The sequence below is a fragment of the Kitasatospora indigofera genome (genome assembly GCF_014655955.1).
GTDB classification, from domain to species: Bacteria; Actinomycetota; Actinomycetes; order Streptomycetales; family Streptomycetaceae; genus Kitasatospora; species Kitasatospora indigofera.
The window spans coordinates 228,850-284,997 of sequence record NZ_BNBO01000005.1 but is presented as its reverse complement, the minus strand read 5'-3'; the positions used below and the strand labels follow the sequence as shown (position 1 = coordinate 284,997).

49 protein-coding genes, 1 rRNA gene and 1 pseudogene (1 of these 51 only partly in view) are annotated in these 56,148 nt (G+C 73.8%); 36 read left to right on the top strand and 15 right to left on the bottom strand.

The window, feature by feature from the left end:
- The first annotated feature begins 143 nt into the window (after nt 1-143).
- The 9 genes from rrf to IE329_RS07870 all read left to right on the top strand — a co-directional run bounded on the left by rrf (nt 144) and on the right by IE329_RS07870 (nt 8,534).
- Nucleotides 144-260 (top strand): 5S ribosomal RNA (rrf, locus tag IE329_RS07910).
- 7 nt (nt 261-267) lie between these two features.
- Nucleotides 268-1,197, top strand: a complete 930-nt coding sequence (locus IE329_RS41800; RefSeq protein WP_308438350.1) for a SigE family RNA polymerase sigma factor — start codon at nt 268-270, stop codon at nt 1,195-1,197.
- Nucleotides 1,190-2,320 (top strand): type 1 periplasmic-binding domain-containing protein, encoded by a 1,131-nt coding sequence (locus tag IE329_RS07900; protein ID WP_190210085.1) that lies wholly within the window; start codon nt 1,190-1,192, stop codon nt 2,318-2,320. The genes IE329_RS41800 and IE329_RS07900 overlap by 8 nt, the downstream gene beginning before the upstream one ends.
- A 417-nt stretch (nt 2,321-2,737) precedes the next feature.
- Nucleotides 2,738-3,796 carry an ABC transporter substrate-binding protein gene (locus tag IE329_RS07895; RefSeq protein ID WP_190210084.1) on the top strand — a complete coding sequence of 353 codons (1,059 nt, stop codon included), beginning with the start codon at nt 2,738-2,740 and terminating at the stop codon, nt 3,794-3,796.
- Nucleotides 3,797-3,803: 7 nt separating this feature from the next.
- Nucleotides 3,804-4,628 carry an ABC transporter ATP-binding protein gene (locus IE329_RS07890; protein WP_190210083.1) on the top strand — a complete coding sequence of 275 codons (825 nt, stop codon included), beginning with the start codon at nt 3,804-3,806 and terminating at the stop codon, nt 4,626-4,628.
- A complete protein-coding gene (locus IE329_RS07885; RefSeq protein ID WP_229927245.1) occupies nt 4,625-5,614 on the top strand; it encodes an ABC transporter permease in 990 nt (329 codons plus the stop codon). Before IE329_RS07890 ends, IE329_RS07885 begins: the two co-directional genes overlap by 4 nt.
- Before the next feature lie 10 nt (nt 5,615-5,624).
- Nucleotides 5,625-7,226, top strand: coding sequence for an FAD-dependent oxidoreductase (locus tag IE329_RS07880; protein ID WP_190210082.1), 1,602 nt, complete (start codon nt 5,625-5,627; stop codon nt 7,224-7,226).
- Complete coding sequence (locus IE329_RS07875) at nt 7,223-7,582, top strand: 4Fe-4S dicluster domain-containing protein (RefSeq protein ID WP_190210081.1); 360 nt, start codon at nt 7,223-7,225, stop codon at nt 7,580-7,582. Before IE329_RS07880 ends, IE329_RS07875 begins: the two co-directional genes overlap by 4 nt.
- A gap of 61 nt (nt 7,583-7,643) precedes the next feature.
- The gene (locus IE329_RS07870) at nt 7,644-8,534 is read left to right on the top strand and encodes a TauD/TfdA dioxygenase family protein (protein WP_190210080.1); all 891 of its coding nucleotides are present in this window, start codon (nt 7,644-7,646) and stop codon (nt 8,532-8,534) included.
- Between the two features lie 110 nt (nt 8,535-8,644).
- On the opposite strand, the gene IE329_RS07865 is transcribed toward IE329_RS07870, so the two are convergent.
- From IE329_RS07865 to IE329_RS40355, 4 genes and pseudogenes are all read right to left on the bottom strand, one after another.
- The gene (locus tag IE329_RS07865) at nt 8,645-9,979 is read right to left on the bottom strand and encodes an LLM class flavin-dependent oxidoreductase (protein ID WP_190210079.1); all 1,335 of its coding nucleotides are present in this window, start codon (nt 9,977-9,979) and stop codon (nt 8,645-8,647) included.
- A 124-nt stretch (nt 9,980-10,103) separates the two neighbouring features.
- Entirely contained in the window at nt 10,104-11,324 is a 1,221-nt protein-coding gene (locus tag IE329_RS07860; RefSeq protein ID WP_190210078.1) for an ROK family transcriptional regulator, read from the bottom strand.
- A gap of 146 nt (nt 11,325-11,470) precedes the next feature.
- Entirely contained in the window at nt 11,471-12,343 is an 873-nt protein-coding gene (locus tag IE329_RS40360) for a cellulose-binding protein (protein WP_373311109.1), read from the bottom strand.
- Nucleotides 12,317-13,084, bottom strand: a pseudogene (locus IE329_RS40355) (serine/threonine-protein kinase); the annotation flags it as partial. The gene IE329_RS40360 and the pseudogene IE329_RS40355, both read right to left, overlap by 27 nt.
- A gap of 393 nt (nt 13,085-13,477) precedes the next feature.
- Here IE329_RS40355 and IE329_RS07850 point away from each other — a divergent pair.
- The 4 genes from IE329_RS07850 to IE329_RS07835 all read left to right on the top strand — a co-directional run bounded on the left by IE329_RS07850 (nt 13,478) and on the right by IE329_RS07835 (nt 18,232).
- Entirely contained in the window at nt 13,478-16,126 is a 2,649-nt protein-coding gene (locus IE329_RS07850; protein ID WP_190210076.1) for a sensor histidine kinase, read from the top strand.
- A gap of 160 nt (nt 16,127-16,286) precedes the next feature.
- A complete protein-coding gene (locus IE329_RS07845; protein ID WP_190210075.1) occupies nt 16,287-16,967 on the top strand; it encodes a response regulator in 681 nt (226 codons plus the stop codon).
- A 66-nt stretch (nt 16,968-17,033) separates the two neighbouring features.
- On the top strand, nt 17,034-17,441 hold the full coding sequence (locus IE329_RS07840) for an OB-fold nucleic acid binding domain-containing protein (protein ID WP_190210074.1): 408 nt from the start codon (nt 17,034-17,036) through the stop codon (nt 17,439-17,441).
- Nucleotides 17,438-18,232 (top strand): DUF3159 domain-containing protein, encoded by a 795-nt coding sequence (locus IE329_RS07835; RefSeq protein ID WP_190210073.1) that lies wholly within the window; start codon nt 17,438-17,440, stop codon nt 18,230-18,232. Before IE329_RS07840 ends, IE329_RS07835 begins: the two co-directional genes overlap by 4 nt.
- 99 nt (nt 18,233-18,331) lie before the next feature.
- On the opposite strand, the gene IE329_RS07830 is transcribed toward IE329_RS07835, so the two are convergent.
- Nucleotides 18,332-19,009 (bottom strand): potassium channel family protein, encoded by a 678-nt coding sequence (locus IE329_RS07830; protein ID WP_190210072.1) that lies wholly within the window; start codon nt 19,007-19,009, stop codon nt 18,332-18,334.
- Nucleotides 19,009-19,677, bottom strand: a complete 669-nt coding sequence (locus IE329_RS07825; RefSeq protein WP_073927867.1) for a potassium channel family protein — start codon at nt 19,675-19,677, stop codon at nt 19,009-19,011. The genes IE329_RS07830 and IE329_RS07825 overlap by 1 nt, the downstream gene beginning before the upstream one ends.
- Before the next feature lie 236 nt (nt 19,678-19,913).
- On the opposite strand from IE329_RS07825, the gene IE329_RS07820 reads away from it, so the two are divergent.
- The 5 genes from IE329_RS07820 to IE329_RS07800 all read left to right on the top strand — a co-directional run bounded on the left by IE329_RS07820 (nt 19,914) and on the right by IE329_RS07800 (nt 25,969).
- Nucleotides 19,914-21,992 (top strand): APC family permease, encoded by a 2,079-nt coding sequence (locus IE329_RS07820; protein ID WP_073927866.1) that lies wholly within the window; start codon nt 19,914-19,916, stop codon nt 21,990-21,992.
- Nucleotides 21,993-22,384: 392 nt separating this feature from the next.
- Complete coding sequence (locus tag IE329_RS07815; RefSeq protein WP_190210106.1) at nt 22,385-23,749, top strand: class I SAM-dependent RNA methyltransferase; 1,365 nt, start codon at nt 22,385-22,387, stop codon at nt 23,747-23,749.
- A 195-nt stretch (nt 23,750-23,944) separates the two neighbouring features.
- The gene (locus IE329_RS07810) at nt 23,945-24,583 is read left to right on the top strand and encodes a hypothetical protein (RefSeq protein WP_190210070.1); all 639 of its coding nucleotides are present in this window, start codon (nt 23,945-23,947) and stop codon (nt 24,581-24,583) included.
- A 91-nt stretch (nt 24,584-24,674) separates the two neighbouring features.
- Nucleotides 24,675-25,307 carry a SigE family RNA polymerase sigma factor gene (locus IE329_RS07805; RefSeq protein WP_268257260.1) on the top strand — a complete coding sequence of 211 codons (633 nt, stop codon included), beginning with the start codon at nt 24,675-24,677 and terminating at the stop codon, nt 25,305-25,307.
- The gene (locus tag IE329_RS07800; RefSeq protein WP_190210068.1) at nt 25,304-25,969 is read left to right on the top strand and encodes a hypothetical protein; all 666 of its coding nucleotides are present in this window, start codon (nt 25,304-25,306) and stop codon (nt 25,967-25,969) included. Before IE329_RS07805 ends, IE329_RS07800 begins: the two co-directional genes overlap by 4 nt.
- Nucleotides 25,970-26,191: 222 nt before the next feature.
- Here the strand turns inward: IE329_RS07800 and IE329_RS07795 are convergent, their stop codons facing one another.
- Genes IE329_RS07795 through IE329_RS07785 form a run of 3 tightly spaced genes read right to left on the bottom strand, consistent with a single transcriptional unit; the run spans nt 26,192 to nt 26,981 of the window.
- Nucleotides 26,192-26,392 carry a DUF6126 family protein gene (locus IE329_RS07795; RefSeq protein ID WP_190210067.1) on the bottom strand — a complete coding sequence of 67 codons (201 nt, stop codon included), beginning with the start codon at nt 26,390-26,392 and terminating at the stop codon, nt 26,192-26,194.
- The gene (locus IE329_RS07790; protein WP_190210066.1) at nt 26,389-26,784 is read right to left on the bottom strand and encodes an ArsR/SmtB family transcription factor; all 396 of its coding nucleotides are present in this window, start codon (nt 26,782-26,784) and stop codon (nt 26,389-26,391) included. The genes IE329_RS07795 and IE329_RS07790 overlap by 4 nt, the downstream gene beginning before the upstream one ends.
- Before the next feature lie 2 nt (nt 26,785-26,786).
- A complete protein-coding gene (locus IE329_RS07785; protein ID WP_190210065.1) occupies nt 26,787-26,981 on the bottom strand; it encodes a hypothetical protein in 195 nt (64 codons plus the stop codon).
- Between the two features lie 547 nt (nt 26,982-27,528).
- On the opposite strand from IE329_RS07785, the gene IE329_RS07780 reads away from it, so the two are divergent.
- Both IE329_RS07780 and IE329_RS07775 read left to right on the top strand, forming a co-directional pair.
- Nucleotides 27,529-27,771, top strand: coding sequence for a toxin-antitoxin system HicB family antitoxin (locus IE329_RS07780; protein WP_190210064.1), 243 nt, complete (start codon nt 27,529-27,531; stop codon nt 27,769-27,771).
- Nucleotides 27,768-28,190, top strand: coding sequence for a fic family toxin-antitoxin system, toxin component (locus IE329_RS07775; protein WP_073927858.1), 423 nt, complete (start codon nt 27,768-27,770; stop codon nt 28,188-28,190). The genes IE329_RS07780 and IE329_RS07775 overlap by 4 nt, the downstream gene beginning before the upstream one ends.
- Before the next feature lie 104 nt (nt 28,191-28,294).
- Here IE329_RS07775 and IE329_RS07770 read toward each other — a convergent pair whose 3' ends face one another.
- Nucleotides 28,295-29,170, bottom strand: coding sequence for a GNAT family N-acetyltransferase (locus IE329_RS07770; protein WP_229927244.1), 876 nt, complete (start codon nt 29,168-29,170; stop codon nt 28,295-28,297).
- Nucleotides 29,171-29,390: 220 nt separating this feature from the next.
- Here IE329_RS07770 and IE329_RS07765 point away from each other — a divergent pair, with 220 nt between their 5' ends.
- The 6 genes from IE329_RS07765 to IE329_RS07740 all read left to right on the top strand — a co-directional run bounded on the left by IE329_RS07765 (nt 29,391) and on the right by IE329_RS07740 (nt 35,584).
- On the top strand, nt 29,391-30,392 hold the full coding sequence (locus IE329_RS07765) for an ATP-grasp domain-containing protein (protein ID WP_190210062.1): 1,002 nt from the start codon (nt 29,391-29,393) through the stop codon (nt 30,390-30,392).
- Nucleotides 30,389-31,267, top strand: a complete 879-nt coding sequence (locus IE329_RS07760) for an ATP-grasp domain-containing protein (protein WP_190210061.1) — start codon at nt 30,389-30,391, stop codon at nt 31,265-31,267. Before IE329_RS07765 ends, IE329_RS07760 begins: the two co-directional genes overlap by 4 nt.
- Before the next feature lie 97 nt (nt 31,268-31,364).
- Entirely contained in the window at nt 31,365-32,192 is an 828-nt protein-coding gene (locus IE329_RS07755; protein ID WP_190210060.1) for a putative RNA methyltransferase, read from the top strand.
- A 270-nt stretch (nt 32,193-32,462) separates the two neighbouring features.
- On the top strand, nt 32,463-33,890 hold the full coding sequence (locus IE329_RS07750) for an AAA family ATPase (protein WP_190210059.1): 1,428 nt from the start codon (nt 32,463-32,465) through the stop codon (nt 33,888-33,890).
- Nucleotides 33,887-34,261 (top strand): nucleotide pyrophosphohydrolase, encoded by a 375-nt coding sequence (locus tag IE329_RS07745; protein ID WP_229927243.1) that lies wholly within the window; start codon nt 33,887-33,889, stop codon nt 34,259-34,261. Before IE329_RS07750 ends, IE329_RS07745 begins: the two co-directional genes overlap by 4 nt.
- A 165-nt stretch (nt 34,262-34,426) precedes the next feature.
- A complete protein-coding gene (locus IE329_RS07740; RefSeq protein ID WP_190210058.1) occupies nt 34,427-35,584 on the top strand; it encodes a DUF6099 family protein in 1,158 nt (385 codons plus the stop codon).
- 428 nt (nt 35,585-36,012) lie between these two features.
- On the opposite strand, the gene dapD is transcribed toward IE329_RS07740, so the two are convergent.
- On the bottom strand, nt 36,013-37,002 hold the full coding sequence (gene dapD, locus IE329_RS07735) for a 2,3,4,5-tetrahydropyridine-2,6-dicarboxylate N-succinyltransferase (protein ID WP_229927242.1): 990 nt from the start codon (nt 37,000-37,002) through the stop codon (nt 36,013-36,015).
- A 109-nt stretch (nt 37,003-37,111) separates the two neighbouring features.
- On the opposite strand from dapD, the gene IE329_RS07730 reads away from it, so the two are divergent.
- The 3 genes from IE329_RS07730 to argF all read left to right on the top strand — a co-directional run bounded on the left by IE329_RS07730 (nt 37,112) and on the right by argF (nt 42,691).
- The gene (locus IE329_RS07730) at nt 37,112-38,794 is read left to right on the top strand and encodes a 3' terminal RNA ribose 2'-O-methyltransferase Hen1 (protein WP_190210056.1); all 1,683 of its coding nucleotides are present in this window, start codon (nt 37,112-37,114) and stop codon (nt 38,792-38,794) included.
- Entirely contained in the window at nt 38,791-41,442 is a 2,652-nt protein-coding gene (locus tag IE329_RS07725; protein WP_190210055.1) for a polynucleotide kinase-phosphatase, read from the top strand. Before IE329_RS07730 ends, IE329_RS07725 begins: the two co-directional genes overlap by 4 nt.
- Nucleotides 41,443-41,689: 247 nt before the next feature.
- A complete protein-coding gene (gene argF, locus IE329_RS07720) occupies nt 41,690-42,691 on the top strand; it encodes an ornithine carbamoyltransferase (protein ID WP_190210054.1) in 1,002 nt (333 codons plus the stop codon).
- Nucleotides 42,692-42,849: 158 nt separating this feature from the next.
- On the opposite strand, the gene IE329_RS07715 is transcribed toward argF, so the two are convergent.
- Both IE329_RS07715 and IE329_RS07710 read right to left on the bottom strand, forming a co-directional pair.
- Entirely contained in the window at nt 42,850-43,257 is a 408-nt protein-coding gene (locus IE329_RS07715) for a type II toxin-antitoxin system VapC family toxin (protein ID WP_190210053.1), read from the bottom strand.
- Nucleotides 43,258-43,386: 129 nt separating this feature from the next.
- Nucleotides 43,387-43,740 carry a hypothetical protein gene (locus tag IE329_RS07710; RefSeq protein ID WP_190210052.1) on the bottom strand — a complete coding sequence of 118 codons (354 nt, stop codon included), beginning with the start codon at nt 43,738-43,740 and terminating at the stop codon, nt 43,387-43,389.
- A gap of 61 nt (nt 43,741-43,801) precedes the next feature.
- On the opposite strand from IE329_RS07710, the gene IE329_RS07705 reads away from it, so the two are divergent.
- From IE329_RS07705 to IE329_RS07695, 4 genes are all read left to right on the top strand, one after another.
- Nucleotides 43,802-44,779: a hypothetical protein gene (locus tag IE329_RS07705; protein ID WP_190210051.1), complete on the top strand. Its 978-nt coding sequence runs from the start codon at nt 43,802-43,804 to the stop codon at nt 44,777-44,779.
- Nucleotides 44,766-44,900: a hypothetical protein gene (locus IE329_RS41425; RefSeq protein ID WP_268257259.1), complete on the top strand. Its 135-nt coding sequence runs from the start codon at nt 44,766-44,768 to the stop codon at nt 44,898-44,900. The genes IE329_RS07705 and IE329_RS41425 overlap by 14 nt, the downstream gene beginning before the upstream one ends.
- Before the next feature lie 512 nt (nt 44,901-45,412).
- Nucleotides 45,413-48,058 carry an aconitate hydratase AcnA gene (gene acnA / locus IE329_RS07700; RefSeq protein ID WP_190210050.1) on the top strand — a complete coding sequence of 882 codons (2,646 nt, stop codon included), beginning with the start codon at nt 45,413-45,415 and terminating at the stop codon, nt 48,056-48,058.
- Nucleotides 48,059-48,362: 304 nt separating this feature from the next.
- Entirely contained in the window at nt 48,363-49,682 is a 1,320-nt protein-coding gene (locus tag IE329_RS07695; RefSeq protein ID WP_190210049.1) for a glycoside hydrolase family 18 protein, read from the top strand.
- A 79-nt stretch (nt 49,683-49,761) separates the two neighbouring features.
- On the opposite strand, the gene pepN is transcribed toward IE329_RS07695, so the two are convergent.
- The gene (gene pepN / locus IE329_RS07690; protein WP_190210048.1) at nt 49,762-52,326 is read right to left on the bottom strand and encodes an aminopeptidase N; all 2,565 of its coding nucleotides are present in this window, start codon (nt 52,324-52,326) and stop codon (nt 49,762-49,764) included.
- Between the two features lie 220 nt (nt 52,327-52,546).
- On the opposite strand from pepN, the gene IE329_RS07685 reads away from it, so the two are divergent.
- Complete coding sequence (locus IE329_RS07685; RefSeq protein WP_190210047.1) at nt 52,547-53,179, top strand: mycothiol-dependent nitroreductase Rv2466c family protein; 633 nt, start codon at nt 52,547-52,549, stop codon at nt 53,177-53,179.
- 91 nt (nt 53,180-53,270) lie between these two features.
- On the opposite strand, the gene IE329_RS07680 is transcribed toward IE329_RS07685, so the two are convergent.
- Nucleotides 53,271-54,704, bottom strand: a complete 1,434-nt coding sequence (locus IE329_RS07680) for an amino acid permease (protein WP_190210046.1) — start codon at nt 54,702-54,704, stop codon at nt 53,271-53,273.
- A 278-nt stretch (nt 54,705-54,982) separates the two neighbouring features.
- Here IE329_RS07680 and IE329_RS07675 point away from each other — a divergent pair, with 278 nt between their 5' ends.
- Together IE329_RS07675 and IE329_RS07670 are read left to right on the top strand one after the other, a co-directional pair.
- Nucleotides 54,983-55,594 carry a biotin transporter BioY gene (locus tag IE329_RS07675; RefSeq protein ID WP_190210045.1) on the top strand — a complete coding sequence of 204 codons (612 nt, stop codon included), beginning with the start codon at nt 54,983-54,985 and terminating at the stop codon, nt 55,592-55,594.
- A 164-nt stretch (nt 55,595-55,758) separates the two neighbouring features.
- Nucleotides 55,759-56,148, top strand: the 5' portion of a protein-coding gene (locus IE329_RS07670; RefSeq protein ID WP_190210044.1) for a ribose-5-phosphate isomerase. Its footprint extends 96 nt past the window's final position; the window shows 390 of its 486 coding nt (coding positions 1-390); it begins with the start codon at nt 55,759-55,761; the stop codon falls past the right edge of the window.

The following is a 56,148-nucleotide window of genomic DNA, read 5'->3' as shown; positions in this document are numbered from 1 at the left end:
AGCCCTGTAAGGGGTGGAGCTGACCGGTACTAATAGGCCGAGGGCTTGTCCTCAGTTGCTCGCGTCCACTGTGTTGTTCTGAAACAACGACCCCGCATGTCCCGGGCCACGGGACCTGCGGTGCGGTGACAGTTTCATAGTGTTTCGGTGGTCATAGCGTGAGGGAAACGCCCGGTTACATTCCGAACCCGGAAGCTAAGCCTTACAGCGCCGATGGTACTGCAGGGGGGACCCTGTGGGAGAGTAGGACGCCGCCGAACAATCATTGTGGAGAAGCCCTGCCGGGTAACCGGCGGGGCTTTTCTGCGTTTCCGGACCGGTACGGTTTGGCCTGGTTGCCCGGGGGTGATCGGGCAGGCAGGATGGGCGGATCACCGGTTGGTCCAGTCCAGTTCGTACGGGCCACTTCGCGGGGTGGGCAGGAAGGTGGGGGATATGGGCGGTTCCGGCGGTTCCGAGGATTTCAATTCCTTCTACGAGGCCTCGTACGGTCAGCTCGTCGCCCACCTGTACGCCATGACCGGTGATCTGGGGGAGGCGCAGGACGCGGCCCAGGAGGCCTTCGTCCGGGCCTGGGACCGCTGGCACCAGGTCAGTACCCATGACAATCCGGTGGCCTGGGTCCGGCTGACCGGGCAGCGGGTGGCGATCAGCCGCTGGCGACGGGCGCGGACGGCGGTACGGAGCTGGATCCGGCACGGGCCGGTCGGGCCGATCGCCGGCCCGGGGCCGGACACGGTGGCTCTGGTGGAAGCACTGCGGAAGTTGCCGGAGGCCCAGCGGTCGGCGCTGGTCCTGCATCACATGGGCGGCAGGTCGGTGGCCGAGATTGCCGCTGAGGCCGGCGTTCCGGTGGGCACGGTGAAGGCGCGTCTGCACCGGGGCCGGCAGGCCCTCGCCCTGCTGCTCGGCGAGGAGCCGGCCGAGGCGGGTCACCCCGTACGGGAGGCGGGGCGTGACGCGTTCCGCCCGGTGCCGGAGAACCCGGTGCAATCGGGGCAGCCAGGGCAGCCAGGGCAGGCAGGGCAGTCGGGTCAGTCGGTGGCTGGGGCGAGGCGGGTGCCGGCCCAGGCCGTCCGGGTGGCGGAGCCGGCCCCGGTGCCGGACGGCCGGGCCGCTGCGGACCTGGACCGGCCGGGCGTCCTGGCAGAGGCGGAGCGGCCGGTGGACGCGGCGGAGCTGACCACCCATGCGTGACAGATCACTGAGAAGGATGGGCCGGTCCGAACCGTCCGGGATCGGCAACGCCCGGCTGGAGCAGCTCTTCGACACCCTGCGCAGCGAGGTGACGACGACGGTGCAGCCACCGGTCACGGCCCAGTGGGTCCGCCGAGCGGCCGCACGCCGCCGGCAGCGTCGCCGGGCCGTGCTGGGCGTGGGCTGCGCGGTTGCCGCACTCGCGCTGTGGGGCGTCCGGGGGCTCCTGCCGGTGCCGCCCGAAGGGAGCGCCGGGGCCTCGGCGGCCGACCGGCGGATCGCTGCCGAGATACCGATGCCCGGTCAGGAGAGCCGTACCGACTTCGATCTGCTCCTGCCCACCGAGGACCTGCCGGTCGCCGAGGGCGCCTACGGCCCCTGGCTGCTGAAGGACGAGAGCACGGTGGACGGCGTGGCCGCCGGGGACGGCCCGGCCGTCGGCGCGACGAGTACGCCCTCCGGGAGCCCGTCGGCCCAGGCGGACGACGCCGGCCGGGCGGCCACCTGCCTGGGGCGGGTGGCGGGTTCGGTCGGAGCCACCAGCCTGTCGGGGCGCTCCTACTCGGACTTCGGCGGTTACGGGGCCGCCGCCGCCGAGTACGTGCTGGCGTTCCCCACGGCGGTGGAGGCCGGCCGGGCGGCCGAACGCCTGCGAGCCTCGATGGAGTGCGGATCCGCGGGGGTGACCGCCCTGTTCTGCTCGACCGACGTGATCGCCGTCCAGACGTGGAAGCGTGCCCAGGGGCCGGTCGAGATCGAGGAGATCACGGTCCAGCAGGCCGGTACCCGGCTGGTGGCGTTGGCCGTGCACCGCCTCGCCGATGCGACGACGGCGCTCCCGGGCGGCCCGAAGTCGCAGCGGGAGAGCCTGGTGCGGCCGGAGTTCTTCACCGCCGCGGACTCGCTCCGGGTCCGGTTGGCGGCAGCCGCTGCCGCCGGGGACGGCTCGTCGCCCGGTACGCCGCCCGTTGCGACGGCGGGCGGGCTCGCGGGCTCACCCGCGGGTCCGGCCTCTCCGGAGCCGGCCGCCGCCACCGTCGAGCCCACCGCGGCAGCCACCACCGGTACCGCGACGGGCACCGCCACCGGCGGCACCGACGCGGCGCACTGCCAGGGCGCGTAGCACCCTCCGCGGCGCCCGAGGCAGGTTTCTTCCGGTGCATGAACATTCGTTGACCCGGTCCGAGGCAGCTGCCAGGCTGTCGGACGTGAGCCAATCCGAGCGCCTTGTGGGCCGCCTGCACGTCGATCTGCGACGTCACGCGAGCGCCATCTGTGCTGTCTGCCACTGACCGGCGCTCCTTCGCGCTGACGCGCCACTCTCACCTGTCGGCCTGAACCGGCACGGCCGCCCCACCGGCACAGTCACCGTTCCGGGCTGTCGCCGTACCCGGCCGTGCCGTCCTCCTGGCCCCGCCCCGGCCCTGCTCCGCCGGGTGCTCCGTCCACCACCGGCCGTTCACCCCGGCCTCGCCGCGTGACGGGCAGCCTGCTGCCCGTCCCCGTCGGCGTACCCTGCCGACCCCGCAAAGGACCTCCCATGCCCGTGACCCCATGGCCTGCTTCCCGGCCCACCTCCCGACGCCAGTTCCTCGCGCTGGCCGCGGTCGCGGCGGCGGCCGCCGCCTGCGGCCGGGCGACCGCGGCGGACGGTGGCGGGGCCGAGACGAAGAAGCTCCGCTACCAGGGCTGGGTGGGGCAGGTGACCTTGCCCGAACTCGCCGAGGACCTCGGCTACTTCGAAGACGTGAAGCTGGAGTGGGTGGGCAACACGATCAGCGGCCCGCAGGACATCCAGTCGGCGGCGACCGGGCAGACCGACTTCGGCGGGGCGTTCAACGGCGCCGTCGTGAAGCTGATCGCGGCCGGGGCGCCGGTGAAGGCGGCGATCAGCTACTACGGCGTCGACGCCGCCTCCTACAACGGCTACTACGTGCTGGAGGACAGCCCGATCCGCTCCGCGCGGGACCTGGTCGGCAAGAAGGTCGGGATGAACACGCTCGGCGCCCACGTCGAGGCGGTGCTCGACACCTACCTGCAGAGGAACGGCTTCGCCGCACCGGAGTTGGGCCGGGTCGAGCGGATCGTCGTGCCACCGGTCAACACCGAGCAGTCGTTGCGGCAGAAGCAGATCGAGGTCGCCTCGCTGGGTGGCGTCCTGCGCGACAAGGCGCTGGCGGCGGGTGGGATCAGGCCGTTGTTCAGCGACTTCGACCTGCTGGGCGCCTTCAGCGCCGGCACGTACGTACTGACCAACAAGTTCCTCAAGCAGAACCCGAACACCTCGAAGGTGTTCGTGACGGGCGTCGCCAAGGCGATCGAGTGGGCCAGGGCGACGCCGCGCGAGGAGGTGATCGCCCGCAGTACGGACATCATCAGGCGGCGCGGCCGGAACGAGGACGTCGCGGCGCTGCAGTACTGGAAGTCCTTCGGCGTCGCCGAACCCGGCGGCCGGATCACGGACCAGACCTTCCAGCTCTGGATCGACTGGCTGACCGCCCACGGTAACATCAAGCCAGGTCAGGTCAAGGCGGCCGATCTCTACACCAACCAGTTCAACGGCTACTCGGCCGCCTCGCCCACCGCCGCCAGGAGTTGAGCCGACGATGACCGCGCACATCAGCTTTCGTCAGGTCACCAAGACCTTCCCCGTCCGGGGGCGGGCCGGGGACCGCAGGCCCGCCGGGTTCACCGCCCTCGACTCGGTCGGACTCGACGTCGCCAAGGGCGAGTTCCTGACGGTGGTCGGCCCGAGCGGGTGCGGCAAGTCCACCCTGCTGGATCTCCTCGGCGGCCTGACGGCGCCGACCTCCGGCGAGATCCTGCTCGACGGCCGGCCGGTGACCGGCCCGGGGGTCGACCGCAGCATCGTCTTCCAGCAGTACGCGCTGCTGCCGTGGCGGACGGCCCAGGGCAACGTGGAGTTCGGCCTGGAGGCCACCGGCGTGCCGAGGCGCCGGCGGGCGGCCAGAGCACGGGAGTACCTCGACCTGGTCGGTCTCACCGGCTTCGAGGACCGCCACCCGCACGAACTCTCCGGCGGGATGAAGCAGCGGGTCGCGATCGCCCGCAGCCTCGCGTACGACCCGGCCGTCCTGCTGATGGACGAGCCGTTCGCGGCGCTCGACGCGCAGACCCGCGAGTCGCTGCAGGACGAACTGCTGCGGATCTGGCAACGGACTGGCAAGACCGTCGTGTTCATCACCCACGGCATCGAGGAGGCGGTCTACCTGGGCGGCCGCGTCGCGGTGCTGACCTCGCGTCCGGGCCGGGTGAAGGAGGTCGTCCCGATCGACCTGGGCGAGCGCGCGACCGGCCAGGACCTGCGCTCCAGCCCGGAGTTCGCCCGCTACCGCCACCAGATCTGGAGCCTGCTGCACGACGAGGTCAGCCGCGCACAGCAGTTGGAGAGAGAGGTCAGCCACGTATGAGCACCGACCTGAACCCGCGCCCCGCGGTTGCCGCGCGGACGGCCGTCGCAGAACCCCGGCCGGCGGCGGAGCCGGCCCCCGCCCGGACCACCGGCACCGAGCCGGCCCCGGGGGCGGCCCCGGCGTCCTCCCCGGTTTCGCCCGCCGGGCCGGTGGACCGGGCCCCGGGCACCAACGGGTCACCGGCGCCGGCCCGGAGCCCGGGACCGCTGCGGAGGTCGGCCCGTCTGCTGCTGAGCGCCGCCACGAAGTCCGTGGCGATCCTCGCGCTGCTGCTGCTCTGGGAGCTCGCCCCGCGCTTCGAGCTGGTGGACCCGACCTTCCTCCCGCCGTTCAGCGAGGTGCTGGACGCCTGGTACGGGCTGCTGCAGAACGGCCAGCTGGCCGACAACACCCTGGCCAGCCTGACCCGTTCGCTGAGCGGCTTCGGCCTGGCGGTGGCGATCGGCGTGCCGCTCGGCCTGTTGATCGGCTGGTACCGGCCGGTGGCCGACCTGCTGAGCCCGCTGCTGGAGCTGTTCCGCAACACGGCGGCGCTCGCCCTGCTCCCGGTCTTCGTACTGATCCTCGGCATCGGCGAGACGTCCAAGATCTCGATCGTGCTGTACGCCTGCCTCTGGCCGATCCTGCTCAACACCATCAGCGCGGTGCGCAGCGTGGACCCGACGCTGATCCGGCTCGCCCGCTCGCTGGACCTCTCCGCGCCCCGGTTGTTCCAGAAGGTGATCCTGCCCGCCTCGGTGCCGGTGATCTTCACCGGTGTCCGGCTCGCCGGGGCGGTGTCGATCCTGGTGCTGGTGGCCGCCGAGATGGTGGGGGCCAAGGCCGGGCTGGGCTACCTGATCAACGCGTCGCAGTACAACTTCGCGATCCCGCAGATGTACGCGGGCATCGTGACGATCTCCGTCATCGGGCTGGTCTTCAACCAGCTGTTGGTCGCGCTGGAGCGCCGGTTCACCGCCTGGCGCGCCCCGCTGGGCAGTTGAGAGGTGTGACGTGAGTGCACAGCAGGAGTTCGCGGCCGACGTCCTGGTGGTCGGCGGCGGCCCGGCGGCCACCTGGGCGGCGCTGGACGCGGCACGCGCCGGTGCGGACGTCGTCCTGGCCGACAAGGGGTACTGCGGGACCAGCGGCTCGACGGCGGCCGGCGGCACCGGGGTCTGGTACGTGGACCCGGAGCCGGCGCTCCGCGAGGCGGCGATGGCGAGCCGGGAGGCGCTCGGCGGTCACCTGGCCGACCGGCGCTGGATGGCCCGGGTCCTCGACCAGACCTACGTCAACATGAACGAGTTGGCGGAGAGCAGGAGTTACCCCTTTCCGACCGGACCGGACGGCCGGCAGCTGCGGACCGGTCTGCAAGGCCCGGAGTACATGCGCCGGATGCGGATCCGGGTGCGGCGCGCGGGTGTCCGCATCCTCGACCACAGTCCCGTCACCGAACTGCTCACCGCCGCCGACGGATCGGTCGCCGGTGCGGCAGGCCAGCGCCGGCAGGCCGGGCACCCGTTCCTGGTGCGGGCGGGCGCCGTGGTGCTCGCCACCGGTGGCTGCGCCTTCCTCAGCAAGGCGCTCGGCACGAACACCAACACCGGCGACGGCGCCCTGTACGCGGCCGAGGTGGGCGCCGAACTCTCCGGGATGGAGTTCTCCAACGCCTACGGCATCGCGCCGGAGCACACCTCGGTCACCAAGACCGCCTTCTACTCCTACGCCAGCTTCAGCACCGGGGACGGCGCCGCGCTGGAGGGCGCGGCGAGCCAGGGCGGCCGCTCGGTGATCGCCCGCTCGCTGCTGGCGGGGGAGAAGGTGTACTGCCGGCTGGACCGCGCCGACGAGGCGGCCCGCCGCGCGATGCGCCTGGCCCAGCCGAACTTCTTCCTGACCTTCGACCGGCTCGGCATCGACCCGTTCACCGACCGCTTCGCCGTCACCCTGCTCGCCGAGGGCACCGTGCGGGGCACCGGTGGCATCCGGATCGCGGGCGACGACTGCCGCACCACCGTCCCCGGCCTGTACGCGGCGGGGGACGCCGCCACCCGGGAGGAGATCTGCGGGGGCTTCACCGGCGGCGGCAGCCACAACGCGGCCTGGGCGATGTCCTCGGGCACCTGGGCCGGGCGGGGCGCCGCCGGGTACGCCCGCGCGCTCGGGCCCGGCGCCCATCGCCGGGTGCTCGCCCCGGCCGGCCGGGCCGGGCTGCGTCCCACCGCGGCGCCCGGCGGCAGGCCCGGCGGGGACGCCCGCGAGATCGTCGCGGCCGTCCAGCGCCAGGTGCTCCCGTACGACAAGAACTACCTGCGGCACGGGGACGGCCTCACCGGGGCGCTGAGCGTGCTCGACGACACCTGGGCGCGGCTGCGGGCCGGGCTGCGGGCCACCGGCACGGACGCCGTCCGGGCCCGGCAGGCGGCGGCACTCACCGCCAACGCCCGCTGGATGTACCGCTCGGCGCTCGCCCGGACCGAGTCCCGGGGGATGGCCCGCCGGCTCGACCACCCCGGCCAGGATCCGGCGCAGCACCACCGGATCGCCTCCGGCGGACTGGACGAGGTCTGGACCCGCCCGCTCGCCCGCACCGCCACGGAGGCCGCCGCGTGATCGAACTCGTCTCCGCGGAGCGCTGCGTCGCCTGCGACCGGTGCATCAGGGTCTGCCCGACCGACGTCTTCGAGCGGGGTGCGGACGGCGTCCCGGTGATCGCCCGGCAGGACGACTGCCAGACCTGCTTCCAGTGCGAGGCCAACTGCCCGGCGGACGCGCTGTTCGTCGCCCCCTACACCCACCCGCAGCCGCAGGACCCGGCCGTCCGCGACGAGCGGCGGCTGGCCGACGCGGGGCTGCTCGGCAGCTACCGCGCACAGATCGGCTGGGGCCGGGGCCGGACCCCGGGCGCGCTGCGCGCGATCGGCCCGGCCCTCGGGCCGGCCGCCCAGGCCACCCCCATCACCTCCTGAAGCACCTCCCGAAGCACCTCCCGAACGTCCGTACCGCACCCATCGTCCGAAGGGAATTCCGATGACCAGCACCTTCGAGATCCGCAAGGTCGGCGGCCGGATCGGCGCCGAGATCCTCGGCGTCGACACCGCCGCCGAACTCGACCCGGGGACGGTCGAGCAGCTCAACGCCGCCCTGCTGGAGCACAAGGCGCTCTTCTTCCGCGGCCAGCAGCTGGACGACGACGGCCAGACCCGCTTCGCCGCCAACTTCGGCACCCTCACCACCGCGCACCCGACCGTGCCCGCGCTGGACGGCCAGCCGAACGTGCTGGCGGTGGACAGCGAGGACGGCGGCCGCGCCAACCGCTGGCACACCGACGTCACCTTCGTCCGGACGCCGCCGAAGGCCAGCACCCTGCGCAGCCTGATCGTCCCGCCGTACGGCGGGAACACGCTGATCGCCAACACCCAGACCGCGTACCGGGACCTGCCGGAGCAGCTGCGCGAGTTCGCCGACCGGCTCTGGGCCGTGCACACCAACGACTACGACTACGCGCAGGGCAAGGAGCTGGACGCGGCGGACCAGGAGCGCCGCCGGGTCTTCACCGCCCGCACGTACCGCACCGCCCACCCGGTGGTGCGGGTGCACCCGGAGAGCGGTGAGCGCGGGCTGTTCATCGGGGGCTTCGCGCAGTCGGTCGTCGGGCTGCCGAGCGCCGAGTCGCACGACCTGCTGCGCAGCCTGCAGGCGTACGTGACGCGGCCCGAGAACGTGGTCCGCTGGCGCTGGGAGCTCGGGGACGTGGTGCTGTTCGACAACCGCGCCACCCAGCACTACGCCCCGGACGACTACGACGACCTGCCGCGCCGCCTGCACCGGGTCACCGTGGCCGGTGACGTCCCGGTGGGCGTGACGGGGGAGTCCAGCCAGGTGCTGGAGGGTGACGACGCTTCGCACTACACCTCCTGACCAGCGCCCGGCCGCGCGGAGGGGGTCCGCGCGGCCGGTCCACGGGGAAGGCCCGGACCACCTGGTCCGGGCCTTCCCCGTGCTGTCGGGCCGGGCCCGGCGGCGGGCCGTCACGCCGCGGCGTACCGCCCGGCCGGGCGCGGCAGGCCGTAGTGCTCGCGCAGGGTGCTCCCGGTGTAGCCCTCGCGGAACAGGCCGCGCGCCCGCAGGATCGGCACCACCTGCTCGACGAAGTCGTCCAGGCCGCCGGGCAGGACGGGCGGCATGATGTTGAAGCCGTCGGCCGCGCCCCGGGTGAACCAGGTCTCGATGTGGTCGGCCAGTTGCTCGGGGGTGCCGACCACGACCTGGTGGCCGCGGCCGCCGCCGAGCCGCCCGACGAGTTGGCGCAGGGTCAGCCGGTCGCGCTCGGCGAGGTCGCGGATCAGCTCGAACCGGCTCTTGGCGCCGTTGATCTCGGTGACCGGCGGCAGCGGCGGGAGCGGCTCGTCCAGCGGGTGGCCGGTGAGGTCGACGCCGAGGACGGTGGAGAGCACGCCGACCGCCCGGGCCGGGCTGATCAGCGCGTCCAGCTCCTCGTCCAGGGCGCGCGCCTCCGCCTCGGTGGAGCCGAGGACGGGGACGACGCCGGGCAGGATCTTCACCCGGGCCGGGTCGCGGCCGGCCGCGGCGGCCTGCCGCTTGAGGTCGGCGTAGAAGGCCTGCCCCTCGGCCAGGGTCTGCTGCGCGGTGAACACCGCCTCGGCCCAACGGGCCGCGAAGGCCCTGCCGTTGTCGGAGGAGCCGGCCTGCACGAGCAGTGGGTGGCCCTGCGGGCTGCGCGGGATGTTCAGCGGTCCGCGCACCTGGAAGTGCTTGCCGACGTGGTCGATGTCGTGCACCCGGCCGGGGGCGGCGAACGCCCCGCTCGCACGGTCCAGCAGCAGTGCGCCGTCCTCCCAGCTGTCCCATAGCGCGGTGACCACGTCGAGGAACTCGGCGGCCCGCTCGTACCGGACGGCGTGGTCCTGGTTGGCGCTGCGGCCGAAGTTCTGGGCGGCGCGGTCGCCGGCCGAGGTGACGATGTTCCAGCCGGCCCGGCCGCGGCTGATGTGGTCCAGCGAGGCGAACTGGCGGGCCAGGTTGTAGGGCTCGGAGAAACCGGTGGAGACGGTCCCGATCAGGCCGATCCGGGTGGTCACCGCGGCCAGCGCGGTGAGCAGGGTGAACGGTTCGAAGTGGCTGATCAGGCCCCAGCCGCCGTCGGAGCGGGCCTCGACGCCGTCGGCGAGGAACACCGAGTCGAACGAGGCCGCCTCGGCGGCTCGGGCGAGCCGCTGGAAGTGCGCGACGTCCCCGGCGGCGGCCGGGTCGGTGCGGGGGTGGCGCCAGGCGGCCTCGTGGTGGCCGACGCCCATCAGGAAGAGGTTGAAGTGGAGTTGGCGCTCGGCGGGTTCTTCGGGCATGGCGGAACGCTCCGGGGCTCGGGAGGCGGGCGGGAGAGAGGGGGATCGACCCGATTCTCCGGCCCGCTGTCCGGCCGTTCAACGATTCGCCCGGGCGTGGAATTAATGTGCCGTTGACGGTGGGTCAACGCATCGTCCGGGCGGTCGAGCGCCCGGCCGTCCGCAGTTCCATCGGCCGCTGGTAGACGCTGTCGAGCACCCCGGCGCAGGCCGCCACCGCCAGCACCTCGACGCCGAAGGCGGTCGCGGTGACCAGTTGTTCAGGTGCGGCGTTGGAGTGCCGCCGGATCTGTTCGGCCAGGTAGGGGCGCAGGCGGGGGGCCACCGTCATCCCGGCCTCGCTGACCACCAGGACCTCGGGGTTCAGGACATCCAGCAGCAGGCCGGCGGCGGGTGCGACCAGCCGCAGCCGCTCCTCGAAGAGCCGGACCGCGGCGGGGCTCCCGGCGGCGGTCAGCTGCAGCAGCAGGTCGAAGTCGGGGCGGGGGACCAGCCCGAGGGCATGCGCCCGGCGGGCGAGGGTCCGGTCCGCGACGGTGGCCTGGAGGCAGCCGGTGCGTCCGCAGGAGCAGGCCTCGGTGGAGCCGGGGACGGCGAGGTGGCCGATGTCGCCGGCCCGGGAGCGGCGCCCGTGCAGCACGCTGCCGCCGGTCGCGATGGCCGCGTCGACGACGTTGCCGACGAACAGCTGGACCAGTTCGGTGGCCGTGCTGCCGGCGCCGAACAGCAGCTCCGCCTGGGCCAGCGCCCGGGCGTGGCTGTCGACGTGCACCGGCAGCCGGACGGTGTCGGCGAGGATGTCGCGGACGGGGACGTCGTGCCAGCCGAGCGGGCCGTGGGCGACGACGCTGCCGCTCCCGGAGTCCACCCAGCCGCCGGTGACCACGCCGAGGCCGAGCAGCGAGTGCCCGGCGGCCCGGCGGGCCAGGAACCCCGGCAGGTACGCCCGGACGGTGCCCAGCACGGCGGCGGCGTCCCCGCGCCGGGGCAGGCGCTCGTGGGCGACCACCCGTCCGCGCAGGTCCAGCAGGGCGAAGGTGAGCCAGGGCACGCCGATGTGCACGCCGCAGGCCAGGTGGTGACGGGTGTCGATGTCCAGCGGCAGCCGCGGGCGCCCCGCCCTGGGCGGTCCGTCCGGCGGGGGCAGTTCGCGCAGCAGCCCGAGACCGGTGAGGTCGGCGGTGTGCCGGGAGACGGCGGCCGGGCTGAGGCCGGTGGCCCGGCCGACGGCGCTGCGGGTCAGCGGGCCGCCGGCCAGCACGGCGCGCAGCACGGCCCCGGCCCCGCCGCCCTCGGTGGGCAGCGGGGTCCTGCCGTGCGTGGGCGGTGCGACCAGGGAGAGCATGCGGTCGATGCTCCCAGCGGCGTGTTGCACGGGCGTGGCGAGGGCGTGAAGCGGCCCGGGGCGGCGCCCGGCGGCCGGGTGCACGGCGCCGCGGCCTGCGGGCGGGTGGGGGCGCGGACCGGTCCGGGATCCGGGTGGTGCCCGGGTCAGCTCAGCTGTTGCCGGACGGTGGAGGCGTCGGCGGCGGCCGTGGCCGAACCGGTCAGCGTGGCGAGCATCTCGCGCACGTTGGTCACCTGCGCGTGGATGCTGTCGCGGCGCTTGGTGAGCGCCGCCAGCTCGTGCTCGGACTCGGTGCGGATCCGGTCGGCCTTGGCGTTGGCGTCGGCCACGATGTCCTCGGACTGGCGCTGGGCCGTCTCCACCGTCCGGCGGGCGCGGCGCTCGGCGTCGGTGCGGAGCTTCTCGGCCTCCAGGCGCAGCTGCTCCGCCCGGTGCTCGATCTCGGCGAGGCGCTTCTCGGCCTTGGCCTGGCGGGCCGCCAGGTCACGCTCGGACTGCTCGCGGCGCTTGGCCAGGTTGGTCTCGAACTCCAGCGCGGCCTGGGCGGCCTTGGTGCGGGTGTCCTCGAAGAGGGCGTCCGCCTCCTCGCGCCTGGCCGCTGCCGCCTGGAAGGATTCGAGGCTCACCCGCTCGCTCTCGGCGAGGTCGCGGTCGGCCTTGGCCCGGCGCGTCGCGAGGTTGGTCTCGAAGTCCCGCGTCGCCTGGGCGACCTTGGCGCGGGTCTCCTCGAAGAGCGTCTGGGCGGCCTGCCGCTTGGCTTCGGCGTCGCGGTTCGCCCCGGCGAGCAGCGCGGCACTGTCGATCATGGCCTTCTCCATGATCCGCAGGCCCTCGGCCTCCCTCGGGTCGAGCGCCACGGTGCGATCGGACGGACCGGACCCGGGCGCCCCGTCGCGCAGGGTCGGGCTGTGGACGACGGCCGGGCGCTGCGCGTACCGGACGATGCCGCGCAGCCGGGCCGAGGCCTGGCCGGCGTCGGTCGGGCGGCTCGCGGGTTCCTTCGCCAGCAGGTCCAGGACGAGCTGGTCGATCTCCTGCGGCAGTCCGGCGCGCAGCTCGCTCGGTGCCGTCGGGACCACCGCGCCGTGTTGCCGGATCAGCTCGTAGAAGGAGCCGCGGAAGGGCGGCCGGCCCGTGCACAGCTCGTAGAGCACGCAGCCGAAGGCGTAGAGGTCCGAGCGGCTGTCGAGCCCCTTGCCCTCGAAGCGCTCCGGCGCCATGTAGGCGGGGGTGCCCATGATGACGTTCGTGCTGGTCAGGCCGTTGTCGGCGGAGTCGGTCCGGGCGATGCCGAAGTCCACGACCTTGACCGAGCCGGTGGCCTGGAGCATGACGTTGGCGGGTTTGATGTCCCGGTGGACCACACCCGCGCGGTGGGCGGTCGCCAACGCCTCGGAGATCTGCAGGGCCCAGTCGAGGGCGTCCGGCACGGGCGGTGTGCCCCGGAGCAGGACCTCGCTCAGCGGCTCCCCGGTCAGCAGCTCCATCACCAGGTAGAACTGCGGGCGGCCGGGACCCTGGTGCCGGCCGAAGTCGTGCACGGTGACGATGCTGGGGTGGTTGAGGGCGCCGGCCAGGGCGACCTCGCGCGTGAAGCGGGCCACGTCCTTCTCGGTGTGGACCCCCGGAAGCATGATCTTCACGGCCACCTGGCGCTGGATCCGGGCGTCGCGCGCCTTCCAGACCGCGCCGAACGCGCCTTCGCCGATCTGCTCCAGCAGCTCGTACCGGTCGTCCAGGACATCGCCCGACTGCATCTCGCCCCCTCAGGCGTCAACGGCACCCCGTGCGCGCCCAACCTACCGCCTGTCGCCTTGTGGGGCCGAGGGGTTGACGGTTCGTCATTACCGGCGGACCGGTGTCTGACGTGCTCCGATCAGTGGGCGGCGGGCGTCCACCGGCGTGCCCGCCGAACCGGCCCACGGGCAGCGGGCCGGTACGGACGCAGGCAGCAGGGGCAGGCCGCCGGGCGGCCGCCGCCAGGGCCGGGCCGCCGGCCCCCTCCGCCGGCCCGGCCGTCAATATCGCGCTAAGACTGGCCGTCCGGCGCCCCGATCAGCGGCAGCACGCCCGGCGCGCCGTAGTCTCGAAGGGGCCGAACAGGTGTCCGGGGCTGGCTGCCCGACCGGACCGGATCAAGAATGGTGCACATGGGACGCGGCAGGCTGCGGATCTACCTCGGGGCCGCCCCCGGGGTGGGGAAGACCTACGCCATGCTCGCCGAGGCGCACCGCCGGGCCGGGCGCGGCACCGACGTGGTGGCCGGCTTCGTCGAGCATCACGGCCGGGAGCAGACGCTGGCCCGGGCCGAGGGGCTGGAGGTCGTCCCGCGCCGGGAGCTGGTGCACCGGGGCGCGGTCTTCACCGAGATGGACCTGGACGCCGTGCTGGCCCGCCGTCCGCAGGTCGCGCTGGTGGACGAGCTCGCGCACAGCAACGTCCCCGGCAGCCGCAACGCCAAGCGCTGGCAGGACGTGGAGGAGTTGCTGGCGGCCGGGGTGGACGTCGTCTCGACGGTCAACATCCAGCACCTGGAGTCGCTCGGCGACGTGGTCGAGGGCATCACCGGCGTGCGGCAGCGGGAGACCGTCCCGGACGACGTGGTGCGGCGGGCTGACCAGATCGAGCTGGTGGACATGTCGCCGCAGGCGCTGCGCCGCCGGCTGGCGCACGGCAACGTCTACGCGCCGGAGAAGATCGACGCCGCGCTCTCCAACTACTTCCGGCCCGGCAACCTCACCGCGCTGCGTGAGCTGGCCCTGCTCTGGACGGCCGACCGGGTCGACGAGTACCTGCAGACCTACCGGGCCGAGCAGGGGATACAGGGCACCTGGCAGACCCGGGAGCGGATCGTGGTCGGCCTGACCGGCGGCCCGGAGGGCGCGACGCTGATCCGGCGCGCCGCCCGGATCGCCGCGCGCGGCTCCGGCGGTGAGCTGCTCGCCGTCCACATCACCCGGTCGGACGGGCTGGCCGGCACCGGGTCGCCGCAGGCACTGATCGAACAGCGGGCCCTGCTGGAGAGCCTCGGCGGCACCTTCCACACCGTGCTCGGCGAGGACCCGGCGGCCGGGCTGCTGGACTTCGCCCGGGGCGTCAACGCCACCCAGGTGGTGCTCGGCTCCAGCCGCCGCAAGGCCTGGCAGTACGTCTACGGCCCCGGGGTGGGCGCCACCGTCACCCGCGACAGCGGTGACATCGACGTCCACATCGTGACCCACGAGCACGCCGCGAAGGGGCGCGGGCGCGTCCCGATCCGCCGGGTCACCGACCTCGGGCGCCGGCGCGCGGTGGCCGGCTGGCTGATCGGGGTGGCCGGCCCGCTGCTGCTGGCCCTGCTGCTGACCCATGTGAACGGGCTCGGCCTCTCCACCGACATGCTGCTGTTCCTGACCGTCACGGTCTGCGCCGCGCTGGTCGGCGGGCTGTTCCCGGCGGTCGCCTCCGCGCTGGTCGGCTCCTCGGCCCTGAACTACTGGTTCACCCCGCCGACCCACACCTTCTCGATCAGCGAGCCGCAGAACATCCTCGCGGTGGCGATCTTCACGGCGGTGGGCATCGCCGTCGCCTCGGTGGTGGACCTGGCGGCCCGCCGCACCCACCAGGCGGCCCGCAGCCAGACCGAGGCACAGACCCTCAGCGCCCTGGCCGGCACGGTGCTGCGCGGCGCGCCCACCGGCGAGGGCGTGCTCACCGCACTGCTGGACCAGGTCAGGGAGACCTTCCAGCAGGACTCCGCCGCGCTGCTGGAGCGGGCGGACGAGCACAGCCCGTGGCGCCGCACCGCCGCGAGCGGCCCCCACCCGCCGGACCGGCCGGAGCAGGCCGACGTGGACGTGCCGGTCGGCGAGCACCTGGCGCTCGTCCTGGCCGGGCGGGTCCTGCCGGCCGAGGACCGCCGGCTGCTCGGCGCGTTCGCCGCCCAGGCCGCCGTCCTGCTGGAGCGCCGCCGGCTCGCCGGGGAGGCGGCCGCCGCCCGCCGGGAGGCCGAGGGCAACCGGATCCGCACCGCCCTGCTGGCGGCCGTCTCGCACGACCTGCGCACCCCGCTGGCCGGCATCAAGGCCGCGGTCAGTTCGCTGCGCTCCGAGGACGTGGAGTGGGACGAGGCGGACGAGGCGGAGCTGCTGGCCGGCATCGAGGAGGGCGCCGACCGGCTGGACCACCTGATCAACAACCTGCTCGACATGAGCCGGCTGCAGACCGGCACGGTCACCCCGCTGATCCAGGAGACCGACCTCGACGAGGTGGTGCCGTTCGCCCTGGCCGGGGTGCCGCCGGACGCCGTCCGCCTCGACGTCCCGGAGTCGCTGCCGATGATCTTCGCGGACGCCGGCCTGCTGGAGCGCTCGCTGGCCAACCTGATCGAGAACGCCGTCAAGTACAGCCCGCAGGGGGTGCGGGTGTACGTCCGGGCGGACGCCCTGCACCCGGTGGGCGGAACCGCCCGGATGGAGCTGCGGATCGTGGACCGCGGCCCGGGCGTCCCGGAGGAGGCGAAGGAGCGGATCTTCGCGCCCTTCCAGCGCCACGGCGACGCCCCGCGCGGCGCCGGGGTCGGTCTCGGCCTCGCGGTCGCCCGGGGCTTCGTGGAGGCGATGGACGGCACCGTGGCCGCCGAGGACACCCCGGGCGGCGGGCTCACCATGGTGGTCACCCTGCCGGCGGTGGAGCGCCCGTCCGAGCCCGCCCCGCGGTCCGGTCCCGGCCCCGCGGACCGGGTCGCCCCGGCGGTCGCCGAGGCGGCCCGCGCCCCGGACGGCGTTCCGGGCGGCGCCCCGTACGGCTCCCGGGCGTGAGGCCCGTACCGGCCGGGCGGGGCGCCGGGACCGGGGCCCCCGCCGTACCCGATCCGGCGCCCGCACCCGACCCCCGTAGTCCCAGCAGCCCCGAAACCCCGGCAGCCCCCGCACCACGCCCCCGCTGACCCCGACACCCCTCCCGAAAGGCGGAGCCCGCATGACCCGGGTCCTCGTCGTGGACGACGAACCTCAGATCGTCCGCGCGCTGGTGATCAACCTCAAGGCCCGCAAGTACGAGGTCGACGCGGCCCACGACGGCGCGAGCGCCCTGGAGCTCGCCGCCGCCCGGCACCCGGACGTGGTGGTGCTCGACCTGGGCCTGCCGGACATGGACGGCGTCGAGGTGATCAAGGGCCTGCGTGGCTGGACCCGCGTCCCGATCATCGTGCTCTCCGCCCGGCACGCCTCCGACGAGAAGGTCGAGGCGCTGGACGCCGGCGCCGACGACTACGTCACCAAGCCCTTCGGCATGGACGAGCTGCTCGCCCGGATGCGGGCGGCCGTCCGCCGGGCCGAGCCGGTCACCGGCGAGGACGACTCGGCGGTGGTCACCGACGGCTTCACCGTCGACCTGGCGGCCAAGAAGGTCAACCGGGGCGGCACCGACGTCCGCCTCACCCCGACCGAGTGGCACCTGCTGGAGGTGCTCGTCCGCAACGCCGGCCGGCTGGTCAGCCAGACCCAGCTGCTCCAGGAGGTGTGGGGCCCGGCCTACCGCACCGAGACCAACTACCTGCGGGTCTACCTCGCCCAGCTGCGCCGAAAGCTGGAGGCCGATCCCTCGCACCCGCGTCACTTCATCACCGAGCCGGGCATGGGATACCGCTTCGAGGCCTGAGCGAGGTCCGGGCGTCCGGACCTCCGGCCCTGCCGTCGGACCCCCTTGTACCGGTACCCTTCGGGCATGAGTGGTGACATCAGCAGCGACCAGCCGCAGGGTCGCTTCCGCCGTATGCTCAGCCGGTTGACCTCCTCCACCGAGGAGCTCCAGGCCGAGGAACTGCGGCAGGAGAGCGCGGCGGAGTCGGGCTGCACTCCGATCGCCAGCTGCAGTGACCGTGCCCTGGTCACCGTGGCGGGCACCCTGCGCACCGTGACGCTCCGCCCCCGGGCCGGCGTGCCCGCGCTGGAGGCGGAACTCTTCGACGGCACCGAGGCCCTCGACGTGGTCTGGCTCGGCCGGCGCTCGATCGCGGGCATAGAACCCGGCCGCCGGCTCGTCGCCAGCGGCCGGATCAGCCACGCACGTGGGCGCCGCGTGCTGTTCAACCCCCGCTACGAGCTGCGTCCGGTAGGACACGGGAGCGAATGAGCGTGAGCAACCTGCCCGGCGGCGATCCCGCCGCCCAGCTCGACCTGGCCAAACCCGCCGAGGCGAGCGGTCACCCCTACGAGCGGTCCTTCGAGGGGCCCGGTCCCGCCGCGGCGGAGCCCGCCCCGGAGACCGCGGAGGAGACGGCGGCCCGTGAGGCAGCCGCCTCCCGGGAGGCCGCCGACACGGTGATGCAGGCCTTCGGCGGCGTCCGCGGCATGATCGACATGACGCTGCCCGGCCTGGTCTTCATCATCACGTACAACATCACCCACCAGGTCTCGACCGCCGCCTGGGCGGCTCTGGGCCTGAGTGCGCTGTTCGTGGTGGTCCGGCTGTTCAAGCGCGAGACCATCCAGCACGCCTTCAGCGGCGTCTTCGGGGTCGCGATCGGCGCCTGGATCTCGATGAAGACCGGCAAGGCCGAGAACTTCTACCTCCCGGGCCTGCTCTGGAGCGTCGGCTACTGCGTGGGCCTGGCGGTGTCGGCGCTGGTCCGCTGGCCGCTGATCGGGGTGATGCTGGGCCCGGTCACCGGTGAGATGTTCACCTGGCGGACCCAGAACCCGGGCCGGCTCGCCGCCTACACCAAGGCCACCTGGGCCTGGGTGGTGATCATGGGCATCAAGCCGGTGATCCTCTTCCCGCTGTACTTCACCGGCAACGTGAACCTGCTCGGCTGGCTGAAGGTGGCGCTCGGCATCCCCCCGATGCTGCTGGCGATGTACATCACCTGGCAGATCCTGCTGAAGGCGCCGCCGCCGATCAAGGCGGTCGTCGAGGACGAGTAGCCCGGACGCCCCGGCGGGGCGGTCCGACCGGACGGCACGACGTACGAGGAGGGGCCCACCCGCGCGGGTGGGCCCCTCCTCGTACGTCCGGGCGGCCCGTCAGCCGGTGCCGGCCCCGCCGCCGGCCAGCAGCAGGTTCTCCAGCTCCTCCTCGCGCTCCTGGGCGGCGACGAAGAGCAGCTCGTCGCCGCCCTCCAGGGTGTCGTCGCCGCTCGGCACCAGGACCCGGCCCTCGCGGATGATGGTCACCAGCGCGGTGTCCTGCGGCCACTCCACGTCGCCGACCCGGGTGCCCACCAGCTCGGTGTCGGCGGCCAGGGTCAGCTCGACCAGGTTGGCGTTGCCCTGGCTGAAGCGCATCAGCCGGACCAGGTCACCGACGCTGACCGCCTCCTCGACCAGGGCCGACATCAGGCGCGGCGTCGACACCGCGACGTCCACGCCCCAGGACTCGTTGAAGAGCCACTCGTTCTTGGGGTTGTTCACCCGGGCGACCACCCGGGGAACGCCGTACTCGGTCTTCGCCAGCAGCGAGACGACCATGTTGACCTTGTCGTCGCCGGTCGCGGCGATCACCACGTGGCAGCGCTGCAGGGCGGCCTCGTCCAGCGAGGTGATCTCGCAGGCGTCCGCCAGCAGCCACTCCGCCATCGGCACCCGCTCCACCGAGATGGAGTTCGGGTTCTTGTCGATCAGCAGGACCTCGTGGCCGTTCTCCAGCAGCTCGCCCGCGATCGAGCGGCCGACGGCACCGGCCCCGGCAATTGCGACCCGCATCAGTGACCCTCCTCGTTCGGGCCCTGGGCGAACGCGGCCTCGACCGCCGCCAGATCCTCGCGGCGCAGCGTCACGTGCACCAGATCGCCCTCCTGGACCACCATCTGCGGCGTGGGGAGCACGCTCTCGCCGAGCCGCGTGACGAACGCCACGCGCGCCCCGGAGGCCTCCTCCAGCGCGCTCAGCCGGTGCCCGACCCAGGACGGCGCGTACGCCACCTCGGCCATCTGCACACTGCCGGTCGGGTCCTGCCAGAGCGTCTCGGCGCCGCTGGGCAGCAGCCGGCGCAGCATCTGGTCGGCCGTCCAGCGGACGGTGGCGACGGTGGGGATGCCCAGGCGCTGGTAGACCTCGGCGCGCCGCGGGTCGTAGATCCGGGCCGCGACGTTCTCCACGCCGAAGTTCTCCCGGGCCACCCGCGCGGCGATGATGTTGGAGTTGTCGCCGCTGCTGACCGCCGCGAACGCGCCCGCCTCCTCGATGCCGGCCTCGCGCAGGGTGTCCTGGTCGAAGCCGACCCCGGTCACCCGCCGGCCGTTGAACCCGGCTCCCAGGCGGCGGAACGCCGTCGGGTCCTGGTCGACCACTGCCACCGAGTGGCCCTGTTTCTCAAGCGCTCTCGCGAGGGCGGAGCCCACGCGGCCGCAGCCCATGATGACGATGTGCACTGAGCGCTACCTCACCCGGTCCGTTGGGGTCTTGACCTGCGCAAACACCGTTCATCGTCCTTCCGCACCCCGGGGTGGGGGTGACTCTTGTCGGCGGCTTTCGCGGGACAACTGGAGTGTTGCCCGCCGGCCCTTCATGCGACACGCTAGCCGGTCTCCCGAACACAGTCCCGACGAAGGGGGGGACGTAAGTCGGACTCGCCCGTGAGTACCCCCTACGATTCCTTACCGTGCCTATGCCGACTGACCTTCCGAAACGCATCCTGATCGGGCGTGCCCTGCGGAGCGACAAGCTCGGGGAAACCCTTCTCCCCAAGCGCATCGCGCTGCCCGTCTTCGCCTCGGACGCGCTCTCCTCGGTGGCGTACGCGCCCGAGGAGATCCTGCTCACCCTCTCCCTGGCAGGTGCCTCGGCGATCCACTTCTCGTGGCAGATCGGCGTGGTCGTCGCCATCGTGATGCTCGCGGTGGTCGCCTCGTACCGGCAGAACGTGCACGCCTACCCGAGCGGCGGCGGCGACTACGAGGTCGCCACGGTGAACCACGGTCCCAAGTCGGGCCTGGTGGTCGCGAGCGCCCTGCTCGTCGACTACATCCTCACCGTCGCCGTCTCGACCACCTCGGGCGTGGCCAACGTCGTCTCGGCCGTCCCCGCGCTGCGCGGTCACGAGCTGGGCCTGTCGGTCACGCTGGTGATCCTGCTGATGGGCATGAACCTGCGCGGGGTCCGGGAGTCCGGCACCGCCTTCGCCATCCCGACCTACGCCTTCATGGTCGGCGTGATGGGCATGGTCGGCTACGGCCTGGTCCGGCACCTGGTCTTCGGCGCCGACATGCCGGCCGAGAGCTCGGGGTTCCACCTGGAGGCCACCCCCGGCAACGAGTCGCTGGCCGGGTTCGCCCTGGTGTTCCTGCTGCTCAAGGCCTTCTCCTCGGGCTGTGCCGCGCTCACCGGCGTCGAGGCGATCAGCAACGGCGTGCCGGCCTTCCGCAAGCCGAAGAGCAAGAACGCCGCGACCACCCTGCTGATGATGGCGGGCTTCGCCGTGGTGATGTTCATGGGCATCATCTACCTGGCCCACCTGACCGGCGCGCAGATGGCCGAGAACCCGGCCGAGCAGCTGGTCGGCGCGCCCGCCGACTACCACCAGAAGACCGCGCTGGCGCAGATCAGCGAGGCCGTCTTCTCGAACTTCACCCCGGGCTTCTACTTCATCGCCGCCGTCACCGGCCTGATCCTGGTGCTGGCCGCCAACACCGCCTTCAACGGGTTCCCGGTGCTCGGCTCGATCCTCGCCCAGGACCGCTACCTGCCGCGCCAGCTGCACACCCGCGGTGACCGGCTGGCCTTCTCCAACGGCATCATCCTGCTGGCGCTGGCCGCGATCCTGTTCATCGTCGCCTTCGACGCCGACCCGACCCGGCTGATCCAGCTGTACATCGTCGGCGTCTTCGTCTCGTTCAACATGAGCCAGTCCGGCATGATCCGGCACTGGACCCGGCTGCTGCGCACCGAGACCGACCAGGCCAAGCGCTCCCACATGCAGCGCAGCCGGGCGATCAACGCCTTCGGCCTGGTGATGACCTCGGCCGTGCTGATCGTGGTGCTGGCCACCAAGATCAGCCACGCCTGGATCGCGATCGCCACCATGGTCGCGCTGTTCGTGCTGATGAAGGCGATCCGCCGGCACTACGACCGGGTCTCCCGGGAGCTGGTCGCCGCCGAGGAGCCCGACGACGTGGTGCTGCCCACCCGGGTGCACGCCATCGTGCTGGTCTCCAAGCTGCACAAGCCGGCCCTGCGCGCCCTCGCGTACGCCCGCCTGGCGCGCGCCCACACGCTGGAGGCGGTCTCGGTCAACGTCGACCCGGCGGACACCGAGGCGCTGCGCCGCGAGTGGGACGAGCGCGGCATCGAGGTGCCGCTCAAGGTGCTGGACTCGCCGTTCCGCGAGATCACCGGCCCGGTCCTGGACTACGTCAAGAACCTGCGCCGCAGCAGCCCGCGCGACGTGGTCTCGGTCTACATCCCCGAGTACGTGGTCGGCCACTGGTACGAGCACCTGCTGCACAACCAGAGCGCGCTGCGCCTCAAGGGCCGGCTGCTCTTCAAGCCGGGTGTGATGGTCACCTCGGTGCCGTGGCAGCTGGAGTCCTCGGAGCGGCGCAAGCCGCAGAAGGCCTGGTCGGCGCCGGGTGCGGTGCGACGCGGTGAGCCGCGTCGGCCGCAGGCCGTAAAGTCGAAGGTCTCCGGTACCTCCGACCCGGGCAGCTCCGACGGCCCCGCTGACGCCAGCAAGGACACCACCAAGTGACCCGCAACACCCCGCCCCGCTCCAACGGCAAGTCGGGCCAGGCCCGCAAGGGCGCCAAGCCCGGTCAGGTCGCCCGTCCGCGCTGGGCCGCCAGGCCCGCCCGCCCCGAGGCCACCGACCGCGACGGCTACACCGCGCAGACCGCGCCGCTGGCGCCGGGCGAGGCGCCGCGCGCCGACGAGAGCCGCCCCGAGGGCGCTCGCGGCGGTGCGCAGGCCCGTGCCGGCGCCGGTGCGGCCAAGGGCGCCGGCGCGAAGCAGGCCGGCCCGAAGGCCGGCGGTGCCAAGGCCGGCGGGTCCAGGCCCGCCGGTGCCGGCCAGGGCGCCGGTCCGCAGGGCGACAAGCCCCGCGGCGCCGGCCCGCGCAAGCAGACGGTCAAGGCGCCGAAGCTGCTGCGCACCCCGAAGGCCCCGAAGGCCGAGCCGGCCCCCCGCGGCCCGGGCGGCGACCCGCTGGTCGGCGAGCGGTACGAGGTCGAGGTCGGCGCCGTCGCGCACGGCGGCGGCCACTGCGTGGCCCGGCACGAGGGGCGGGTGCTGTTCGTCCGGCACGCGCTGCCCGGCGAGAGGGTGATCGCCCAGGTCACCGAGGGCACCACCAAGTCGCGTTTCCTGCGGGCCGACGCGGTGGAGATCCTGGAGCCCGCCAAGGACCGGATCGCCCCGCCCTGCCCGTTCTCCGGCCCGGGCAAGTGCGGCGGCTGCGACTGGCAGCACGTCACCCCGGGCGGCCAGCGCAAGCTCAAGGTGCAGGTCCTCACCGAGCAGCTGGCCAAGCTGGCCGGCCTCACCCCGGTCGAGGCCGGCTGGGACGGCAGCGTCGAGCCGGTGGGCGGCAAGCTCCCGGCCGGCGAGGTGCCCGCCTGGCGCAGCCGGGTCCAGTACGCGGTCGACCCGGCCACCGGCAAGGTGGGCCTGCGCAAGCACCGCTCGCACGACCTGCAGCCGATCGACCGCTGCCTGATCGCCGCGCCCGGGATCACCGAGCTCGGCATCGAGGCCCGCGAGTGGCCCGGGGTCGCCTCGGTCGACGCGATCGCCGCGACCGGCTCCTCGGACCGCCAGGTCGTCCTGGTGCCGCGGCCCGGTGCCCAGCTGCCGATCGTGGAGCTGGACAAGCCGGTCTCGATCTCCCGGATCGACGAGCACGAGGGCTTCCACCGCGTGCACGGCCGCACCTTCGTCCGTGAGGTGGCCGTGGGCCGCACCTGGCGGGTCAGCAACGGCGGCTTCTGGCAGATCCACCCCGAGGCCCCCGACACGCTGGTGAACGCCGTCCTGGACGGTCTCGACCCGCAGTACGGGGAGAACGCGCTGGACCTCTACTGCGGCGTGGGCCTGTTCGCGGGCGCGCTGGCGGACCGGGTCGGCGAGGAGGGCGCGGTGCTCGGCATCGAGTCCGGCAAGCAGGCCGTGGCCGACGCCCGGCACAACCTGGCGGCGCTGGAGAACGTCCGGATCGAGTGCGACAAGGTCGAGAGCCTGCTCCCGCGGACCGGGATCACCGCCACCGACCTGATCGTCCTGGACCCGCCGCGGGCCGGCGCCGGCCGCGAGACGGTCGCCCACCTGGTCGGCCTGGAGGCCCGCCGGATCGCGTACGTCGCCTGCGACCCCGCCGCGCTCGCCCGCGACCTCGCGTTCTTCCGCGAGGGCGGCTACCGGCCGGTCTCGCTGCGCGCCTTCGACCTCTTCCCGATGACCCACCACTTCGAGTGCGTGGCCATCCTGGAGCCGGCCGGCGAGCCGGTCGCGTAACGCGCCGCACGACGGACGGGCGGTGGGCGAGGTCTTCGCCCGCCGCCCGTCGGCGTTCGCGGGGCCGGGCGGGCCCGGTGCCCGGTGCCGGGCCGGTGAGATTTCTTCGGAACCCGGGCAGCGTTTCCGGCCGCGACAGCCGTCTGGAGGGTGGACGGGAGCCCCCGTCCGCCCGTCTGCTCCCAGGAGTTCCAGATGCCGTACGTGGGTACCCGTGCGCTGCGCCCGCCCGTCCGTGCCGCCCTCGGCCTCGCCACCGCCGTCCTGCTGGCGGCCGGTGGCGGCGTGGCCTTCGCCTCGACCGGGTCGGGCGGCCCGAGCGCGTCCGCCGCGCCTTCCGCTCCCTCCGCTCCCTCCGCGCCGTCCGCTCCCTCCACCCCGCCCACGGCACCTGTACAGGCCGGTGCCCCCGCGGCCGGCGGCCACGTGCGGGTGGTGGAGCCCCACCAGGGCGTGGAGGTCGGCCGGGGCGTGAGCCTCTGGCTGGACCAGGGTTCGGAGAACGTGGTGGCCAAGGGGGCCGGCGCACCCGGCGGCTCCTGGAGCGCCGAGGTCGCGGCCCTGCCGGAGGGCCGGATCTCGCTGACCGTCGCGGGGGACGCGACCTCAGCCCTGGTCGTCGGCATGTACCGCGGCCCCGGCCAGGTGGACCGCGTCACGGTGGCCCTCGGCGCCGCGGTGGTCGAGGCGCACGTGGTGAGCCTGGCGGGCGCCCCCGGCTGGGCCGCCTTCCACGTCGAGATCCCCGGCGGCTCCGCTCCCCACGTCGCCACCCCCGTCGTCACCGCCTACGGCGCGGACGGCGGCGTGCTCGCCGGCTTCGCCAAGCAGTAGCCCGCCGAGAGCAGAGCCCGCCGACGATCCCGACCGTGCTGCCGCCGGGCCGCGGCCCGGCGGCAGCACCCGCAGCCCGCCGCGAGGAACATTGCCCAGTGACACCGGCCGTGACCCTGGCCGCGCCCCTGACCCGCAGCCGGACCGTCCACCCCTTCCGCCCCTTCCACCCCGGACGCTCCCCGGCGGTGCCGGCGCCGACGAGGAGTTCAGGGCCTTCATGAGCGACCGCTGGCCGAGCCTGCTGCGCACCGCGTACCTGCTCACCGGCAGCCACCACGACGCCGAGGACCTCGCCCAGGGCGCACTGGCGACGGCCTACGCCAAGTGGGGCCGGGTGCGGCGCAGCGACGACGTGGCCGCGTACGTCCGCCAGATCATGGTCCACCAGCACATCGACCGGTTCCGGCGGCGGACCGTCCGCGAGTGGCTCACCGACCGGCTGCCGCACTCCCCGGTGGCCGACGAGACCGCCCGGGTGGTGGAGCACGGCGTGCTGCTGGCCGCGCTGGCCGCACTCCCGGCGCGGCAGCGCGCCGCCGTGGTCCTGTGCTACTTCGAGGACATGACCCACGCCCAGGTCGCGGCGGTGCTCGGGACCAGGACGGGCACCGTGCGCGGCCAGATCTCCCGTGCGCTGGCCCGGCTGCGCGAGAACGGCGCCCTGGCCGACGCCGTCGGCCGGCAGCCCCACCCCGAACCCAGGACGGAGACCACCCGATGAACCGGAGCGAGGGGCTCGCCTCGGCGCTGCGCCAGGCGGCCGACGCGATGCCGGTGGGCGCCGCGCCCGTCGACGCGGTGCTGCGGACCGGCCGGGCGATCCGCCGCCGCCGGCGGACCGTCCGCTCGGTCGTGTCGGTGGCCGTCCTGGTGCCGCTCTGCGGGGCCGCCGGCCTGTTGCTGGGGCCCGCCGCCCGCGACACCGGCCGGGCCGTCCCGGTGCTGTCCGCCCCGGCCCGGCCGGCCGCGACGGCTCCGGGCCCGGCCGTCGTCGTCCGGGGCGTCGGGCAGCCGTACGGTTTCGGCGGCGGCCGGGAGCTGACCCTGACGGCGCAGGGCGCGGAGATCTCCGCCCCGGCGGCCGGCGACGGCACCCCGTGGACCGCCCGGGTCGACCAGGTGCCGCCGGGGGAGATCACGGCGGCCGTGCTCGGTGACGGTCCGTCCGCACTGGTCGTGGGCCTCTACCGGGGAGCCGGCCCGGCGGCCCGGGTGACGGTGGACCTCGGCGGCCGCAGCACCGAGGCGCAGGTGGTCACCCTCGCGGGCGCACCGGGCTGGTGCGCCTTCGTCGCCGACGTCGGGGAGAACGGCCGGGTGCCCCGGGTCGCCGTCCTGGCGGCGGACGGCACGGTGCTCGCCCGCCTGGCGAAGCAGGGGTGACCGCCGCCCGGACGGCCCGCCGGGGCAGGGTCTTCCCGCAGCCCGGTCTTCCCGCAGCCCGGTTTTCCCGCGGCCGGGGATCGGCGGGCCCTGGACGCCGGAGGCTGCCATGGCACGGATCGGACCCGGCCGCCGGGTCCGGGATGCGGCCCCGTGGGTCCCTGGTGGCCGCGCTCGGGGAACTGCCGGGCGGCCGGGCCGGGTTCCGCCCGTGACCGCCCGTCAGTGCTTGCCGAGGGCGAAGACCAGGATCATGAAGCCGGCCCAGAGGTGGGTCGCCGCGATGTAGATCACGGCGCGGATCATCATCGCCTTGCGGCGGCGCTTCTCGTCGTCCCGGGCATCGCCGTGGGATTCGTGCCGAGCGCCGGCGACGGCGTCGGTCATGGCCCCGGTCACGGCCTCCGGCGCGGAATCGGTCATGCGAGCAGGGTCCTGTCGGTGCTGGGACGGGCGGCGTCCGCGCCGCGGCCGCCGTCGTCCGCGTCGGTGTCGGCGCGGAGCTGGTCCAGCAGCAGGCCCTGGTCCGTGATCATGTCGGTGAGGATGCTGCGGGCCGTCCGGAGCAGCTCCGAGACGTCCGGGGTGCTCAGGGCGTAGACCACGGTGTTGCCGTCGCGGGTGGCGGTGACCAGCTGGGTCCGTCGCAGGACGGCGAGCTGCTGGGACAGGCTGGACGCCTCTATGTCGATCTCGGCGAGGAGTTCGCGCACCGGGCGGGGGCCGTCCTGGAGGAGTTCCAGCACCCGGATCCGGGCCGGGTGGCCCAGGGTGCGGAAGAACTCCGCCTTCGCCTGGTACAGCGGGACCGGCATGGTCAGCTCTCTCCCTGTTCCTCTTCGGGGGTGTGCGGCAGTTGGATGCCGTGCTGGGAGGCCAGCCGCAGCAGTGCGGCCACCCGGCCCAGGTAAGCCTGGACGCCGTCGGCGTCCCCGTCCTCCCGGGCGGCGGCCAGCTCCTCGCGGGCGCGGGCGAGCTGCTCGCGCAGCTCCTCGTCGAACATCGCCGTCATCGCCGACCTCCACGCCGGCCGATGGGATTCGCTGCCGGTGCTCAACAGATTCTATGAATATGAACAATTCTTCAAGTCCTGCTGCGGGCGGGCCGTCGGAGCCCTGCTCGCCGTGCCGGCGGCCCTGGTGGCCACGCCGGCGATTCCGGGCGGGGCGTCGCGCGAGATGCCGCGACCGTGCCGGACCGGTTGCGTCCGTGGACGAACAGCATGCTGCTCGGCGTGCGGCTGCGGGGTGGGGTCCGCCTGGCCCGGGGCCGGTGAGGGGAATGCTTCCGGTGCAGGACGCGGCGCGGCCGGCGAATTCCGAGGTGTATGACGGACTCCGGCCGGGCAGGGCCGGCCGCCGCCGTCCGCGCACGGGAGGGCTCAGGCGGTTTTCGGTCACCGGTCGGCGTGGCCCGGCTTGTTCCGGGGCATGACGGAGGGGATGGCGCGGTCGCGGGGGAGGTGCGGCGCGGGGTGCGGCGCGGGTGTTGACGGGAGGGCGCGGGGGCGGTGCGCGTGCGCCCTTGTTGTGCTAGCAGTTCGGCGCTAGCTTGAAGTCATGGCCAAGAAGCAGCTGAACGTACGGGTGGACGCGACCACCGCGGAGATGGCCCGCGAGCGGGCGGAGCAGCAGGGGATCAGCATGAACCAGTACATCGAACGGCTCGTGCAGCAGGACATGGGTGAGGCCGGACGACTCTTCGTCGACTCGGCGGCCCAGTTCATGAAGGAGTACGAGACGGCGTTCCTGGCCGAGTTCGGGGACCGTTCCCCGGCCGACCTCCAGGAGGTGCGCCGTTGAACCTGGAGATCGACCTCTCGTGGCTGCTCATGACCGCGGAGCAGTACACCCCCGGTGACCCCCAGGTCACCGACTACGGATCGCTGTTGGCCGCGGTCGCCCGGCACCAGGCCGAGATCTTCGACATCGCCGTCTACCCCGAGCCGCAGGACCGCGCCGCGGCCCTGATGCACCAGCTCATCCGGGTACCGGCCCTGGAGCGCACCAACGAACTCTTCGCCACCGCCGCCGCCTACGCCTACCTGGTGGCCAGCGGCTGCACCGTCGCGACCACCGCGCGCGAGGTGCGCAGCCTGGCGCGGGCCATCCGGGAGGGCAAGATCGGCGTCTCCGGGGTGTCCGAGCGGCTGGCCGCCTGGGTGGTCGACGAGGCCGAGGAGGAAGAGGTCAGCGGCGAGGACGACGAGGACTCCGACTGAACGCCGGAGCCGGTCCGCGTCGCGGGAGCCGCCCGGTCCGGGCGGTCGCCCGGCCCGCCCGTGGTGGACGGCGGGCCGGTCCGGCCCGCCGCCCGCCCGGGGCCTCAGGCCTTCGGCTCGGCGATCAGCGCGGTCGCCGTGTTCCGGAACCCGGCCCGGCGGTAGATCCGCGCCACGTCCTCGTCGGCCGCCGAGAGGAAGACCGTCCGGACGCCGCGCGCCCGGGCGTCCGCCACCAGCGCCGAGGTGACGGCGAGTCCGAGCCCGCGCCGGCGCGCCGACGGCAGGGTGCCGACCCCGACGATCTCGCAGACCGGGCCGACCCGCTGGTACTGGCCCGAGCACAGCGCCGAGCCGTCCTCGACGACCGCCGCCACGGCGGCCGCACCCGCTCCGATCCGGGCGGCCACCCGCTCCACCGCGCCGTCGGCGACCACCTGGAGGACGGCCCTGGCCAGCTCGGCCGGCCCGGCCGTGCCCAGCGCCGTGCCGGGCTCGGCGAAGGCCAGGTTCGGGGTGGCGACGGCGCTGGCGAGCACGGGGTCGTCGGCGGCGAGGACCCGGGCCCGGACACCGCCGGGCAGCGGGTCGGGCGCCGGCCCGTCGTCCTGCCCCTCGGGCAGCACCAGCAGCGGGTGCTCGTGGACGGCCAGTCCGGCCTGCTCGATCGCGGCCCGCAGGCCCGGGGTGTGCTCGGCCACCCACTCGAAGCTCTCCGGCAGCCCGAGTTCGCGCTGCCGGGCGAGCACCCGCCGGACGTCCTCCGCGGTGGCGGGGGCGCCGGTCCAGCCCCGGGTGGGCCGGGCGTAGAAGGGCCAGCCCTCGCCCTCGCGGACGAAGAGGGTGAGCGGGCCGAAGTCCTCGGCGCGGGCGCCCTTGCGCGGCACCGCGTCGTAGAACTCGTCCAGCTCGGCGAGCAGGGCGTGCTGGTGGCGGCCCTGCGGGTCGAGCTGCTGCTGTTCGGGGTTCAGTGAAGTCACAGCGAGCATCCAAGCAGCGCTTGTCCTGCTCCTGCCACCGGTTTCGGGTCCGGGCCGCCGGGCCGGCCCGGCCTGTTCAGCCCGGGCATTTCGGGCCTACTGTTGCCGAATGCTTACAGTCCGGGCGATCTTGCGTTGACGACGCGTGGCATCCTGGGGCGTCACCAACTCCGCCGGACCGGATCGGCGGACGTTCGGGTGGGGAAAACGGGGAACACCGATGAGACTCTGCTTCCTGGTGGAGGAGCACTACCGCCACGACGGTATGCCGCTGGACGTCGTCCGCCGGCTCACCGCCTGGGGTCACCAGGTGGATGTGCTGCGTCCCGGGAACTCGCTGCTCGCGGTCTCCGAGGCGGTCCGGGCGGGCAGTCATGACGCCTGGGTGCTCAAGACGGTATCCGGCGGGCCCGGACTCACCCTGCTGGAGGCCGCCGCGGCCGTCGGCCTCACCACGGTGAACGACGCCCGCTCGATCCGCGGCGTCCGGGACAAGGCGCTGGCCTCGGTGATCGCCCGCAACAGCGGCCTGCCCGTCCCGGTGACGTACGCGGCCGCCCGCTGGGAGCGCCTGGCGGAGATCCCGGAGTCCGAGTTCCCGCTGGTGGTCAAGCCCGCGGACGGCAGCTCCGGGCGCGCGGTGCGCTTCGTCCCGACCCCCGGTCACCTGGCCGAACTCGGGCCCGAGCTGGCCGGCGAGGGCCTGCTGATCGCCCAGCCGTACGTGCCGAACTCCGGCACCGACCTCAAGGTCTACTGCGTCGGCGGTGAGCTGTACGCGACCGAGCGGTCCTCGCCGCTGCACCCCGGGCGGCCCGTCCGGGAGCGCCAGGTGCCGCTCGGCCGCGAGGTGGAGCGGATAGTCGCCGAGGTCGGCACCGTCTTCGGTCTCGACCTCTACGGCGTCGACGTGCTGCTCGGGCCGGACGGGCCGATGGTCGTCGACATCAACGACTTCCCGAGCTTCCGGCAGGTGCCGGACGCGGTGTCCCGGGTCGCCCGGGCCGTCCTGCAACTGGCCGGCGGGAGCGGCGTCGACCTGCCTGACGGCCTCCCGGCCCGACTGCCCGCCCAGCTCCCGGCACAGGCCGACCCGGCGTCGCACCCCGAGGACGTCACGGCGACCGTGGCGGGGGCGTCGGCGCACGCCGGTGCCCACACCGGCGCGTCGGCGCGCACGGGGGTGGCCGCCCAGGCCGCGGCGCCGGTCGGCGGAGCATGAGGATCTGCCTGCTCACACCGGAGCCCGGCCACCCGTTGCTGGCGGCCACCACCGCCCTGCTGACACCCCGGCACCAGGTCGAGTCGCTCGACCCCGGCGCCACCGACCCGGCCGGGCCGGACCGGCTCGCCGACGTCTACCTGCTGAAGGCACGGACACCCCGGGCGCTCGCCCTGGCCCGCCGGCTGGAGGCCCGTGGCGCCCCGGTGATCAACTCGGCGGCGGCCACCGAACTCTGCCAGGACCGCAGCAGGATGGCCGAGCTGGCACGGGCCGCCGGCCTGCCCTTCGCGGTGACCCGCACCGCCGGCTCGATCGGCGAGCTGACCGGCCCCGGCGGCCTCCCGGCGGCCGGCTTCCCGCTGGTGGTGAAGAGCCGGCACAGCCGCCGCCACGACCTGGTGGCCAAGGCCGAGGACCTCGGCCGGCTGGAGCAGCTGGCCCGGGACTGGCCGGACGAGCCGGTCGTCGTCCAGCCCTTCACCGCCAACAGCGGCTGGGACCAGAAGCTCTGGGTGATCGCCGGACAGGTCTTCGCCGCCCGCCGCCGCTCCGAGCTGGCCGCCGCCGACCGCGGCCCCGCCCAGCCGCTCACCCCCGCCGACCTGCCCGCCGACCGGCTCGACCTGGTCCGCCGGGTCGGGGCGGTCTTCGGCCTGGACGTGTACGGGGTGGACCTGCTCGACGGCGCCGGCGAACCGCTGATCGTGGACGTCAATGCCTTCCCCGGCATCCGGGGCCAGGCCGGCGCTCCCGAGGCGCTCGCGGCGCTCGCCCTGCGGGCCGCCGCCGAGGGCCCGGCCAGCCGTGGCACGGCCGGCACCGGCCTGCCCGGACAGCCGCGCGCCGGGGCCCCGGCCCGGGCGGACGCGTAGCCCGCGGGAGCGGGACGCCCGCGGGCAGTCGTTAGGCTTGAGCCCTCGGCCGGCCGGAACCCTCGGCCGACGGCCGACGGGCGAGAGAAGACGGACCTTGCTGCAGGACATCGAGCGCTACCTGGCCTGCCCGCACTGCGGACAGGGGCTGGCCCTCGGCGGGCGCACACTGCGCTGCCCGGCCGGGCACAGCTTCGACCTCGCCAAACAGGGCTACGTCAGCCTGCTGGCCGGCGACGCCCACACCGGCACCGGTGACACCGCCGACATGGTGTCCGCCCGCACCGGCTTCCTCGCCGCCGGCCACTACCGGCCGATCGCCGAAGCGCTCACCGACGCCGCCGTCGCCGCGTCCCCCGAAGGGCTGGTCGCCGACCTGGGCGCGGGCACCGGCTACTACCTCTCCCACGTCCTGGACGCCCTGCCCGCCAACCCCGGCGCCGCCCTCGACATCTCCAAGTTCGCCCTCCGCCGCGCCGCCCGCGCCCACCCCCGGATCGGCGCGGTGGTCTGCGACGCCTGGCGCCCGCTGCCCCTGCGGGACGCCTCGGCCGGGCTGGTGCTCAACGTCTTCGCGCCGCGCAACGGCCCGGAGATCCGCCGCGCGCTGCGCCCCGGCGGCACCCTGCTGCTGGTCTCGCCGACCTCCCGTCACCTGCGCGAACTCGTCGGCGCCCTGGGCCTGCTGTCGGTGGACGAGGACAAGCAGCGCCGGATCGAGGAGAAGCTCGGCCCGTACCTGGCGCCCGCCGGGCGGGTGGAGGTCGAGTTCCCGATGCGGCTCTCCGCCGCCGACGTGCGGACGGTCGTCGCGATGGGGCCGAGCGCCTGGCACACCGACCCGGCGCAGCTGGACGCCCGGCTGGCGGCGCTGCCCGACCCGGTCGAGGTGACCGCCTCGGTGACGGTGGCCGCGTACCGCTGACCCGGTCCGCGGGGCCCGACCCGTTGGGATGAATCTCCTGAGCAGGCACGTTTCTGCCGAGGAGGCCGGGGCTAGGGTCCCCGGGTGAACCGCGAAGCAGTCCAGCCCACTTCCGTCGCGCCCACCGCACCCGTCGCGCCCCCGGCCGACGACCCGCCGCCCGCCGTGGCGCCGCCCGCCGTGCGCACGGCCGCCGCACGGCCACCGGCCGCACCGCTTCGTGCCGCATCGCCTCCGGCCGCCGCGTCACCGGTTGCCGGGTCTCCGGTCGTGTCGCCGCCGGCCGTCGGGTCTCCGGTCGTCCTGCCTCCGCTGGCGTCCCACCGCTCCCTCCCGCCGCACCCCGGCCGGGCCGCCGCCGGTTCGGCCCCGGCCACCGGCGGCTTCGCGGAGCGCCCCACCGTCGAGGAACTGCGCCTCACCTCGTTCAAGTCGTACCGGCGCGCCACCCTCGGGCTGTCCCCGCTCACCGTCCTGTACGGGCCGTCCGGGGTCGGCAAGTCGAACGCCCTGGACGCCCTCGCGGTGCTCTCCCGGCTGGCCCTCGGCGAGGACATCGCCGACTCCCTGGACGGCCTGCCCGGGACGGCCGGCCCGCTGGCGGCGCCGGTGCGCGGCGGGTTGCTCGGGTGCGTGCCGCACGGGCGCAACGCCGTCATCCTGGGCTGCACCGTGCGTTCCGTGGCCGGTCCCGTCCGGCTGGAGGTGGTGGTCCGCACCGACGGCCCGGTCCGGATCGCCAGGGAGCGGCTGACGCTCGACGGGCAGGTCCTGGTGGAGACCGGCGAGCAGGACGTCCGCAACCGCCGGATCAACGTGACCTGGCACAACGACACCCGGCAGGGCGACATCCGCGCGCCCTTCCCCAGCGCCAGCCTGATCACCAGCCAGCTCCCGCTCCGGGTGGCCGGCTCCTCACCGGGCGAACGCAAGGTGCTGGCCGCGAGCGAGCACCTGCTCACCGCGCTGCGCGAGGTGTTCCCGCTGCACCCCGTCCCCGCCCTGATGCGCGACTGGACCCCGGCCGACCCGCAGGCCCGGCTGCTCGGCACGGCGGCCAACATCTCGGCCCTGCTCGGCCGTCTCAAGAACGAGTGCGGCCGTCGGTACGGGCACCTGCTCAAGGTCGTCCAGTCCGCCGCCCCGCACCCGCTGCTCGGTCTCGACGTCGCCCGGCGCGGCACCGGGGCGGAGGAACGGGTGCTCGCCGTCTTCGACGAGGGCGTGCTCGGCCGGACCGGTGCGGACCAGGCCTCGGACGGCATGCTGCGCCACCTCGCCTTCGCCGCCGTCCTGCTCACCGGCGCCGGCGTGCTCGACGTCGACCCGGCCGCCGAGGTGCCCCCGGCGCACCGGCAGCTGACCGTGCTCGCGGAGGACCTCGGCGCCGGGCTCGGCGGTGAGCAGACCGCCTCGCTGCTGCGGCTGGCCCGGGAGGTGTGCGGGCGCCGCGACGTGCGGCTGCTGGCCGCGCTGCAGGACCCGGCGGCGGCCCGGGAGGCGCTGGGCGAGGCGGGCGGACCGGCCGGGCCCGACCTGGTCGAGTGCCGCCGGGACCCGGCCACCGGCCACAGCGTGCTGCGGCCCGAATCGGCCCGGGTGCCCGCCCAGTTCGCGCGCGGGCCGGAGGACGGTGAGCGGCCGGGGGAGGGCGCGGCCACGGTGGCCGGCACGGGTGCGGTAGACCTGGGCAGGTGACCGAGCCGAGCGCAGTACCCGACGACAACTCCCTGGACGGCCTGCGGCAGCGGCTGTCGCGGTTCGCCGCCGCGCGCGACTGGGAGCCCTTCCACACGCCGAAGAACCTGGCCGCCGCGCTGAGCGTGGAGGCCGGGGAACTGCTGGAGATCTTCCAGTGGCTGACACCGGACCAGTCGGCAGCCGTCATGACCGACCCGGACACCGCGCATCGCGTCCGGGACGAGGTCGCCGACGTGCTGGCCTACCTGCTGCAGTTCTGCACGGTGACCGGGGTCGACCCGCTGGCGGCGCTGGCGGCCAAGATCGACCGGAACGAACTCCGCTTCCCGGCGCCCGGCCGACCGGACGGACCTCGAAGGTCCGATTGAAGGATCGGCTGATTGGTGGGCGGCCGGTTGTCCACAACCCCGGGGTTGTCCACAGCTTTCGAGGGGGGTGGCTGCGCGGATCTCCCGCCCGCCGCAAGCTTTCGCCGTGACCCGCCGTCCCGGGAGACCAGGGCGGCACGGAGCGAGCGAGGGGAGCGGCCACTCATGGACGCGCTGCGACTGATCAAGACGGCCAGGCACGCCATGGCCGAGGCCAGGGACGTGCCGGACGTGCTGCTGGAGGCGTGGCAGGCCGGCCTGCTCACGGAGGCCGTGGGCAGCCGGCTGGCCGAGCGCGGGGACGGTGAGGTGGCGGCGCTCGGCCAACTGCTGTCCGAGGCGGGCGCCCAGGTGGCGAGCTGCCTGGAGCCGTCCCCCGAGAGCGCCGCGGCGGCGGACTTCGGCAGCAGTGGCCGGGCCTCCCGCCTGACCGACCTCGGGGACCTCGACCCGCTGCTGGAGGAGCTGGCCCGGCTCCTGCACGACGCCACCGAGACGCTGGTCGTCCTGGCCTGCGGCGCGGACGCGGAGAGCCTCTACTGGACGTGCATCGACGGGGTCGACGCCGGGTCCGAGTGCAAGGACCTGGTGGCCGAACTGCACCGGGCGGTCCGCGGGCTGGATTCCGCCGGCGGGGAGGAGCCCGGAGCGGGAGCCAGGACAGGGGCAGAGGCAGGCGTCGAGGCAGAGGCAGGGGCAGGGCCCGGAGCATGGCCCGGGCGTGAGCCGGTACCCGGAGGCCGGACCGGCACGAAGTCCGCCGGGCGGGCCGGTGACGGTGAACGGTCCGGCGAGCGGACGGGGGAGCGGGTCGGCGAACGGTCGGGGGAGCGGGCCGGGGACCGCGTCCCGGATCCGCTCGACACGGTCTGCTCGGCCGCGCCCGGCCGCACCGGGGCCTGCGGCCGCGCCCCCGACCGGCTCCGCGAGCAGGCCGGCTCCCGGGCCGCGGCCCGGGGCGGCGGCGGTCGGGCGGGTGGCGGTACGCCCGGTGGAGCCGGGCCCGTCCTGGTCGTCCCGCTGGCCCCGCCGTCCGGGGCCAGGGGCTACCGGCCCCCGGCGGACTCGGGGCCCAGTGCCGGTCCGGCGGGTTCGGCGGCGGCCGGCCGGGTGCCCGAGGACTGCAGGGCGGCGCCCATCCCGGCCAGATCGGCGTTCACGGAGGCGAGCAGCTCCTGCATCTGCTCCAGCAGGCTCTTGGGGGTGGTGGCGGGGGCGGCCACGGCCGCCAGGCCGGTGGCGCTCGGGTCGTGCGGTGCGGCGGGTGCCTCGGACCAGTGCTCGGACATGAGGGGACCTCTTCGGATCGGTGGCGTGCTGTGAGGCGACGGACGGGGGTGCTGCCCGTCGGACGCCGCGCAGCAGGGGCAGCGCCGTCCGGCGCCACCGGGGCAGGGCCCCGCCGTTCCCAACGACCGCTGTCGGTGGCCGGTCACCTCGGACCACCCGATGCGGTCCAACAGCCCGCCCGGGTACGTCCCACGGGTGAGCCCGGCTTGCGGGCGGCCACCCGGCTCGGCTAGGGCGGGCGCCCACGGGCGCCCTGCCGTCCCGGCCCACCGCCGCACCCGTCCCGTCCCGGCCCACCGCCGCACCCGTCCCGTCCCGGCCCACCGCCGCCCCGCCGCGTCCCACGCGGCGCGCCCCCGCCCGCCACCGCAAAGCGACGGGCTCCCGCCACCGTCCGTGCGGACGGCGCCGGGAGCCCGGTGCCGCCGGCCCGGCCGGCGGCGGACAACCAGTGAAGGAGGTCAGTTGTGAGCGTGCAGCTCCGCGTTCAGACCGCCCCAGGAGCCGGACCGGGCGATCACCTCGACCGCGCCGGTCTGCGAGTTGCGGCGGAACAGCAGGTTGTCCTGTCCGGACACCTCCACCGCCTTGGCGACCTTGCCGTCCGGCAGCGCCACCCGGGTGCCGGCCGTGACGTACAGGCCGGCCTCCACCACACAGTCGTTGCCGAGCGAGATGCCGATGCCCGCGTTCGCGCCCAGCAGGCAGCGCTCGCCGACCGACACGGTCTGCTTGCCGCCGCCCGAGAGCGTCCCCATGATCGAGGCGCCGCCGCCGATGTCGCTGTGGTCGCCGACCACGACACCCGCGCTGATCCGGCCCTCGACCATGGAGGTGCCCAGGGTGCCGGCGTTGAAGTTGACGAAGCCCTCGTGCATCACGGTGGTGCCGACCGCGAGGTGGGCGCCGAGGCGGACGCGGTCGGCGTGCGCGATCCGGACACCGGACGGGGCGACGTAGTCGGTCATCCGGGGGAACTTGTCGATCCCGTAGACGGCCAGCTGGCCGCCCTGGGCGCGGACCGCGAGGCGCGCCTGCTCGACGTTGTCCACCGGCACCGGGCCGATGCTGGTCCACGCGACGTTGGCGAGCAGCCCGAAGACGCCCTCCAGGTTCTGGCCGTGCGGCTTGACCAGACGGTGGCTCAGCAGGTGCAGCCGCAGGTAGGCGTCGTGCGCGTCGGCCGGCTTCTCGTCCAGCGAGGCGATGGTGGTGCGCACCGCGATCACCTCGACGCCACGGCGCGCGTCGCTGCGCAGTGCGTCGACGGCGCCCGGGCCGAGTTCGGCCTCGGCCTGCTCGGCGGTCAGTCGGACGGTGCCGGCCGGGCCGGGCTCGGCGGTGAGCTCGGGGGCGGGGAACCAGGTGTCGAGGACGGTGCCGTCGGCGGCGATGGTCGCCAGACCGGCGGCGACGGCCCCGCTTGCGAGGGAGGTGGATTCAGCAGTCACACGGTGCACGTTAACCAATTCCGGCCCGGGCCGCCGAACGCGCTCACCGGACGGACACCACCACAAAACCCCATGCCCCCGCCGACCGGCCTCGGCAATACTCGGGCGGGTGTTCATCTCGATCTCCACCACCGGCACGGCCGAGCGCCCCGCCACCGACCTGGGTTTCCTGCTGCACAAGCACCCCGGCAAGGTGCAGCGCTTCGCGACCTCCCACGGCGAGGCGCATGTCTTCTACCCGGAGGCGACCGACGCGGTCTGTACAGCGGCGCTGCTGCTGGACATCGACCCCGTCGCGCTGGTCCGGCGGGGCATGGGCAAGGGCCGGGGCGGCTCGCCCGACTTCGCCCTCGCCCAGTACGTGAACGACCGCCCCTACGCCGCCTCGTCCCTGCTCGCGGTGGCGCTGCGCACCGTGTTCCGCACCGCCATGAAGGGTGTCTGCGAGAACCGGCCCGGGCTCGCGGACGAGACCCGGCCGCTGCGGATCGTGCTGCCCGCCGTGCCCGCGAACGGCTCCGGCGAGGGCGGCGGCGCGGCGATGGTGGCCCGGCTCTTCGAGCCCCTCGGCTGGCAGGTGGAGGCGGCGCCCGTGCCGCTCGACGAGACCTTCCCCGAGTGGGGGGAGTCGCGCTACCTCCGGGTGGGTCTTTCGGGGACGCTGCGCCTGGCCGACGCGCTCCAGCAGCTCTACGTCCTGCTGCCGGTGCTCGACGGTGCCAAGCACTACTGGGTGGCGCCCGACGAGGTCGACAAGCTGCTCGCCGCCGGCGAGGGCTGGCTCGCGGACCACCCCGAGCGGGCCCTGATCGCCGGCCGCTATCTGGCCCGCCGCTGGTCGCTGACCCGCAGGGCCATGCAGCGGCTGGAGCTCGCCCGGCTGGCGGAGGCCGACGACCGGGAGGCCGAGGAGTTCGACAACGCCGTCGACGACTCGGGGGAGACGGCCTACGCCACCGGGCCCGCCCCCGGCGGGCCGGCCGGGCAGCCCGCCGTGGCCGGGGCCACGAGCGGTTCCGTCCCGGAGCCGGACGCTGCCGCGGCGGCGAAGCCGCCTTCCTTGGCCGAGCAGCGCCGCGCGGCGATCCTGGACGCCCTGCGCGAGGTGGGGGCGGCCCGGGTGGCCGACCTCGGCTGCGGGCAGGGCGAGCTGATCGCCGCGCTGCTCAAGGACGCCCGGATCACCGAGGTGCTGGGCGTGGACGTGTCCTCCCGGGCGCTGTCCACGGCCGCCCGCAAGCTGCGCCTGGAGCGGATGTCCGAGCGTCAGGCGGCCCGGGTCAGCCTCGTCCAGGGCGCCCTGACCTACACCGACGCGCGCCTCAAGGGCTACGACGCCGCCGTCCTCTCGGAGGTGATCGAGCACCTGGACCTGCCCCGGCTGCCCGCCCTCGAACAGGCCGTGCTGGGGGTGGCCCGGCCCTCGGCGGTCGTCGTCACCACGCCCAACGCCGAGTACAACGTCCGCTGGGAGAGCCTCCCGGCCGGGCACGTCCGGCACGCCGACCACCGCTTCGAGTGGGACCGCGCGCAGTTCCGGGCCTGGGCCGAGCGGGCCGCCGCGGCCTACGGCTACACGGTTGTCATCCGGCCGGTCGGGCCCCAGGACCCGGAGGTCGGCGCCCCGACCCAGCTGGCCCTGTTCCGTCTCGGCACCCCGGCCGCCGCCGGGACCGCTCCCGCTCCGGCCGGCACCTCCGCCACCACGGGCGCCGCCACCACGGCCGCCGTCACCACCCCTGACACGACCACCCCTGACACGACCACCCCCGAAGGGGGCGACACCCGATGACCGACGCCAACCGCCCCACCGGGCCGACCGACGCCGCCCCTGACACCTCCAGCCCGCCGGCGACCCCGCCGACGGCCCCGGCCGCGCCGCGGATCCTCCCGGTCACGGACCTCTCCCTCGTCGTCCTCGTCGGCACCAGCGGCGCCGGGAAGTCCAGCTTCGCCCGCAAGCACTTCCTGCCCACCCAGGTGGTCTCCTCGGACTTCTGCCGAGGCCTGATCGCCGACGACGAGAACGACCAGTCGGCCTCCGCCGAGGCCTTCGAGCTGCTCCACCACATCGTCGGCAAGCGGCTGGCCGGCGGTCGGCTGACCGTCGTGGACGCCACCAACGTCCAGCCCGAGGCCCGCAAGCAGCTGATCAGGATCGCCCGGGACCACGACGTGCTGCCGATCGCGATCGTCCTGGACGTCCCGCCGGGCGTCTGCGCCGAGCGGAACAGGACCCGCCCGGACCGGCAGCTGCCCCCGCACGTCGTCCCGCGCCAGAACCGCGAGCTGCGCCGCTCGCTGCGCGGCCTGGAGCGCGAGGGCTTCCGCAAGGTGCACATCCTGCGCGGCGAGGCCGAGGTCGACGCCGCCGAGATCGTCACCGAGAAGCGCTACAACGACCTGCGCCACCTCACCGGCCCGTTCGACATCGTGGGGGACGTCCACGGCTGCCGCGCCGAGCTGGAGACCCTGCTCACCCGCCTCGGGTACGAGATCGGCCGCGACGCCGAGGGCCGGCCGGTCGACGCCGCGCACCCCGGGGGCCGGACTGCCGTGTTCGTCGGCGACCTGGTCGACCGTGGTCCGGACACCCCCGGCGTGCTGCGCCTGGTGATGGGCATGGTCGGCGCCGGCCACGCCGTCTGCGTGCCCGGCAATCACGAGAACAAGCTCGGCCGCGCCATGGACGGCCGCAACGTCACCGTCTCGCACGGCCTGCAGGAGTCGCTGGACCAGCTGGCCGCCGAGCCGGAGGAGTTCCGCCTGCAGGTCCGGGCGTTCATGCGTGACCTGGTCAGCCACTACCTGCTGGACGGCGGCCGGCTGGTGGTCTGCCACGCCGGTCTGCCGGAGAAGTACCACGACCGCACCTCCGGCCGGGTCCGCTCGCACGCCCTGTACGGCGACACCACCGGGGAGACCGACGAGTACGGCCTGCCGGTCCGCTACCCGTGGGCGGAGGAGTACCGGGGCAAGGCGCTGGTGGTCTACGGCCACACGCCCGTCCAGGTGCCGGGCTTCGTCAACAACACCATCTGCCTGGACACCGGCTGCGTCTTCGGCGGCAGCCTCACCGCGCTGCGCTACCCGGAGCGCGAGCTGGTCAGCGTCGAGGCGGAGCAGGAGTGGTACGCACCCGTGCGCCCGATGACCGCGGCCGCCCCCGAGCCCCACGAGGGCCGGCCGCTGGACCTCGCCGACGTGGCCGGGCGCCGCACCGTGGAGACGTCGCTGCACGGCCGGATCACCGTCCGGGAGGAGAACGCCGCGGCCGCGCTGGAGGTGATGAGCCGCTTCGCCCTCGACCCGCGACTGCTCGCCTACCTGCCGCCGACCATGGCACCGAGCGCCACCTCGCGCCGCCCCGGTTACCTCGAACACCCGGAGGAGGCCTTCTCCTCCTACCGCGCCGACGGCGTCCAGCACGTCATCTGCGAGGAGAAGCACATGGGCTCCCGGGCGGTCGTCCTGGTGGCCAGGGACGACACCGCGCTGGAGCAGCGGTTCGGCATCGCCGGCCCGGGCGCGATCTGGACCCGGACCGGCCGGGCCTTCCTCAGCGACGACGCGGTCACCGGCGCCGTGCTGGACCGGGTCCGTGCAGCCGCCGAGAAGGCCGGGCTCTTCGACGAACTGGGGACGGGCTGGCTGCTGCTGGACGCCGAACTGATGCCGTGGTCGCTGAAGGCCCTGGAGCTGCTGCGCCGGCAGTACGCGGCCGTCGGCGCGGCGGCCGGGGCGGCCCTGCCCACGGTGCTGGCGGCGCTGGAGCAGGCCGCGGGCCGGGGGCTCGACCTCGGCGAGCTGACCGAGCGCCAGCGCCGGCGGGCCGCCGACGCCGAGGCCTTCGTCGCGGCGTACCGGCGCTACTGCTGGCCGACCGAAGGCCTCGCGGGCATCCGTCTGGCGCCCTTCCAGGTGCTGGCCGCCGAGGGAGCCAACCTCGCCGTGCGGCCGCACGACGAGCACCTCGGCTGGATCGACCGGATGGTCGCGGCGGACGACCACGAGGCCCCGCTGCTACGGGGCACCGGCCGGCTGCTGGTCGACACCTCGGACGAACGCTCGGTCGAGGCGGGCATCGCCTGGTGGGAGGAGCTGACCGGTGCGGGCGGCGAGGGCATGGTGGTCAAGCCGCTCTCCTCGACGGCCCGGGGCCGGGCGGGGGAGGGACGCCAGGGCGCCCTGCTCCAGCCGGGGGTGAAGGTGCGCGGCCGGGAGTACCTGCGGATCATCTACGGCCCCGACTACACCGAGTACCTGGACCAGCTGCGCCAGCGGTTCCTCGGCCACAAGCGCTCCCTCGCGCTGCGCGAGTACGCCCTCGGCCTGGAGGCGCTGGACCGCCTGGCGGCCGGCGAGCCGCTCTGGCGGGTGCACGAGCCGGTGTTCGCCGTCCTGGCCCTGGAGTCCGAGCCGGTCGACCCCAGGCTGTAGACGGCACGGGCGAGGCGCCCGGCGGAGTGCGCGAGCGCGCCGCCGGGCAGCCGCCGGCCCGTTCCCCGGCCGGGGGCGGGGCCGGTCCGGCGGGAGGAGCCCGGACGCGGCTCCGCGGGCACGGCGGCCGCTCCGCCGGTCGCCCCACCAGGCCTCCGGCAGGTCCCTCCCCCTTTCTGCATAGAAATTCGAAGTGTCGTATATAATTGCCGCTTCACGGTCCGCGTCACCCACTCAGGAGCCCGGCATGGCGTTCAACCTCCGGAACAGGCACTTCCTCAAGGAGCTCGACTTCACTCCCCAGGAGTTCCGCTTCCTGGTGGACCTCGCGGCCCAGCTCAAGGCCGCGAAGTACGCCGGTGCCGAGCAGCCCCGGCTGCGCGGCAAGAACATCGCGCTGATCTTCGAGAAGACCTCCACCCGGACCCGCTGCGCCTTCGAGGTCGCCGCCCACGACCAGGGCGCCAGCACCACCTACCTCGACCCCTCCGGCTCGCAGATCGGCCACAAGGAGTCGATCAAGGACACCGCCCGGGTGCTCGGCCGGATGTTCGACGGCATCGAGTACCGGGGGCACGGCCAGGAGATCGTCGAGGAACTCGCCGCCCACGCGAACGTCCCGGTCTGGAACGGCCTCACCGACGAGTGGCACCCGACCCAGATGCTGGCCGACGTCCTGACCGTCCAGGAGCACTCGACGAAGCCCTTCGCCGAGACCGCCCTCGCCTACCTCGGCGACGCCCGCTCCAACATGGGCAACTCGCTGCTCGTCACGGGTGCCCTGCTCGGCATGGACATCCGGATCGTCGCTCCCCGGGAACTCTGGCCGGCCGAGGACGTCCGGAAGGCGGCGCGCGCGCTCGCCGAGGACACCGGCGCGCGGATCACCCTGACCGAGGACGTCGCCGAGGGCGTGGCCGGCGCCGACTTCCTCTACACCGACGTCTGGGTCTCGATGGGGGAGCCGAAGGAGGTCTGGGCCGAGCGGATCGAACTGCTCAAGCCGTACCAGGTCTCGATGGACACCGTCCGGGCCACCGGGAACCCGGCCGTGAAGTTCCTGCACTGCCTGCCGGCCTTCCACGACCTCGGCACGGCCCTCGGCCGGCAGATGTTCGAGGCCACCGGGATGACCGAGCTGGAGTGCACCGACGAGCTCTTCGAGTCGTCGCACTCGGTGGTCTTCGACCAGGCGGAGAACCGGCTGCACACCATCAAGGCCGTCCTGGTCGCGACCCTCGGCGCCTGACCGGCGCCGGGCCGCCCCCACGCCGGACCGTCACGGAGGCCGGCGGTCCGGTCCGGTCCCCTGGTCCTGGTCCTGGTCCTGGTCCCGGTCCCGGTCCCGGTTCTGGTCCACCGCGCCCACCCGGCGCTGTCCGCGAGGTTCGGCGCGGCTCGGCGGTGTCAGTCCTGGCCGCGGACGATCCCCTGGATCTCGCAGCGCGGTCCGCTGGCCCGCATCAGCCGCAGGTCGGCCGTCACCAGCGGCGCCCCGTACCGCTCCGCCACGGCCACGTACGCGGCGTCGTCCGGCGTCAGGTTGTCCTTCAGCTCCCAGATCCGCCCCAGCAGCGGCGCGACCTGCACCGTGCGGACCGTGAGCCCGGGCAACTCCGCGGCCAGTTCGGCGACCCGTCCGGCCGTCAGCTCCTTCGCCAGGTACAGACCCCGCAGGGACTGCATCACCTCGATCAGCAGATGCTCCGGGGCCACCCACTCGCCGCCGGCCGCGAGCAGCGCGCGGGCGCGGTCGCCGCGCTCGCCCTCGTCCGCCAGGGCCAGCACCAGTGCGGAAGCGTCCACCACGATCATTCACGGCCTCCGGCCTGTCGGTCAGTCCGTCTCTTCGGCGGCCTGTCACGGTCGGGACCCGACCCGGGGCCCGTCCCGCCCACGCTAGCTGCCGTGAGCCGTGAGCCGTGAGCCGTGAGCCGTGAGCCGTCAGCCGGCCGCCAGGCCCCGGGCCACCAGCATGCCCGCCAGCACCGAGGCCGCGTTGGCGGTGAACGAGGCCGCGTACGGCAGCGGTCCGCGGCAGCCGGCCAGCGGCGCGAGCAGGGCCGCCTCCACGGCGACGACGGCCAGCTCCGCGAGGGTGAGGGCGGTCCAGTACGCTGCGGCGGTCGCACCGGTGAAGCGGCCGAGGAACCACCAGAGCGCCGGGTGCGTCGCACAGTTGACCGCCACGGCCACCGCCGTGGCCCGGGCCCGCCCGGTGCCGTCGAGGGCGAGCGCCCCGACGTACAGCGGCACCTCGACCAGCAGGGTGAGCGCGAACGCGAGGAGATACGGCACGGGCGTGATCGTGCCAGGTGCGGGCCGGCGGTGGAACGCGGGGGAACAGGGAGGGACCAGGATGGCCACTGCGGCACTCGCCGCCCCGGCGCGCGGCCTCGGCGCGGCGCCGCTGGCGGGTTTCCTCGCGGCCACCGCCCTGGCGCTGGCCGCGGCGCTGCGGGCGCCGGCCGGCACGGCCGTCCTCGGTCTCGCGCTCTTCGGCATCCTGCACAACGTCCTCGAACTGCGCTACGTCACCGGGCGCTTCGAGAGCGTGCTGGCCGGGCCGTTCCTGAAGCTGCTGGTGGCACTGATCACCGGCATCGTGCTGTGCCGGCTGCTCCCGGTCTCGACCGCCTCCCGCGCCGCCGAGATCCTGCTGGTGTACGGGCTGCTGGCGGCGGCCTGCCTGCACGCGCTGCGCCGGCGCCCGTGGCTGCTGGCGGCCTCGGCGGCGCTCCTGCTGCTCGCGGCCACCGCCTCGCTGAGCTTTCCGGGCTACCACTTCGTGGTGCTGACCCATCTGCACAACCTGGTGCCGCTGCTCTTCCTGCTGGAGTGGTCGCGCGGTCTGCCGCGCGGACGGGCCGCCTTCATGGCGGTGCAGTGCGGCTGGGTGCTGGTCGTCCCGGCCCTGCTGCTCGGCGGGACGCTGGACGGCTGGGCGGCGCCGGCCACCGCCACGGCCGACCGGCTGGCCGTCTCGTACACCCCGCCCGGCTGGCTGGACGGCTCGGCCGGGCTGCGCTTCGTCGCGGTCTTCGCCTTCCTGCAGACCATGCACTACGTGGTCTGGGTGTGGTTCCTGCCGCGCTACGCCCCGGAGGCGAGCGCCGCCTTCGAGCGCCGCGCCCCGGGCCTGCGCGGCCGCCGGGCCTGGGCGCTCGGGCTGGCGGCCGGTGCGGCCCTGGCCGTGCTGTTCGCCAGCGACTACGCCCAGGGAAAGGCCCTGTACGCGGCGTTGGCGAGCTACCACGCCTACCTCGAATTCCCCGTCCTGCTCGTGCTCGTCCTGGGCATCGACCCCACCGGGAGGAAACCCCGTGCGTCTCGCTGACATCGCCCCTGAACCCGACGAGTCGGCGGGGCTGCTGGTCGCCCTGATCGTGGTGGCCGTCGCCGTGCTGGTCGGGGTGGTGCTCCTGGTCCGGATCGCCCGCTCCCGCCGCAGGGACTGACCGCCCCGCCACAGGACCGAGCGCCCCTGCCGGGGATGCGCCGGCGCTGCCGGGGGCGTACCCGCCCCGCCGTCGGGCACCGTCACCCGTCCCTGCCGTCCGGTGCCCTGCCGTCCGGTTCCGGACCGGCCGGCGCCCGTGCCGTCCGGTGCCCTGGTTCGCGGCGCGCCGGGCCACCTGCGGCCACCCGCCGCTTCCTCGCCGTTCGTGTCCCCGCGGGAGCCTGGGCGGGTGGGGCGGCTGCGCGCCGGGCGGGCGGGGCGGCTGCTGGCGCCACGTCCTGCGGGCCGAATCCGGCAGGGCGGCACACGGGCATGCCGGGCGCGTGCTTGCGCGAGACATGCACTATGGTTTATCTCGACATCGAGATAACTGCCCACTACTATTTATCTCGACATCAAGATACTTGCCGAGAGGCGCTCACCGGCGATCCGGGTTAGGTAGACCTAAGTTAGGCAGACCTTACCATCGAGAGGCCGGGCACCGCACGAAGCACCTAAAAGGAGTCAGTCGTGTCCGCGAACAGCTTCGACGCCCGCAGCTCGCTGCAGGTGGGCGACGAGTCGTACGAGATCTTCAAGCTCTCCGCCGTCGAGGGCTCCGAGCGGCTGCCCTACAGCCTCAAGGTGCTGCTGGAGAACCTGCTCCGCACCGAGGACGGCGCGAACATCACCGCCGACCACATCCGCGCCCTGGGCAACTGGGACGCCACGGCGGAGCCGAGCGAGGAGATCCAGTTCACGCCCGCCCGCGTGATCATGCAGGACTTCACCGGCGTGCCCTGCGTCGTCGACCTCGCCACCATGCGTGAGGCCGTCAAGGAGCTGGGCGGCGACCCGGCGAAGATCAACCCGCTGGCCCCGGCCGAGCTGGTCATCGACCACTCCGTCATCGCCGACAAGTTCGGCACCAAGGACGCCTTCACCCAGAACGTCGAGATCGAGTACGGCCGCAACAAGGAGCGCTACCAGTTCCTGCGCTGGGGCCAGACCGCGTTCGACGAGTTCAAGGTCGTCCCCCCGGGCACCGGCATCGTCCACCAGGTCAACATCGAGCACCTGGCCCGTACCGTCATGGTCCGCGGCGGCCAGGCGTACCCCGACACCTGCGTCGGCACCGACTCGCACACCACCATGGTCAACGGCCTGGGCGTGCTGGGCTGGGGCGTCGGCGGCATCGAGGCCGAGGCCGCGATGCTCGGCCAGCCGGTCTCCATGCTGATCCCGCGCGTGGTCGGCTTCAAGCTCAACGGCCAGCTCCCGGCCGGCACCACCGCCACCGACCTGGTGCTCACCATCACCGAGATGCTGCGCAAGCACGGTGTGGTCGGCAAGTTCGTCGAGTTCTACGGCGAGGGCGTCACCGCGATCCCGCTGGCGAACCGCGCCACCATCGGCAACATGTCGCCGGAGTTCGGCTCGACCTGTGCGATCTTCCCGATCGACGCCGAGACCATCAGCTACCTCAAGCTCACCGGCCGCGACGCGCAGCAGCTCGCGCTGGTCGAGGCGTACGCCAAGGAGCAGGGCCTCTGGCACGACCCGTCGGTCGAGCCGGTCTACTCCGAGTACCTGGAGCTGGACGTCTCCACCGTCGTCCCGTCGATCTCCGGCCCGAAGCGCCCGCAGGACCGCGTGATCCTGGCCGAGGCCGCCGAGAAGTTCGCCGAGGCGCTGCCGACGTACTCCTCCGAGGCCTCGAAGCCGACCACCGTCACCTCCCCCGACGGCACGTCGTACGAGATCGACAACGGCGCGGTCGTGATCGCCTCGATCACCTCCTGCACCAACACCTCCAACCCCTCCGTCATGCTGGGCGCGGCCCTGCTGGCGAAGAAGGCCGTGGAGAAGGGCCTGCACGTCAAGCCGTGGGTCAAGACCACCCTGGCCCCCGGGTCCAAGGTCGTCATGGACTACTACGAGAAGGCCGGCCTGCTCCCGTACATGGAGAAGCTGGGCTTCAACCTGGTCGGCTACGGCTGCGTCACCTGCATCGGCAACTCGGGCCCGCTGCCCGAGGAGGTCTCGGCCGCCGTCAACGAGTCGGACCTCGCGGTCGTCTCGGTGCTCTCCGGCAACCGCAACTTCGAGGGCCGGATCAACCCGGACGTCAAGATGAACTACCTGGCCTCGCCGCCGCTGGTGGTCGCCTACGCCCTGGCCGGCAACATGAACGTCGACATCACCAAGGACGCCCTGGGCCAGGACGCCGACGGCAACGACGTCTTCCTCGCCGACATCTGGCCGACCGAGAAGGAGGTCGCCGACACGGTGGCCGGCTCGATCGACGAGGCCATGTTCGACAAGGGCTACCAGGACGTCTTCGCCGGTGACCACCGCTGGCAGTCGCTCCCCGTGCCGACCGGCAACACCTTCGAGTGGGACGCCGAGTCGACCTACGTCCGCAAGCCCCCCTACTTCGAGGGCATGGCCAAGACCCCGAGCCCGGTGAGCGACATCGCCGGCGCCCGCGTGCTGGCCAAGCTGGGCGACTCGGTCACCACCGACCACATCTCCCCGGCCGGCAACATCAAGCCGGGCACCCCGGCCGCGCAGTACCTGACCGAGAACGGCGTGGAGAAGCGCGACTTCAACTCGTACGGCTCGCGTCGTGGCAACCACGAGGTGATGATCCGCGGCACCTTCGCGAACATCCGCCTGCGCAACCAGATCGCCGAGGGCACCGAGGGCGGCTACACCCGCGACTTCACCCAGGCGGACGCGCCGGTGTCGTTCATCTACGACGCCTCGCAGAACTACCAGGCCGCCGGCATCCCGCTGGTCGTGCTGGCGGGCAAGGAGTACGGCTCCGGCTCGTCCCGCGACTGGGCCGCCAAGGGCACCGCGCTGCTCGGCGTCAAGGCCGTCATCGCCGAGTCCTACGAGCGCATCCACCGCTCGAACCTGATCGGCATGGGCGTCCTGCCGCTGCAGTACCCGGCCGGCCAGACCGCCGAGTCGCTGGGCCTGACCGGCGAGGAGACCTTCTCCTTCACCGGCGTGACCGAGCTCAACGAGGGCCGCACCCCGAAGACAGTCAAGGTCACCGCGGGTGACGTCAGCTTCGACGCGGTCGTGCGCATCGACACCCCCGGCGAGGCGGACTACTACCGCAACGGCGGCATCCTGCAGTACGTGCTGCGCAGCCTGATCGGCTGACCGACGCCGTAGGCACCGGGCCGGGCCGCATCCCCACGGGGGTGCGGCCCGGCCTTCGTCGTGCCGGGCCCCGTGCGGAACTCCTGCCGGGGCCCGCGGCGAACTCCTGCCGGGACGGGGCCCGTCCGGGCCGGGACGGTGTCAGGAACCGCGTCCGGGAGGGGTGTTGGAGGCGTGCCCGGCCGAATCCGTCGGCCGCTACCCCTTGTGCGGAAGGGTCCGAGTGGACTAAACCTCTGTTTCAGCTTGGTCCAGACCATTAAGTGCTGACTCAGAGAGAGCCACGGGGTCTTCTCGTATGCGCATGCCCAGCCGCACGGCCGCCCTCCTCGCCGCCCTCACGGTGGCGACCCTGGCGGCGGCTCCCGCCGCCCAGGCCCACGACGACCACCACGCCCCCCGCCTGAAGGGCCAGCGCGTCGGCTACTTCACCCAGTGGGGCATCTACAGCGGCTTCTCCGCCAAGAAGGTGCAGGACTCCGGCCAGGCCGGGAAGCTCACCGTCATCAACTACGCCTTCGGCAACGTCTCCTCGGACGGCACCTGCTTCGAGGCGAACGCGGCCGGCGTCGGTGACGCCTGGGCCGACTACCAGCGCCCGGTCGGCGCCGAGGAGTCGGTGGACGGCGTCGCCGACACCGCCGAGCAGCCCCTCAAGGGCAACTTCAACCAGCTGCGCAAGCTCAAGGCCAAGAACCCCCAGCTCAAGTCGGTCATCTCGCTGGGTGGTTGGAGCTGGTCGAAGTACTTCTCGGACGCCGCGCTCACCGACGCCTCGCGCAAGAAGTTCGTCGCCTCCTGCATCGACCTGTACATCAAGGGCAACCTGCCGCAGCTCGGCTCGGCCGAGGGCGGGGCCGGCGCCGGCGCGGGCACCTTCGACGGCATCGACATCGACTGGGAGTACCCGGGCGGCGGCGGTGACGCCGGCAACATCGTGCGTCCGGAGGACGGGCGCAACTACACCCTGCTGATGCAGGAGTTCCGCAAGCAGCTGGACGCGCTGAGCGGCCGCAAGGGCCCGCACTACCTGCTGACCGCCGCCGTCGCCTCCAACGAGGGCCGCGCCGACCAGCTGGAGCTGCGCAAGGTCGCCAAGTCGGTGGACTGGCTCAACCTGATGACCTACGACCTGCACGGCAGCTGGGACACCCTGGGGCCGACCAACCACAACGCGAACCTGTACGCGGACAAGGCCGACCCGGCCACCGACAACAAGTTCTACAGCGTCGACCGGGTGGTCCAGCACTACCTGGACAACGGCCTCCCGGCCGACAAGGCCGTGCTCGGCGTGCCGTTCTACGGCTACGGCTGGACGGGCGTGCCGGCCGGCACCCGCAACGGCCTCTTCCAGCCGGCGGCCGGCCTGGCCCGGGGCGGCAGCCTGCCCTACAACCAGATCAAGGACCTGCCCGGCAAGGTCAGTTACGACCGCCAGCACGGGGCGACCTGGAAGTACGACGGCACCGAGTTCTGGTCCTTCGACACCCCCGAGCTGCTCACCCGCAAGGCGGAGTACTCGCGCTGGAACGACCTGGCCGGCGTGATGGCCTGGGCGCTCGACAACGACGACGCCCAGGGCTCGCTGGTGAAGGCGCTCGACAAGGGCCTGCAGGGCCGCTGAGAAGGCCGCGGGACGACGCGGGGGCCGTCCGGAGTGGGGAGAAGGTCCCACTCCGGGCGGCCCCCGCCGTGCTCCGTGCTCAGACGCGGTCGCAGGCCTGGGCCCGCAGCGCCCGGGCCAGGTCGTCCCGGCACTCCAGGACGAGCCGGCGCAGCGCGGGCGCCGCGTCCGGGTGGCCGGTCAGCCAGGCGTCGGCGGCGGCCAGCGTCCGCGTGCTGATCTGCAGCCGGGGGAAGAAGCCGCCGACGACCCGCATCGCGATCTCGATGGTGCGCTCCGCCCAGATCCGCTCCAGCACCCCGAAGTACCGCTCGGCGTACGGGGCGGTGAGCTCGCGCTGCCCGGCCGGGGCGAAGCCCGCGATCTGCGCCTCCACCAGGGCGTTGGGCAGCTCGTCCGAGTCGATCACGGCCGACCAGGCGGCGGCCTTGGCCTCGGCGGTGGGGCGGGCGGCCAGGCACTGGGTGTACTGCCGCCGGCCGCCGGCGGTGTTGTCGGCGGCGAGTTCGCCGGCCAGCTCCTCCTCGGTCGCGTCGCCGGCCGCGGCGAGCGCCAGCCAGAACGACCAGCGCAGCTCCTGGTCGACGGTCAGGCCGTCGATCCGGGCGCTGCCGGCCAGCAGGCCGCGGACCAGCCGCAGGTGCTCGGAGCCGCTCGCGGTCTGGGCCAGGAAGCGTGCCCAGGCCAGCTGGTGGTCGCCGCCGGGCGCGGCGGCGCGCAGCTCGCGCAGCGCGCCCTCGGCGAGCAGCCGGCCGCCCTCGGCCCGCCAGGCCGGGTCGGCGTAGAGGTCGACCGCGCCCTTGACCTGCTGGTGCAGGGACTGCAGGACGCCGATGTTGGACTCCTGCCCGGCGAACCGCAGCACCAGCGCCACGTAGTCGCGGGCCGGCATCAGGCCGTCCCGGGTGAGGTTCCAGACCGCCGACCAGGCGAGGGCCCGGGCGAGGCCGTCGGTGATGTCGCCGAGCCCGGTGCGCAGGGTCTCCAGCGACTCCGCGTCGAAGCGGATCTTGCAGTAGGTGAGGTCGTCGTCGTTGAGCAGCACCAGGGCCGGCCGGGGCCGCCCGGCGAGTTCGGCGACGACGGTGCGGGCGCCGGTGACGTCCAGCTCGATCCGGTCGGTGCGCACCAGGGCCCCGTCGGCGTCCCGGTCGTAGCAGCCGACCGCGACCCGGTGCGGGCGCTGCGGCTCGCCGTCCTGGAGGACGGCGAGTTCGGTGATCCGGCCCTCCGCGTCGACGGTGAGCTGCGGGGTGAGCGCGTTGACGCCGGCGGTCTGCAGCCAGGCGCGGGCCCAGGAGGTGAGGTCGCGCCCGCTGGTCCCCTCCAGCGCGCCGAGCAGGTCGTCCAGGACGGTGTTGCCGTACGCGTGCTGCTTGAAGTAGCGCCGGGCGCCCTCGAAGAAGGCGTCCCGCCCGACGTACGCCACCAGCTGCTTGAGCACCGCGGCGCCCTTGGCGTAGGTGATGCCGTCGAAGTTGAGCTTGGCGTCCTCCAGGTCCCGGATGTCGGCGGTGATCGGGTGGGTGGTCGGGAACTGGTCCTGCCGGTAGGCCCAGGCCTTGCGCTGGTTGGCGAAGGTGATCCAGGCCGAGCGGTACTTGGTGCCGGCGGCCAGCAGCGCGTACGAGCCCATGAAGTCGGCGAAGGACTCCTTCAGCCACAGGTCGTCCCACCAGCGCATGGTGACCAGGTCGCCGAACCACATGTGCGCCATCTCGTGCAGGACGACGTTGGCCCGGCCCTCGTAGGCGGCCTCGGTGACCTTCGAGCGGAAGATGAACTCCTCGCGGAAGGTCACGCAGCCGGGGTTCTCCATCGCGCCGATGTTGTACTCGGGGACGAAGGCCTGGTCGTACTTGCCGAACGGGTACGGGTAGTCGAACTCCTGGTGGAAGTAGTCCAGGCCCTGCTTGGTGACGCCGAGGATCTCGTCCGCGTCGAAGTAGGGGGCCAGCGACCGGCGGCAGAGCGCCGAGAGCGGGATCTCCAGGGTGCTGCCGTCGGGCAGTTCGCGGCTGTAGTGGTCGCGCTCGACGTGGTACGGGCCGGCCACCACGGCGGTGAGGTAGGTCGAGATCGGCCGGGTCGGCGCGAACTCCCAGGTGCGGGCGGCGCCTTCGTCCTTGACGTTCTCGTGGACGGCGTTCGACCAGACGTCCCAGGCGGTGGGCGCGGTCACCGAGAAGGTGAACGGCGCCTTCAGGTCGGGCTGTTCGAAGTCGGCGAAGACCCGGCGGGCGTCGGCCGGCTCGTAGTGGGTGTAGAGGTAGGTCTCGCCGTCCGCGGGGTCGGTGAACCGGTGCAGCCCCTCGCCGGTGCGGCTGTACGCGCAGTCCGCCTCCACCTCCAGGACGTTCTCCGCGGCCAGGCCGTCCAGCGTGATCCGGGCGCCGTCGAAGACCTCGGCCGGGGCCAGCTCGCGGCCGTTGAGGCGGACCGAGCGCACGGCGGGCGCCAGCAGGTCCACGAAGGTGCCGGCGCCCGGCTCCGAGCAGCGGAAGCGGACGGTGGTGCTGGAGCGGAAGGTGCCGGCCGCGGGGTCGGTGGCCGAGGTCACGTCCAGGTGCACCCGGTAGCCGTCCACCTCCAGGATGCCGGCCCGCTGCTGGGCTTCCTCACGGCTCAGGTTCTTGCCCGGCACGGCGGTACTCCTTTGTCCGGCTCGCACGGTGGTGCGTTCTGCGGTCCGCGGGCCGCTGGTCGGCGGCCGGCGCTTTCCCGGGCATCCTTTCACGGGCCCGCCGGTCGGTACCATTGCACAGGCCGGTGGGCGCCGGGCGGAATCAGCGGGCGGGTCGGGGCGTTGGGCCCTTGGGTACTACCCGTGTCCGGAGCCCGACTCACCGAAGGATCACAAGGCCGTGACTGCTGCCGAAGACCGCAAGACCGCCGACTTCTGGTTCGACCCGCTGTGCCCCTGGGCCTGGATGACCTCCCGCTGGCTGATCGAGGTTCAGCAGCTGCGCCCGGTGGACGTGCGCTGGCACGTGATGAGCCTGGCCGTGCTCAACGAGGACAAGGACATCCCGCCGGCCTACCGCGAGCTGCTCGCCGGGGCCTGGGGCGCGGTCCGGGTCTGCATCGCGGCCGCCGAGAAGCACGGCGACGAGGTGCTCGGCCGCCTCTACACCGAGATCGGCACCCGCTTCCACAACGAGGCCCTGCCGCGCGACCGCGCCACCATCGAGGCCGCGCTGGTCGCCGCCGGCCTGCCGGCCGAGCTGGCGGACGCCGCCGACACCGACATCCACGACGAGGCCCTGCGCGCCTCGCACGCCGAGGGCATCGGCCTGGTCGGCGAGGAGGTCGGCACCCCGGTGATCGCGGTCGAGGGCGCGGACGGCGAGCGGGTGGCCTTCTTCGGCCCGGTCGTCACCCCGACCCCGCGCGGCGAGGCCGCCGCCCGGCTGTGGGACGGCACCCTGCTGGTCGCCTCCACCCCGGGCTTCTACGAGATCAAGCGCACCCGTACGGCCGGCCCGTCCTTCGAGTAGGCGGCGCGGGCAGTACGACGAAGGGCCTCGTTCCCGTCCGGACCGGACGGGAACGAGGCCCTTCGTCATGCGGGTCGCGGCCCGCGTGCCGTCAGGGACGCAGCGCGCGGGCGCGGCCGTCGCGGCGCTGCTTGAGGTAGCCGCCCAGCGAGAGCAGCGCGACCAGCACGCCCGCCGCGTACAGCTGCTCGCGGTTGCCCTCGGTGGTGGTCATCAGGCCGAGGATGGCGAGGACGGCCAGCAGCGCGGCCCAGGTCAGGTACGGGAAGCCCCACATCCGGACGGTGAGCAGCTCGGGAGCCTCGCGCTCCAGCCGGCGGCGCATCCGCAGCTGGACGACGCAGATGAAGAACCAGACCACCAGGATGGCCACGCCGGTGGTGTTCATCAGCCAGGTGAACACGGTGTCCGGCCAGAACTTGCCGGCCAGCACGGCGCCGAAGCCGAAGCCGCAGGAGGCGATCACGGCCAGCCGGGGCACGCCGCCGCTGACCTTCGCCAGCGCCTTCGGCCCCTGGCCGCGGGCGACCAGCGAGTACGCCATCCGGGAGGAGCCGTAGATGTTGGCGTTCATCGCGGAGAGCAGCGCGATCAGGACCACGGCCTCCATGATGGTGCCCGCGCCGGGCACGCCCAGGTGCTGGAGGACGGTGACGTACGGGCCGTTCTCGACGATCGCCGGGTCCTTCCAGGAGACCAGCGTGACGACCAGGGCCATCGAGCCGATGTAGAAGATCGCGATCCGCCAGACCGCGGTGCGCACCGCGTTGGCGACGTTGCGCCGCGGGTCCTCGGACTCGGCCGCGGCGATGGTGACCGTCTCCAGGCCGCCGTAGGCGAAGACCGAGGCCAGCAGACCGACGATCAGGCCGCTGGTGCCGTTGGGCAGGAACCCGCCCTGGCCGGTCAGGTTGCCGGTGCCGGGGTGGCCGTCGCCGAGCACGCCGAGCACGCCGAGGGTGCCCAGGACGAGGAAGGCGACGATCGCGGCCACCTTGACGGCGGCGAACCAGAACTCGAACTCGCCGAAGTTCTTCACGGCGGTCAGGTTGCTGGCGCAGAAGAAGGCCATGAAGATGCCGACCCAGACCCAGGCCGAGACGCCCGGCACCCAGCCGTTCATGATCTTGCCGGCCGCGGTGGCCTCGGCGGCGACGCCGCAGCAGAGCATCACCCAGTACATCCAGCCGCTGGTGACCCCGGCCCACGGGCCGAGCTCCTTCTCGGCGTGCACCGAGAAGGAGCCGGAGGCCGGCCTGGCCGCCGACATCTCGCCGAGCATCCGCATGATCAGCATGACCAGCAGGCCGGAGAGGGTGAACGCCAGGATGATGGCGGGGCCGGCGGCCGCGATGCCCGCGCCCGAGCCGACGAAGAGACCGGCCCCGATGACGCCGCCGAGGGCGATCATCGAGAGGTGCCGCTGCTTGAGTCCGTGGGAGAGCTGCCGGCCGTCCGCCGGAGCGGGGGCCGGGGCCGGGGCGGACGTCTCTTCGATCGCCGGCGGCGCGGTGATACGGGCCATGAGGGTGGTCCAGACTGTTCGGATACCGGGTGGAGCGGTCCAATATCCGGTGCCACGTCTGTCCATGCCAAGAAATCCGGGCCGGGGCTCAGCATGCGGACCGGATCATGACGAACGGTGACCGGATCCGTGCCCTCCGGTCACGGTGGGTGCTGTCGGTCACGCCGATCCCGACAACGGCGCCGGGTGGCCCTTTGTCGGTTTCCCTGACGGTGCCACAGCTGCCGGACGCGTAGGTTCACAAGGGTTGACCGGCTTCCAGACTGCGGAGATCCCCGATGGCCACTGCCAGCACCACCGCCAGCACCCCGATACGCACCGGCGCCGTCCTCGCCGACCTGCTGCCCTCGGCGTCCACCCGCCTCGGCGCGCAGGCCCGCGACCTCGCCCTGACGGCAGGCGGCGCGGCCCTCACCGGACTGGCGGCCCAGCTCTCGGTGAACGTCCCCGGCTCGCCCGTCCCGGTCACCGGCCAGACCTTCGCCGCGCTGCTGGTGGGCACCGCCCTCGGCACCCGCCGCGGCATCGCCTCGCTCGGCCTCTACCTGCTGGCCGGCATGGCCGGCCTGCCCTGGTTCGCCCAGGGCACCTCGGGCTGGGCGATGCCCTCGCTCGGCTACGTGATCGGCTTCGTCCTGGCGGCCGGCCTCACCGGGGCGCTCGCCCGTCGCGGCGCCGACCGCAGCCCGCTGCGGACCGCCGGCGCGATGGTCCTCGGCACCCTCGCCATCTACGCCGTCGGCGTCCCGTACCTGGCCGTCGCGCTGCACGTCCCGCTCGCCCGTGCGGCCGAACTCGGCCTCTACCCGTACCTCGTGGGCGACGGTCTGAAGGCCCTGCTGGCGATGGGGGCGCTCCCGCTGGCCTGGAAGCTCCTCAAGCGCGGCTGAGTGCTCCCGGCGCGCCGGTACGCCCCTGGCGGGCCCGCGCGCGCCGGCCCGCCAGGGGCCGCCCGCGCCGTCGGCGGGGCCCGGCGACGGCCGCGCGACGGCGGTGCGAGGCGCGGTCGAGCCCCTGCCGCGGTCGGCCGGAGGCGCATGCCACACTCATACGCATGCGCGTGTACCTGGGTTCCGACCATGCCGGATTCGACCTCAAGAACCACCTCGTCCAGTGGCTGAAGGAGGCCGGCCACGAGCCGGTCGACTGCGGACCGCTCATCTACGACGCCGAGGACGACTACCCGCCGTTCTGCCTGCGCGCCGCCGAGCGCACCGCCGCCGACCCCGAGGCGCTGGGCATCGTGATCGGCGGCTCGGGCAACGGCGAGGCGATCGCCGCCAACAAGGTCAAGGGCGTCCGCGCCGCGCTGGCCTGGAGCGAGCAGACCGCCGAGCTGGGCCGCGAGCACAACAACGCCAACGTGATCAGCATCGGCGGCCGGATGCACACCGAGGACGAGGCGACCAGGTTCGTCGAGATCTTCCTCAACACCCCGTACAGC

What these genes read in the sequence shown, in the direction of transcription:
- IE329_RS07715 (WP_190210053.1), bottom strand. Translation starts at nt 43,257, where the DNA reads ATGATCGTGGTGGACGCTTCCGCACTGGTGCTGGCCCTGGCGGACGAG.
- IE329_RS07830 (WP_190210072.1), bottom strand. Translation starts at nt 19,009, where the DNA reads ATGCGGGTCGCAATTGCCGGGGCCGGTGCCGTCGGCCGCTCGATCGCG.
- IE329_RS07785 (WP_190210065.1), bottom strand. Translation starts at nt 26,981, where the DNA reads ATGACGGCGATGTTCGACGAGGAGCTGCGCGAGCAGCTCGCCCGCGCC.
- IE329_RS07695 (WP_190210049.1), top strand. Translation starts at nt 48,363, where the DNA reads ATGCCCAGCCGCACGGCCGCCCTCCTCGCCGCCCTCACGGTGGCGACC.
- IE329_RS07740 (WP_190210058.1), top strand. Translation starts at nt 34,427, where the DNA reads ATGGACGCGCTGCGACTGATCAAGACGGCCAGGCACGCCATGGCCGAG.
- IE329_RS07840 (WP_190210074.1), top strand. Translation starts at nt 17,034, where the DNA reads ATGAGTGGTGACATCAGCAGCGACCAGCCGCAGGGTCGCTTCCGCCGT.
- argF (WP_190210054.1), top strand. Translation starts at nt 41,690, where the DNA reads ATGGCGTTCAACCTCCGGAACAGGCACTTCCTCAAGGAGCTCGACTTC.
- IE329_RS07885 (WP_229927245.1), top strand. Translation starts at nt 4,625, where the DNA reads ATGAGCACCGACCTGAACCCGCGCCCCGCGGTTGCCGCGCGGACGGCC.
- IE329_RS07765 (WP_190210062.1), top strand. Translation starts at nt 29,391, where the DNA reads ATGAGACTCTGCTTCCTGGTGGAGGAGCACTACCGCCACGACGGTATG.
- IE329_RS07780 (WP_190210064.1), top strand. Translation starts at nt 27,529, where the DNA reads ATGGCCAAGAAGCAGCTGAACGTACGGGTGGACGCGACCACCGCGGAG.
- IE329_RS07725 (WP_190210055.1), top strand. Translation starts at nt 38,791, where the DNA reads ATGACCGACGCCAACCGCCCCACCGGGCCGACCGACGCCGCCCCTGAC.
- IE329_RS07845 (WP_190210075.1), top strand. Translation starts at nt 16,287, where the DNA reads ATGACCCGGGTCCTCGTCGTGGACGACGAACCTCAGATCGTCCGCGCG.
- IE329_RS07900 (WP_190210085.1), top strand. Translation starts at nt 1,190, where the DNA reads ATGCGTGACAGATCACTGAGAAGGATGGGCCGGTCCGAACCGTCCGGG.
- IE329_RS07870 (WP_190210080.1), top strand. Translation starts at nt 7,644, where the DNA reads ATGACCAGCACCTTCGAGATCCGCAAGGTCGGCGGCCGGATCGGCGCC.
- IE329_RS07860 (WP_190210078.1), bottom strand. Translation starts at nt 11,324, where the DNA reads ATGCTCTCCCTGGTCGCACCGCCCACGCACGGCAGGACCCCGCTGCCC.
- IE329_RS07795 (WP_190210067.1), bottom strand. Translation starts at nt 26,392, where the DNA reads ATGACCGATTCCGCGCCGGAGGCCGTGACCGGGGCCATGACCGACGCC.
- IE329_RS07820 (WP_073927866.1), top strand. Translation starts at nt 19,914, where the DNA reads ATGCCGACTGACCTTCCGAAACGCATCCTGATCGGGCGTGCCCTGCGG.
- IE329_RS07890 (WP_190210083.1), top strand. Translation starts at nt 3,804, where the DNA reads ATGACCGCGCACATCAGCTTTCGTCAGGTCACCAAGACCTTCCCCGTC.
- IE329_RS07705 (WP_190210051.1), top strand. Translation starts at nt 43,802, where the DNA reads ATGGCCACTGCGGCACTCGCCGCCCCGGCGCGCGGCCTCGGCGCGGCG.
- IE329_RS07850 (WP_190210076.1), top strand. Translation starts at nt 13,478, where the DNA reads ATGGGACGCGGCAGGCTGCGGATCTACCTCGGGGCCGCCCCCGGGGTG.
- IE329_RS07865 (WP_190210079.1), bottom strand. Translation starts at nt 9,979, where the DNA reads ATGCCCGAAGAACCCGCCGAGCGCCAACTCCACTTCAACCTCTTCCTG.
- IE329_RS07675 (WP_190210045.1), top strand. Translation starts at nt 54,983, where the DNA reads ATGGCCACTGCCAGCACCACCGCCAGCACCCCGATACGCACCGGCGCC.
- IE329_RS07760 (WP_190210061.1), top strand. Translation starts at nt 30,389, where the DNA reads ATGAGGATCTGCCTGCTCACACCGGAGCCCGGCCACCCGTTGCTGGCG.
- IE329_RS07800 (WP_190210068.1), top strand. Translation starts at nt 25,304, where the DNA reads ATGAACCGGAGCGAGGGGCTCGCCTCGGCGCTGCGCCAGGCGGCCGAC.
- IE329_RS07680 (WP_190210046.1), bottom strand. Translation starts at nt 54,704, where the DNA reads ATGGCCCGTATCACCGCGCCGCCGGCGATCGAAGAGACGTCCGCCCCG.
- IE329_RS07895 (WP_190210084.1), top strand. Translation starts at nt 2,738, where the DNA reads ATGCCCGTGACCCCATGGCCTGCTTCCCGGCCCACCTCCCGACGCCAG.
- IE329_RS07810 (WP_190210070.1), top strand. Translation starts at nt 23,945, where the DNA reads ATGCCGTACGTGGGTACCCGTGCGCTGCGCCCGCCCGTCCGTGCCGCC.
- IE329_RS07790 (WP_190210066.1), bottom strand. Translation starts at nt 26,784, where the DNA reads ATGCCGGTCCCGCTGTACCAGGCGAAGGCGGAGTTCTTCCGCACCCTG.
- IE329_RS07835 (WP_190210073.1), top strand. Translation starts at nt 17,438, where the DNA reads ATGAGCGTGAGCAACCTGCCCGGCGGCGATCCCGCCGCCCAGCTCGAC.